The sequence below is a fragment of the Pseudomonas ceruminis genome (assembly GCF_021602025.1).
GTDB classification, from domain to species: domain Bacteria; phylum Pseudomonadota; class Gammaproteobacteria; order Pseudomonadales; family Pseudomonadaceae; genus Aquipseudomonas; species Aquipseudomonas ceruminis.
Genome location: NZ_BQHW01000030.1, coordinates 1 through 55,129, shown reverse-complemented (window position 1 = coordinate 55,129; position 55,129 = coordinate 1). Strand labels below are relative to the sequence as shown.

The 55,129-nt window shown below is 62.6% G+C and carries 53 protein-coding genes and 1 pseudogene; 32 read left to right on the top strand and 22 right to left on the bottom strand.

Annotated features, from left to right (window positions below):
• Positions 1-27 precede the first annotated feature (27 nt).
• Positions 28-96: pseudogene (locus tag L6D80_RS30410) on the top strand (hypothetical protein); the annotation flags it as partial.
• A gap of 74 nt (positions 97-170) precedes the next feature.
• Here the strand turns inward: L6D80_RS30410 and L6D80_RS25730 are convergent.
• The 3 genes from L6D80_RS25730 to L6D80_RS25720 form a co-directional block, all read right to left on the bottom strand.
• Positions 171-1,082, bottom strand: coding sequence for a LysR substrate-binding domain-containing protein (locus L6D80_RS25730; RefSeq protein WP_176514356.1), 912 nt, complete (start codon positions 1,080-1,082; stop codon positions 171-173).
• Positions 1,083-1,200: 118 nt separating this feature from the next.
• Positions 1,201-2,994, bottom strand: coding sequence for a monovalent cation:proton antiporter-2 (CPA2) family protein (locus L6D80_RS25725; RefSeq protein ID WP_176514354.1), 1,794 nt, complete (start codon positions 2,992-2,994; stop codon positions 1,201-1,203).
• Positions 2,995-3,115: 121 nt separating this feature from the next.
• Positions 3,116-4,606, bottom strand: a complete 1,491-nt coding sequence (locus L6D80_RS25720; RefSeq protein ID WP_054901342.1) for a YifB family Mg chelatase-like AAA ATPase — start codon at positions 4,604-4,606, stop codon at positions 3,116-3,118.
• A gap of 256 nt (positions 4,607-4,862) precedes the next feature.
• Here L6D80_RS25720 and L6D80_RS25715 point away from each other — a divergent pair, with 256 nt between their 5' ends.
• Positions 4,863-6,887 (top strand): DUF4034 domain-containing protein, encoded by a 2,025-nt coding sequence (locus L6D80_RS25715; protein ID WP_176514353.1) that lies wholly within the window; start codon positions 4,863-4,865, stop codon positions 6,885-6,887.
• A 41-nt stretch (positions 6,888-6,928) separates the two neighbouring features.
• On the opposite strand, the gene L6D80_RS25710 is transcribed toward L6D80_RS25715, so the two are convergent.
• The gene (locus L6D80_RS25710) at positions 6,929-7,357 is read right to left on the bottom strand and encodes a TOBE domain-containing protein (RefSeq protein ID WP_054901344.1); all 429 of its coding nucleotides are present in this window, start codon (positions 7,355-7,357) and stop codon (positions 6,929-6,931) included.
• Between the two features lie 25 nt (positions 7,358-7,382).
• Positions 7,383-7,646, bottom strand: a complete 264-nt coding sequence (locus L6D80_RS25705) for an accessory factor UbiK family protein (RefSeq protein WP_008091866.1) — start codon at positions 7,644-7,646, stop codon at positions 7,383-7,385.
• Between the two features lie 365 nt (positions 7,647-8,011).
• On the opposite strand from L6D80_RS25705, the gene glnK reads away from it, so the two are divergent.
• From glnK to sutA, 3 genes are all read left to right on the top strand, one after another.
• On the top strand, positions 8,012-8,350 hold the full coding sequence (gene glnK, locus L6D80_RS25700) for a P-II family nitrogen regulator (RefSeq protein ID WP_002555808.1): 339 nt from the start codon (positions 8,012-8,014) through the stop codon (positions 8,348-8,350).
• Between the two features lie 47 nt (positions 8,351-8,397).
• On the top strand, positions 8,398-9,729 hold the full coding sequence (locus tag L6D80_RS25695) for an ammonium transporter (protein WP_054901345.1): 1,332 nt from the start codon (positions 8,398-8,400) through the stop codon (positions 9,727-9,729).
• Between the two features lie 429 nt (positions 9,730-10,158).
• Complete coding sequence (gene sutA / locus L6D80_RS25690; RefSeq protein WP_054901346.1) at positions 10,159-10,488, top strand: transcriptional regulator SutA; 330 nt, start codon at positions 10,159-10,161, stop codon at positions 10,486-10,488.
• Positions 10,489-10,581: 93 nt separating this feature from the next.
• Here the strand turns inward: sutA and L6D80_RS25685 are convergent, their stop codons facing one another.
• From L6D80_RS25685 to lptM, 6 genes are read right to left on the bottom strand one after another with little or no spacing between them, the layout of a single operon-like run.
• Positions 10,582-11,277, bottom strand: coding sequence for an HAD family hydrolase (locus L6D80_RS25685; RefSeq protein ID WP_176514351.1), 696 nt, complete (start codon positions 11,275-11,277; stop codon positions 10,582-10,584).
• Entirely contained in the window at positions 11,274-12,173 is a 900-nt protein-coding gene (gene xerC, locus L6D80_RS25680) for a tyrosine recombinase XerC (RefSeq protein ID WP_176514349.1), read from the bottom strand. The genes L6D80_RS25685 and xerC overlap by 4 nt, the downstream gene beginning before the upstream one ends.
• Positions 12,173-12,883 (bottom strand): DUF484 family protein, encoded by a 711-nt coding sequence (locus tag L6D80_RS25675; protein ID WP_054902385.1) that lies wholly within the window; start codon positions 12,881-12,883, stop codon positions 12,173-12,175. Before L6D80_RS25675 ends, xerC begins: the two co-directional genes overlap by 1 nt.
• Positions 12,884-12,896: 13 nt before the next feature.
• Positions 12,897-13,727: a diaminopimelate epimerase gene (gene dapF, locus L6D80_RS25670; RefSeq protein WP_054902386.1), complete on the bottom strand. Its 831-nt coding sequence runs from the start codon at positions 13,725-13,727 to the stop codon at positions 12,897-12,899.
• Between the two features lie 4 nt (positions 13,728-13,731).
• Positions 13,732-14,979 (bottom strand): diaminopimelate decarboxylase, encoded by a 1,248-nt coding sequence (gene lysA / locus L6D80_RS25665; RefSeq protein ID WP_054902387.1) that lies wholly within the window; start codon positions 14,977-14,979, stop codon positions 13,732-13,734.
• 9 nt (positions 14,980-14,988) lie between these two features.
• The gene (lptM, locus tag L6D80_RS25660; protein ID WP_054902388.1) at positions 14,989-15,192 is read right to left on the bottom strand and encodes an LPS translocon maturation chaperone LptM; all 204 of its coding nucleotides are present in this window, start codon (positions 15,190-15,192) and stop codon (positions 14,989-14,991) included.
• Positions 15,193-15,445: 253 nt separating this feature from the next.
• Here lptM and cyaY point away from each other — a divergent pair, with 253 nt between their 5' ends.
• The 3 genes from cyaY (at position 15,446) to rnk (ending at position 16,535) form a co-directional block, all read left to right on the top strand.
• Positions 15,446-15,778, top strand: a complete 333-nt coding sequence (cyaY, locus tag L6D80_RS25655) for an iron donor protein CyaY (RefSeq protein ID WP_054902389.1) — start codon at positions 15,446-15,448, stop codon at positions 15,776-15,778.
• A 1-nt stretch (position 15,779) separates the two neighbouring features.
• A complete protein-coding gene (locus L6D80_RS25650; protein ID WP_054902390.1) occupies positions 15,780-15,992 on the top strand; it encodes a DUF1289 domain-containing protein in 213 nt (70 codons plus the stop codon).
• 132 nt (positions 15,993-16,124) lie between these two features.
• Entirely contained in the window at positions 16,125-16,535 is a 411-nt protein-coding gene (rnk, locus tag L6D80_RS25645; RefSeq protein WP_054902391.1) for a nucleoside diphosphate kinase regulator, read from the top strand.
• A gap of 29 nt (positions 16,536-16,564) precedes the next feature.
• Here rnk and L6D80_RS25640 read toward each other — a convergent pair whose 3' ends face one another.
• From L6D80_RS25640 to L6D80_RS25630, 3 genes are all read right to left on the bottom strand, one after another.
• Entirely contained in the window at positions 16,565-19,429 is a 2,865-nt protein-coding gene (locus L6D80_RS25640) for a class I adenylate cyclase (RefSeq protein WP_176514347.1), read from the bottom strand.
• Positions 19,430-19,598: 169 nt separating this feature from the next.
• Positions 19,599-19,844, bottom strand: a complete 246-nt coding sequence (locus L6D80_RS25635) for a TIGR02647 family protein (protein WP_054902393.1) — start codon at positions 19,842-19,844, stop codon at positions 19,599-19,601.
• Positions 19,845-19,913: 69 nt separating this feature from the next.
• On the bottom strand, positions 19,914-20,213 hold the full coding sequence (locus tag L6D80_RS25630) for a hypothetical protein (RefSeq protein WP_054902394.1): 300 nt from the start codon (positions 20,211-20,213) through the stop codon (positions 19,914-19,916).
• Positions 20,214-20,360: 147 nt separating this feature from the next.
• Here L6D80_RS25630 and L6D80_RS25625 point away from each other — a divergent pair, with 147 nt between their 5' ends.
• Positions 20,361-21,023 (top strand): glutathione S-transferase, encoded by a 663-nt coding sequence (locus L6D80_RS25625; protein WP_176514345.1) that lies wholly within the window; start codon positions 20,361-20,363, stop codon positions 21,021-21,023.
• Positions 21,024-21,127: 104 nt separating this feature from the next.
• Here L6D80_RS25625 and argH read toward each other — a convergent pair whose 3' ends face one another.
• On the bottom strand, positions 21,128-22,522 hold the full coding sequence (gene argH, locus L6D80_RS25620) for an argininosuccinate lyase (RefSeq protein ID WP_054902396.1): 1,395 nt from the start codon (positions 22,520-22,522) through the stop codon (positions 21,128-21,130).
• Positions 22,523-22,832: 310 nt separating this feature from the next.
• Between argH and L6D80_RS25615 the strand changes: the two genes are divergently transcribed.
• The 7 genes from L6D80_RS25615 to L6D80_RS25585 all read left to right on the top strand — a co-directional run bounded on the left by L6D80_RS25615 (position 22,833) and on the right by L6D80_RS25585 (position 29,215).
• Entirely contained in the window at positions 22,833-23,576 is a 744-nt protein-coding gene (locus tag L6D80_RS25615) for a LytR/AlgR family response regulator transcription factor (RefSeq protein ID WP_054902397.1), read from the top strand.
• Positions 23,577-23,696: 120 nt separating this feature from the next.
• Complete coding sequence (gene hemC, locus L6D80_RS25610; RefSeq protein WP_176514344.1) at positions 23,697-24,638, top strand: hydroxymethylbilane synthase; 942 nt, start codon at positions 23,697-23,699, stop codon at positions 24,636-24,638.
• Entirely contained in the window at positions 24,635-25,402 is a 768-nt protein-coding gene (locus L6D80_RS25605) for a uroporphyrinogen-III synthase (RefSeq protein WP_182387642.1), read from the top strand. The genes hemC and L6D80_RS25605 overlap by 4 nt, the downstream gene beginning before the upstream one ends.
• A 45-nt stretch (positions 25,403-25,447) precedes the next feature.
• Positions 25,448-26,548, top strand: a complete 1,101-nt coding sequence (locus tag L6D80_RS25600) for a uroporphyrinogen-III C-methyltransferase (protein ID WP_054902400.1) — start codon at positions 25,448-25,450, stop codon at positions 26,546-26,548.
• A complete protein-coding gene (locus L6D80_RS25595) occupies positions 26,545-27,783 on the top strand; it encodes a heme biosynthesis protein HemY (RefSeq protein ID WP_054902401.1) in 1,239 nt (412 codons plus the stop codon). Before L6D80_RS25600 ends, L6D80_RS25595 begins: the two co-directional genes overlap by 4 nt.
• Before the next feature lie 222 nt (positions 27,784-28,005).
• Positions 28,006-28,512: a disulfide bond formation protein B gene (locus L6D80_RS25590; RefSeq protein ID WP_054902402.1), complete on the top strand. Its 507-nt coding sequence runs from the start codon at positions 28,006-28,008 to the stop codon at positions 28,510-28,512.
• 232 nt (positions 28,513-28,744) lie between these two features.
• Positions 28,745-29,215 carry an Rsd/AlgQ family anti-sigma factor gene (locus tag L6D80_RS25585; RefSeq protein ID WP_054902403.1) on the top strand — a complete coding sequence of 157 codons (471 nt, stop codon included), beginning with the start codon at positions 28,745-28,747 and terminating at the stop codon, positions 29,213-29,215.
• A gap of 10 nt (positions 29,216-29,225) precedes the next feature.
• Here L6D80_RS25585 and L6D80_RS25580 read toward each other — a convergent pair whose 3' ends face one another.
• Entirely contained in the window at positions 29,226-29,891 is a 666-nt protein-coding gene (locus L6D80_RS25580; RefSeq protein WP_176514342.1) for an FKBP-type peptidyl-prolyl cis-trans isomerase, read from the bottom strand.
• A gap of 223 nt (positions 29,892-30,114) precedes the next feature.
• On the opposite strand from L6D80_RS25580, the gene L6D80_RS25575 reads away from it, so the two are divergent.
• Positions 30,115-31,116, top strand: a complete 1,002-nt coding sequence (locus L6D80_RS25575) for an AlgP family protein (RefSeq protein ID WP_176514340.1) — start codon at positions 30,115-30,117, stop codon at positions 31,114-31,116.
• Here the strand turns inward: L6D80_RS25575 and L6D80_RS25570 are convergent.
• The gene (locus L6D80_RS25570) at positions 31,092-31,574 is read right to left on the bottom strand and encodes a TIGR02444 family protein (protein WP_176514338.1); all 483 of its coding nucleotides are present in this window, start codon (positions 31,572-31,574) and stop codon (positions 31,092-31,094) included. The two genes, L6D80_RS25575 and L6D80_RS25570, sit on opposite strands and share 25 nt — an antisense overlap.
• Before the next feature lie 50 nt (positions 31,575-31,624).
• Between L6D80_RS25570 and L6D80_RS25565 the strand changes: the two genes are divergently transcribed.
• The 3 genes from L6D80_RS25565 to L6D80_RS25555 all read left to right on the top strand — a co-directional run bounded on the left by L6D80_RS25565 (position 31,625) and on the right by L6D80_RS25555 (position 34,883).
• Positions 31,625-33,535, top strand: coding sequence for an ATP-binding cassette domain-containing protein (locus tag L6D80_RS25565; protein ID WP_054902407.1), 1,911 nt, complete (start codon positions 31,625-31,627; stop codon positions 33,533-33,535).
• The gene (locus tag L6D80_RS25560; RefSeq protein ID WP_176514336.1) at positions 33,535-34,122 is read left to right on the top strand and encodes a mechanosensitive ion channel family protein; all 588 of its coding nucleotides are present in this window, start codon (positions 33,535-33,537) and stop codon (positions 34,120-34,122) included. The genes L6D80_RS25565 and L6D80_RS25560 overlap by 1 nt, the downstream gene beginning before the upstream one ends.
• A gap of 128 nt (positions 34,123-34,250) precedes the next feature.
• Positions 34,251-34,883: a LysE family transporter gene (locus L6D80_RS25555; protein ID WP_054902409.1), complete on the top strand. Its 633-nt coding sequence runs from the start codon at positions 34,251-34,253 to the stop codon at positions 34,881-34,883.
• A 100-nt stretch (positions 34,884-34,983) separates the two neighbouring features.
• Here the strand turns inward: L6D80_RS25555 and L6D80_RS25550 are convergent, their stop codons facing one another.
• A complete protein-coding gene (locus L6D80_RS25550) occupies positions 34,984-35,742 on the bottom strand; it encodes a slipin family protein (protein WP_054902410.1) in 759 nt (252 codons plus the stop codon).
• Between the two features lie 2 nt (positions 35,743-35,744).
• Entirely contained in the window at positions 35,745-37,094 is a 1,350-nt protein-coding gene (locus tag L6D80_RS25545; RefSeq protein WP_176514334.1) for an NfeD family protein, read from the bottom strand.
• A gap of 94 nt (positions 37,095-37,188) precedes the next feature.
• On the opposite strand from L6D80_RS25545, the gene L6D80_RS25540 reads away from it, so the two are divergent.
• The 3 genes from L6D80_RS25540 (at position 37,189) to L6D80_RS25530 (ending at position 38,659) form a co-directional block, all read left to right on the top strand.
• Positions 37,189-37,647: an aminoacyl-tRNA deacylase gene (locus L6D80_RS25540; protein WP_054902412.1), complete on the top strand. Its 459-nt coding sequence runs from the start codon at positions 37,189-37,191 to the stop codon at positions 37,645-37,647.
• 61 nt (positions 37,648-37,708) lie between these two features.
• Positions 37,709-37,951 (top strand): DUF2789 domain-containing protein, encoded by a 243-nt coding sequence (locus L6D80_RS25535; protein WP_054902413.1) that lies wholly within the window; start codon positions 37,709-37,711, stop codon positions 37,949-37,951.
• Between the two features lie 69 nt (positions 37,952-38,020).
• Complete coding sequence (locus tag L6D80_RS25530) at positions 38,021-38,659, top strand: hypothetical protein (RefSeq protein WP_054902414.1); 639 nt, start codon at positions 38,021-38,023, stop codon at positions 38,657-38,659.
• Between the two features lie 6 nt (positions 38,660-38,665).
• Here the strand turns inward: L6D80_RS25530 and L6D80_RS25525 are convergent, their stop codons facing one another.
• Complete coding sequence (locus tag L6D80_RS25525; protein ID WP_054902415.1) at positions 38,666-39,103, bottom strand: CBS domain-containing protein; 438 nt, start codon at positions 39,101-39,103, stop codon at positions 38,666-38,668.
• Positions 39,104-39,355: 252 nt separating this feature from the next.
• Between L6D80_RS25525 and L6D80_RS25520 the strand changes: the two genes are divergently transcribed.
• Genes L6D80_RS25520 through L6D80_RS25510 form a run of 3 tightly spaced genes read left to right on the top strand, consistent with a single transcriptional unit; the run spans position 39,356 to position 43,329 of the window.
• Positions 39,356-40,876: an OmpA family protein gene (locus tag L6D80_RS25520; RefSeq protein WP_176514332.1), complete on the top strand. Its 1,521-nt coding sequence runs from the start codon at positions 39,356-39,358 to the stop codon at positions 40,874-40,876.
• Positions 40,877-40,897: 21 nt separating this feature from the next.
• Positions 40,898-42,499, top strand: coding sequence for a hypothetical protein (locus tag L6D80_RS25515; protein WP_176514330.1), 1,602 nt, complete (start codon positions 40,898-40,900; stop codon positions 42,497-42,499).
• Complete coding sequence (locus L6D80_RS25510; protein WP_054902418.1) at positions 42,496-43,329, top strand: hypothetical protein; 834 nt, start codon at positions 42,496-42,498, stop codon at positions 43,327-43,329. The genes L6D80_RS25515 and L6D80_RS25510 overlap by 4 nt, the downstream gene beginning before the upstream one ends.
• A 44-nt stretch (positions 43,330-43,373) precedes the next feature.
• Here the strand turns inward: L6D80_RS25510 and L6D80_RS25505 are convergent, their stop codons facing one another.
• Both L6D80_RS25505 and L6D80_RS25500 read right to left on the bottom strand, forming a co-directional pair.
• Positions 43,374-45,104, bottom strand: coding sequence for a dipeptidase (locus L6D80_RS25505; RefSeq protein ID WP_176514328.1), 1,731 nt, complete (start codon positions 45,102-45,104; stop codon positions 43,374-43,376).
• Between the two features lie 608 nt (positions 45,105-45,712).
• Positions 45,713-45,958, bottom strand: a complete 246-nt coding sequence (locus L6D80_RS25500) for an AbrB/MazE/SpoVT family DNA-binding domain-containing protein (RefSeq protein ID WP_003294186.1) — start codon at positions 45,956-45,958, stop codon at positions 45,713-45,715.
• Positions 45,959-46,300: 342 nt separating this feature from the next.
• Here L6D80_RS25500 and L6D80_RS25495 point away from each other — a divergent pair, with 342 nt between their 5' ends.
• The 6 genes from L6D80_RS25495 (at position 46,301) to L6D80_RS25470 (ending at position 54,610) form a co-directional block, all read left to right on the top strand.
• A complete protein-coding gene (locus tag L6D80_RS25495) occupies positions 46,301-46,777 on the top strand; it encodes an antitoxin Xre/MbcA/ParS toxin-binding domain-containing protein (protein ID WP_003294185.1) in 477 nt (158 codons plus the stop codon).
• Positions 46,774-47,265, top strand: coding sequence for an RES family NAD+ phosphorylase (locus L6D80_RS25490; RefSeq protein WP_003294183.1), 492 nt, complete (start codon positions 46,774-46,776; stop codon positions 47,263-47,265). The genes L6D80_RS25495 and L6D80_RS25490 overlap by 4 nt, the downstream gene beginning before the upstream one ends.
• Before the next feature lie 650 nt (positions 47,266-47,915).
• On the top strand, positions 47,916-49,415 hold the full coding sequence (locus L6D80_RS25485; RefSeq protein WP_176514327.1) for a DUF3375 domain-containing protein: 1,500 nt from the start codon (positions 47,916-47,918) through the stop codon (positions 49,413-49,415).
• A 2-nt stretch (positions 49,416-49,417) separates the two neighbouring features.
• Positions 49,418-50,167 (top strand): DUF4194 domain-containing protein, encoded by a 750-nt coding sequence (locus tag L6D80_RS25480; protein WP_171898124.1) that lies wholly within the window; start codon positions 49,418-49,420, stop codon positions 50,165-50,167.
• Positions 50,164-53,469 (top strand): ATP-binding protein, encoded by a 3,306-nt coding sequence (locus L6D80_RS25475; protein WP_176514325.1) that lies wholly within the window; start codon positions 50,164-50,166, stop codon positions 53,467-53,469. Before L6D80_RS25480 ends, L6D80_RS25475 begins: the two co-directional genes overlap by 4 nt.
• Positions 53,420-54,610, top strand: coding sequence for a Wadjet anti-phage system protein JetD domain-containing protein (locus L6D80_RS25470; protein ID WP_225786690.1), 1,191 nt, complete (start codon positions 53,420-53,422; stop codon positions 54,608-54,610). Before L6D80_RS25475 ends, L6D80_RS25470 begins: the two co-directional genes overlap by 50 nt.
• Positions 54,611-55,129: the final 519 nt, after the last annotated feature.

The window sequence follows — 55,129 nt, the reverse complement described above, 5'->3', positions numbered from 1 at the left end:
AGACCAGACGGAGAAGACCATGCCCCCATCGAGTCGGTGCTCACCGTTGTCGATGGCCGCGTGGTGTACGCAGCGGCCGAGTTCGACAGTTCCGGGGCGTGTGGGGTGCGTTGGGTTGCTCGTGCTTTGCGTTCTGAGCCTCTTGGTATTTATCCATGGCACCCACGGGCTCAAGCCATGTCGCTGATAGCGAACTCCTGCGCCAGGTGATCGATCAACGCTCTCACCGACGGCAGCAACCCACGCCGCGACGGGAAAATCGCATGCACGATGCCACAGCGTGGCTGCCACTGCGGCAGCAACTCCACCAATCGGCCTGCAGCCAGATCCTCGCGCACCGCCACCCGTGGCAGGTGCGCGATGCCGACCCCAGCCACCACGAAATGCCGCAGGGCAAACAGGTCATCGGTGACCATCCGGGGTGTATGCGGGATCACGATGCTACGGCTCATGTCCTCGCCCTGAAACAGCTCCCACTGGTACTCACGCTGGGCACCGCCCCAATGCATGCTGGGCAGGGCACCGAGTTGTTGCGGGTCGAAGCCTGCCGGCAGTTGCTGCAGAAACTGCGGGTGGCCCACCAGGCACTGGGTGCTGTTGCTCAGCACCTTCATCACCATGTCGGTGTTCTCCAGCGGCGGGAAACGCACGCGCAGTGCCACGTCGAAGCCTTCGTGCAGCAGGTCGACGCGGCGGTTGGTGCTCTCGATGAACAGCTCTACTTGCGGGTACTTGAGCATGTAGCGGGTGAGCATCGGCCCGACCCAGGAGTTGAGCAGGGTGGTCGGGCAACTGATGCGCACCAGGCCGCGCGGCTCGCTGCGGTTGCGCTCGATGATCTCTGCCGCGCCCTCGGCTTCTACACGCATGGCCAGGCAACGGTTGTAGTAGGCCTGGCCGATTTCGGTCAGTGAGCAATGTCGGCTGGTGCGGTGCAACAGACGCACGCCAAGGCGCTCTTCAAGGTCGGCGACACGCCGGCTGAGCTTCGACTTGGGCATGTCCAGCGCCCGGCCTGCCGGGGCGAAGCCGCCATGCTCGACGACCTGGGTGAAGTAGTAGAGGGAGTTGAGGTCTTCCAATCGTCCTTCTCCAGAGGGTGCGCCGTGAGCGGATTTCGCAGTCTACCGCAGCCCAGGGGATGAGCATGAGCGTTACCCCTGGGCACAAAACAACGGGCCGCCGCCTTCGGCACGGCTGTTACTCGGTGTCGGAGTCGAACAACCGCTCCAACTCCACCCGCGCCTCTTTGGCCGTCTGCATGACCTTGGCCCGGTCGTCGCGCACTTGCCCCTGCGCCACCAGCACTTCCTCGTCATGCTGGGTGAACCGCTGGATGCGATCCGCCGCCTGCTCAGCGCTCAGGCCCAGGCCGATCAGGGCACGGCGGGTCATTTCCAAGCTTGAATAGAAGGTTTCGCGGATCGGTTCGGCGCCCACGTCCACCAGCTTGTGCACATGCTGGCGGTTGCGCGCGCGGGCCAGCACTTTCAGGTGCGGGTACAGGCGCTTGACCCGTTCTGCCGTGCGTGTGGTCGCCTCGGGGTCGTCGATCGTGATCACCAGGTACTCCGCTTCACCCACCTTGGCCGCATGCAGCACTTCCGGGCGCAGCGGGTCGCCATAGAACACCGGGGCCTGCTCGAACATGCGGGTCATCTCGATGGCATCCACCGAGGTTTCGAGCGCGATGAAGGGGATTTTCTGCGCACGCAGGATGCGCGAAACAATCTGCCCCATGCGGCCCATGCCGACGATCACCACCCGCGGCGTGCCGGCATCGATGGTTTTGTATTGCTCAGGGATTTCCCGCGCCGGTGCCGGTTGCGGGCGTTTGAGGGCGCGGGCGCAACCGAGCATCAGCAACGGCGTGACGGCCATCGACAGGGTAATGGTCATCAGCAGCAGGTCGTAGGTGAGGGTATCGAACAGCCCCTGGTCCTTGCCCAGCTTGAAAACCACGAAGGCAAACTCGCCACCGGCGGCCAGCACCATGCCCAGGCGCAGCGCGCTGGTGCTGTTCAGGCCACCGGCCAGGCGGCCGACGCCAATCAGCAGCACCAGTTTGACCGCTACCAGCAACAGGGTCAGGCCAAGCAGCACCCACGGCATTTCCAGCAGCAAACGCAGGTTGGCGCCCATGCCGACGCTGATGAAGAACAGGCCCAGCAGCAGGCCCTTGAAGGGCTCGATCTGCGACTCCAGCTCATGGCGATACTCTGAGTCGGCCAGCAACAGGCCGGCGAGGAAGGCGCCCAGGGCCATGGAAACCCCGGCTTCTTCCATGAGCCAGGCGGTACCGATGACCACCAGCAGCGCGGTAGCGGTGGAGACCTCTGGTAAGCCGGTGCGGGCAACGGTGCGAAACACCGGGCGCAGCAGGTAGCGGCCACCGACGATCACCACGGCGATGCTGGCGAATACTTTCAGGGCATGCGCCAGGCTGTCGCTGTGACTGGTGTCCGGGCCGCTGGCCGCCAGTAACGGCACCACGGCGATCAACGGGATGGCGGCAATGTCCTGAAACAGCAGGATGGCGAAGGCAAGGCGGCCATGGGGTGCATTCAGTTGCTTGGCTTCGGCCAGGCTCTGTAAACCCAGAGCAGTAGAGGACAATGCCAGCCCCAGGCCGAGTACCACCGCCGCAGGCAGCGGCTGTGCAAAGCCGAACAGGGCGATGGCGCCGATGATGGCACCGGTCAGCAGCACCTGTGCGCTGCCGACACCAAACACCGATTTGCGCATCAGCCACAGCCGCTTGGGCGACAGTTCAAGGCCGATGATGAACAGCAGCAAAACTACGCCAAGCTCAGAAGTATGCGCAACGCTCTCGGTGTCGCGGATCAGGCCCAGCGCCTGGGGGCCGATGACCACGCCGGCTAGTAGGTAGCCGAGCACGGCACCTAGCTGCAGGCGTTTGGCCAGGGGAACCGCAAGGACTGCGGCGAACAGGAAGATCACCGCGGTTTGCAGCAGGCTGCCTTCGTTCGGCATCGGCTCGTACTCCATGAGCTGCCGGGGCAGCGTTAGGCCAGTGTGGAGGACAATTCTGCGGCGGGTGGCGGTTGCAGACAACCCGGTGGCCAGCAGAAGCATTGCCCTCCGGCCCCAGGGGCTAGGGGCTGCCCGGTCTGTACTGCAGCGCCTCCGCCAGGTGTGCCCGGGTAATCACCGTGCTGCCCTCCAGGTCTGCCAAGGTTCGTGCCACTTTCAATAAACGGTGCGCGGCGCGCAAGGACAGGGTCAGGCGCTCGCAGGCGCTTTCCAGCCAGGCCTGGTCCGTGGCGGCCAGGTTACAGTGCTGGCGTAGGCCATCCAGGTTCAGAAACGCATTGGCACACCCTTGCCGACGCTGCTGCACCTCACGGGCCTCGGCCACCCGGGCCGCTACCTCGGCGCTGCTTTCGCCGCTGGGCTGATTGGTAAGGCTCGTGGTCTCCCGGGCGACCGTCAGGTGCAGGTCAATGCGGTCCAGCAACGGGCCAGACAGCTTGTTGCGGTAGCGCTGGATCTGTTCGGTACTGCAGCGGCAGCGGCCGGTGGGGTCGCCAAGGTAACCGCAAGGGCAGGGGTTCATCGCCGCCACCAACTGGAAGCGTGCAGGAAACCGTACCTTGTCCCGCGCACGGGCGATCACGATCTCGCCAGACTCCAGCGGCTCGCGCAGCACTTCAAGCACGCGGCGCTCGAACTCGGGCAACTCATCGAGAAACAGCACGCCATGGTGGGCCAGGGTAATCTCCCCGGGTTGCGGCCGGCTGCTGCCGCCGACCAACGCCGGGCCCGAGGCAGAGTGATGGGGGTGGCGGAACGGGCGTTGCGGCCAGCTATTGAGTGGCGTGTGCCCGGTTACCGACTGGATAGCCGCCACCTCTAGCGCCTCATGCTCATCCAGCGGCGGCAGCAGGCCTGGCAGCCGGCTGGCGAGCAGCGTCTTGCCGGTGCCGGGCGGGCCAGTAAACAGCAGGTTGTGCGCCCCGGCGGCGGCCAGTAGCAAGGCGCGCTTGGCGGCGACCTGGCCCTGCACCTCACTCAGGTCAGGGTAAGGACGGCTCTGCAGGGTCAGGCCATTGGCGGCGAAAGGTGGCAGCGGCACCTGGCCATTCAGGTGGGCGACCAGCTCGAGTAGATGGCCCACGGCATACACCACCAAGCCGCCGGCCAGGCTGGCTTCCTCGGCGTTCTCCCGCGGCACGACCAATGCCCGGCCTGCTTCGCGGGCGGCCAGTGCAGCGGGCAGCACGCCCTGCACGGGGCGCAGTTTGCCTGAGAGCGCCAATTCCCCCAGGCATTCGATTTCGCTCAAGGCCGCCACCGGTACCTGCCCGTCGGCGGCAAGAATCCCCAGGGCAATGGCCAGGTCATAGCGGCCGCCGTCCTTGGGCAGGTCTGCAGGGGCCAGATTCTGGGTAATGCGCCGTTGCGGGTAATTCAACCCCGAGTTGACGATGGCGCTGCGTACCCGGTCCTTGCTCTCCTTGACTGTTGTTTCGGGCAGGCCGACCAGGGTGAGGTGGGGCAGGCCGTTGGCCAGGTGGGTTTCAACACTGACCGCCGGCGCCTGTACGCCAACCTGGGCGCGGCTGTGGACGAGGGCAAGGGACATGGACGCTCCGTTGTCGCTGAAGTTGGGCGCCGCTTCCTGCGGCGTGGGCACAGCATAGTGAGGGGCGCGGGAGGGGGCGCAAGAAGAGTTCGTCGTTGTGTTTCAGGCCAGGCGTTTTCCCTGTGTTTTCATACAATCTGACAAATAATGGATCCAATACCTTTGCGCAGTGCAAAGGTATGGCTTAGTGTTCACGTGCTCTTGCCGTTGCCATCGGACGACAACGCGACTCCTAAAATGGACTCAAGGTAATCCCGTGCAAACGCTCACTCGCACCCGCCAGCAGATCCGTGAACGGGTGCAGGCCCATGAATTTGCCGACCTCAACCGCTACTTCGATGCCCTCCAGGCGCACTGGCAACAAGCGGCGCCCGGCGAGTGCCCGGCCTACCTGGAGGCGGTCCAGGGTTACATGCTGGTCGATTGGGATGCCGAGGGCAGCAAAACCCTGAGCCAGACGCTCAAAGCGTGGATCGATGCGTGCCCCAAGGCTTACCACCCGCAGGTGGTCATGGGGTTTCACTGTCTGAGCCGGGCCTGCCACATCCGCGGCGCCGTTGCCGCCAATGACGTCAGCGAAGCGCACTGGCTGGCCGCCGAGCAAGCCTGCGAAATGGCCACGGCACACTTTCTTCGGGCTATGGAGCGCTCCACGCAGCCTGTAGCCGCAGCCATCGGCATGCTGCGAATCAGTGCGCATTTCCGTGAGCCAGGTTGGCTGGTCGAATTGTTCCATGGGCAGGCAGCGCGCTTTCGGCCAAGCGCGCATGCCGATGTCGAAGTGCAGGAGGCGGCGGCACCCTTGCTGGTCAAGTACGGCCTGGCGCCCCTGGTCGCGCTGCCACAGGGGCTGCCGTCCTGCTTGAGTGCGCGCTTGCCCGGCACCCAGGAGAGCGCCCCGGCGTACTGGCTGCGCCATGCGCTGGCGTGGCTACCTGGGTGTTTCGAGGCGGTCGAAGCGCGTGCCGCTTACCTGACACCGCGGTGGGGGGGAAGCTACGAGGCGATCGAAGCGCTGGCCAGCAGTCCGGTGTGCCAGCGCTGGAATGAGATGCAGCGCAATGCGCTACGGTGGTTGGCAGTGGAAGACCAGCTCCGGTTGCCCGAGCCCGATCAGTCGCAACAGATCGCAGTTTGGCAGGAGACGTTCCAGCATTGGGCGCAACGTCAGCTCAGGCCCAAGGAGCGCGCCACGCTGCTGGCCCGCCGTGGCGCCTTGCGTCGCTATTCGTTGCACGATTACCACGGGGCGATGCGCGACTTCACCGCTTGCGTCGCGTTGTATCCTGATCAAGGCTTCGTGCCGACCATCGGCGAGCCGTTCTACAGCGTGGTCTGCCTGGTGCTGGTGCACGGTGTGCGGGACGGTGCGCAAACGTTACGGGTCGTGATCGAGCGGTTGTGCAACAACCACAGGCAAGCGGCGGCCTGCGCGCTACGGGCGGCTGGGCATCAATTTGGCTTGTGGGGGTTCAGGCAATCGTCCGAGCAGGCCAATGCCTGGCTGCGCACAGCGGTGAAGCGCCAATGTGGGCGCGAGGGGCGGGGCTTCGACGTACTCGACGTGCCGCGGCTGTTGTGGGCCGCCAACCTGCACGAAGTGGCGCATTTTCTCTATGTGCACTGCGCCGACCTGAAGCTGCCGGATGCCGCCGTCACCCTGTACGACTTGCACCTTGGCCGGCTGGAGAACACTCCGCAGCTTTATCTGAGTGCCGAGCTTGCCCAGCATTGGTTGTTGCGTGCGGTGGCTTGCGGCAATCCGCGGGCCAAGTACACCTTGGCCTGCCAACGTATGCAGGGCGCGCAGGACCTGGAGCGAGACACGCTGCTAGCGGTCCGGCGCCTACTGCTCGACGCGTTGGGCCATCCGCAGGTGGGTGCCCGCGCGCGTCTGCAACTGGGCATTCTGTTGCGCCAGCACGGCGAGCCACAGGAGCGAAACGAGGCGGTCGATTATCTGCTGGGCCTGGCCGAGCACTCGGACGTGGGGATTGCCGCACGTGCCAGCGCGGAGCTCGGGCTGGCCTGGATGCAGGGGCATGGGACCCGCAAGCAGAGCCGTTTTGCAGCGATCGAGTGGGTCAACCGTGCGGCCGCACTGCAACCGGGTGAACCGGTCATCGAGGAGATACAGGCGCAAGTGCTCAATTCGCACAGCCGGGTTAAGACGTTGCTCACGGTGTGCGGGGCGACCTTGTTCCGCGGCGATCTGCAGGCCAGCGAACTGCCGCAAAAAGCGATCGCCCCGGAACAGGAACGCCAGAAGGTTTCCGCCTGAAGGCGGGCACAACATAGGGGGCCGCCGGCGGCCCCGCATGCTTATGGCTTGGCGCCGAGGATGATGTGCGAGGCCTTGATCAGCGCAGTGGCTTTCACACCGGGTACCAGCCCCAGTTCCTGCACGGCCTCGCGGGTGACGATGGCGAACACCTCGGTGCCGCCCGCCAGCTTCAGAACCACTTCGGCATTCACCGCGCCGTCACCCACCCGCACCACTTCGCCTTCCAGCGCGTTGCGTGCAGACAGCTTGTAACCGTCCGCATCGGTCATCAGCACCACCCAGGGCGCCTTGACCAGGGCCACGGCCTGCTTCCCGACATTGATATTGAGGCTATGCAGGCTGGCCATGGTGACCACGGCCACCAGCTTCTCGCCACCAGCCAGCGTCAGCTCGACCTCGGCATTGACTGCCCCGGGCTGAACGTTGCTGACCTTGCCTTCGAACACATTGCGGGCACTGACTTTCATGCTTGGGCACTCCTTCATGCGGTTTTTATTCCTGTGCCGCTGGCGCCATCCGGGCTTCCAGCTCGGCTACCTGTTTTTCCAGGGCTTCCAGGCGCGCGCGGGTGCGGGCCAGCACGACCATCTGGCTGTCGAATTCTTCCCGGCTGACCAGGTCCAGTTTGCTGAAGGCGCCTTGCATCAGCACCTTGAACTGGCTTTCCAGCTCGGCGCGGGGCTGGGCGGTGTCGCTGCTGAAGAGGCGCGAGGCCTGGTCGCTCAGAGCATCGAGAAGGGCTTTGGGCGCGAGCATGTTGGGCTGTCCACTGAAACGAAAGAAATGGCCCGCAGTGTAGCACGGACAATTTCCGCTCTTGATTGCACGTTTTTCGAGCAGTGTACGGGGCGGGTGCGCACCAATAATGTGCATCTTTTCGATGCTGGCGACTGGCCAACGCCGCCTGTTTCGCGCAACTCGCTGTTTTTCGGTGCTTTTGCAGACCTGGCAAGGTTTCTGCAAAGACCAGTGCGAGCCATGCACTGATGCAGTTCCTTGTGACCAGGCAGTGCGCACGCGGAGCCGGATGCCGACGACGCGTTACAAAGCCAACCGCTGCGCTTAGACTTGAGACGGGTTTGTTTTCCTGGGGCAAGTCCACCAAATCGGGAGAGAGTTTCATGAAGCTAGTCACAGCCATCATCAAGCCGTTCAAGCTGGACGACGTGCGCGAGTCGCTGTCGGAAATCGGCGTGCAGGGCATCACCGTCACCGAAGTCAAAGGCTTCGGCCGGCAGAAGGGCCACACCGAACTGTATCGCGGTGCGGAATACGTAGTCGACTTCCTGCCCAAGGTGAAGATCGACGTCGCCATCGACGACAAGGACCTTGATCGCGTGATCGAGGCCATCACCAAGGCGGCCAACACCGGCAAGATCGGTGACGGCAAGATCTTCGTGGTGAATCTGGAGCAGGCAATCCGCATCCGTACCGGCGAAACCGATACCGACGCGATCTAAGCGCCCAACAAAGCCTCACCAAACCCAACGCCCCAGGAGAAAACAACATGACTCTGCGTAAGATCGCAGGGCTAGGAGCCCTATTGTCCCTCGTAATGCCGGGCCTCGCCCTGGCAGAGGAGGCTGCCCCAGCGCTGAACTCCGGCGACACCGCCTGGATGCTCACAGCAACGGCGCTGGTGCTGTTCATGACCATCCCCGGCCTGGCCCTGTTCTACGGCGGTATGGTGCGTTCCAAGAACGTGCTTTCGGTGATGATGCAATGCTTCGCCATCACTGGGCTGATGAGCATTCTCTGGGTCGTTTACGGTTACAGCATCGCCTTCGATACCACCGGTATGGAAAAGGGCGTGCTCAATTTCAATTCCTTCGTCGGCGGCTTCTCCAAGGCGTTTCTCAGCGGCGTCACGCCGTCGGGCCTGACCTCGGCCACCGCGTTGTTCCCGGAGGCGGTGTTCATCACCTTCCAGATGACCTTCGCCATCATCACGCCGGCGCTGATCGTCGGTGCCTTCGCCGAACGCATGAAATTCTCGGCGATGCTGGTGTTCATGGGCATCTGGTTCACCCTGGTCTACGCACCGATCGCGCACATGGTCTGGAGCGGTGACGGTGCGCTGCTGTGGGACTGGGGCGTGCTCGATTTCGCAGGCGGCACCGTGGTGCACATCAACGCCGGTATCGCAGGCCTGGTCTGCTGCCTGGTACTGGGCAAGCGCAAAGGCTACCCAACTACCCCCATGGCCCCGCACAACCTGGGCTACACCCTGATGGGCGCGGCCATGCTGTGGATCGGCTGGTTCGGCTTCAACGCAGGCTCCGCTGCTGCCGCCAACGGCACGGCCGGCATGGCCATGCTGGTGACCCAGATCGCCACCGCCGCCGCCGCGCTGGGCTGGATGTTCGCCGAGTGGATCGGCCACGGCAAGCCAAGTGCCCTGGGCATTGCCTCGGGTGTGGTTGCCGGCCTGGTGGCCATCACCCCGGCTGCCGGTACCGTAGGCCCGATGGGCGCCCTGGTGATCGGCCTGGTTTCGGGTGTGGTCTGCTACTTCTGCGCCACCAGCCTCAAGCGCAAGCTGGGCTATGACGACTCCCTGGACGCCTTCGGCGTACATGGCATCGGCGGCATCATTGGCGCCATCCTCACCGGTGTGTTCGCGGCACCTGCCCTTGGCGGCTTCGGCGCGGTCACCGATATCGGTGCGCAGGTCTGGGTACAGGCCAAGGGCGTGATCTTCACGGTGGTCTATACCGCGGTCGTCACCTACGTGATCCTCAAGGTACTGGACAAGGTGATGGGCCTGCGGGTCAACGAAGAAGAAGAGTCGGTCGGCCTCGACCTGGCTCAGCACAACGAACGTGGTTACAACCTGTAACTGCGACGCAGGAAAAACTTGCCCGGCTTGCCGGGCATTTTTTTGCCTGATTTTTGCCATTTCCTGCAGAGCAAACGGTTTATCACCCACGTTCGCGACGTAGGCCAAAAACTTACAAGTAGCAGGGCATTCATGGAGCTTTGCTTTTTCTACGGGCGCGCTAGAATGCGCGCCGAAGGGTGTTTGACGAGCAGTCCGCACGCTTCGTCAGCCTTTGCTAGGCTTGCCAGTAGCGTGCGGCCAGCAGGGTTACAAGGATTTGTCAGGCCCTGCCAGGAGCAGGGCCTGCTGGGTGCCGCCTCCCATCAGGAGCGCCGACCCAAGGGCAGTGGCCTAACCCACGGCCAGTTGAATTTTCACTGGTGGCTGCCGGTCTACGGCTCCACTGGTCTATAACTAACCTGCTTTTCGCAAGTCATGAGGTAGAACATGAGCGACGACGATCTGGAAAATGATGACCTCGAAGTAGGCGACGAAGACGAGGCGGATGATGGCCTGGAAGCTGCGGCTGACGATGTTGCCGAAGATGCTGGCGATGACGACAGCAGCCCGGCACCTGCTGCCAAGGGCAAGTCCAAGGCGGCCGTCTCGGTAGACGAGATGCCGAGCATGGAGGCCAAGCAGAAGGAACGTGACGCCCTGGCCAAGGCCATGGAAGAGTTCCTCGCGCGCGGTGGCAAGGTTCAGGAAGTCGAGGCCAACGTGGTCGCCGACCCGCCCAAGAAGCCGGACAACAAATACGGCAGCCGCCCTATCTGAGTGTTCGCACGCAAAAAAGCCCGCCGTCGCTGCGGGCTTTTTTGTGGGTAGGGTTTTTGTGCTGTCTGTACCGGCCCATCGCCGGCGCCCCTTTCAGCGCCAGCGCGCGATCACGTCAGGCAGCTGCGATAACCGCTGAATCTCTGCATCCGGTGCCTGTTCGCCCGCCCAGGCCTTGCGCTGCGGGTTGAACCACACCGCGCGCAAGCCTGCGCGCTGCGCCCCGCCGATGTCATCCCCGGGGTGATCACCGACGTGCACCGCAGCACCGGCCTCGACCTCTGCGCGTTTCAGTGCCTCCCTGAAAGGCGCCGGGTCCGGCTTACCGATGCCCAGGTCCTCCGCGCACAGGGCAAAGCGGAAGTAGTCGGCCAGCCCCAGGCGGCGTACGTCGGCGTTGCCATTGGTTACCACCCCCAGGGTGTACTGATGGCGCAGGATTTCCAGCACCGGCTGCACCTCCGGGAACACCTCGACCTGGTGCCGCGCATGCAAAAACACTTCAAAGCCCTCGTTGGCCAGTTCCTGAGCCTGCTTTTCGCTGTAGCCGACCTCTTCCAGGGCGTGGTACAGCACGCGCCGGCGCAGGGCGCTGATGCGGTGCTTGAGGCCCGGTTCGGCTTGCACCAGGCGTTCACGGATGGCGAACAGGTGATCCACCGGTACGCCACCCAGGATCGGGGCATTGGCCTGCAGCCAGTCGCGCAGCACGACTTCCGCGCTGGCAATCACTGGCGCGGTGTCCCACAGGGTATCGTCGAGGTCGAAGGTGATCAGCTTGATGCTCATGAGTCTGTGCCTTTGCTGCGTTTGGCCCGGGGATGGGCGCTGTCGTACACCGCGGCCAGGTGCTGGAAGTCCAGGTGGGTGTAGATCTGTGTGGTGCTGATGTCGGCGTGGCCGAGCATTTCCTGCACCGCGCGCAGGTCCTGGGACGATTCCAGCACGTGGCTGGCGAAGGAATGGCGAAGCATGTGCGGGTGCAGGTGCTGGCCCAGTTCGCGCTCGCCTGCAGCCTTGACGCGCAACTGGATGGCCCGCGGCCCCAGGCGATTGCCCTGCCGGGTGATGAACACCGCGCCGTCGCGCGGGCTGCCGATGCCGCGCAACCTGAACCATTGCTGCAGCGCTTCACGCGCCTTGCGACCCACGGGCAGCACACGCGCCTTGCCACCCTTGCCCACCACCTGGACCAGCCCAGCGGTGAGGTCCAGGTGCTCAAGGTCGAGATGGGTCAGCTCGGACAGGCGCAGGCCCGAAGAATAGAACAGCTCCAGGATGGCCTGGTCGCGGCGGGCGATAAAGTCGTCGTCCACGCCGCCATCAAGCAATTGCAGGGCGCGGTCGGTGTCCAGCACTTTGGGCAGCCGACGTTCGCCTTTCGGCGCGCTCAGGCCGGTGGCCGGGTCGTGCTGACACAGGCCTTCACGGTTAAGGTAGCGATACAGGCCGCGCACGGCCGACAACAGCCGCGCCAGGCTGCGCGAGGATTGCCCCTGATGGTGCTGGCGGGCGATCAGCTGGCGCAGTTGCTGGATCTGCAGGGCGCCCCAGCCGGCGATACCTTGGCTGTTGCAGTAGTCGATGACCTTGGCCAGGTCGCGGCGGTAGGCCAGCAGCGTATGTTCGGACACCTGGCGCTCGTTGCGCAGGTGTGCGCAATAAGCTTCCAGCTGGCGTTCCATCAGCGCACCGAACGCAGGGTCTGAGTGACGCGCGGCACCACGCGGCCTAGCACTTCGGCGATATAGCCAAGGAACAGCGTGCCGACACTGCTCTTGTAGTGCTGCGGGTCGCGGCTGCCGATCGCCAGCACGCCGTGCAGCCCCTGGTATTCGAGCGCCGCAACGGCGCTGGAGCCAACCTCACGGCGCTGCTCTTCGCCGAACAGGAAGGCCAGTTCGTGCTCGCGCAGGTTGCCGCTGACCGTCTTGCCGCCCCCCAGCAGCCCACCGATGGCCTGCTGGGCTTCGGCGTTGCTGACCCAGCGGCCGACTGGCGCGGCATTGTCGCCGAACAGGATCAGGCTGACGAAGGGCACCTGAAATTCCTGGCGCAGGCTGTCTTCAACGGCCATCACCACTTCTTCCAGGCTACCGGCGTCGAGCAGGTCGAGGATCAGCCGGCGGGTCTTGTCGAACAAGCGGTCGTTGTCCCGGGCCACATCCATCAGTTGCGATAGCCGGTGACGCATCTCGATGTTGCGGTCGCGCAGCAACTTGAGCTGGCGTTCCACCAGCGAAACACTGTCGCCACGCTGGTGCGGGATACGTTGCTCGACCAGTAGCTCGTCGTGCTCGGCAAAGAAGGTGGGGTGGGCACGCAGGTAGGCGACCACCGTTTCGGCATCGAGCTCGTTGGACTGCTGGGGTACAACCTGGGGCTGATCGGTCATGGCGGTTACTCGCTTAGAGACGAACCTGTCCTTCGTAGACGCGTACGGCCGGGCCCGTCATCACCACGGGCTTGCCGGTGCCGGCCCATTCGATGTTCAGGCGGCCACCGGGCAGGTCGAGGGACACCGGAGAGTCCATCCAACCCTGGCTGATCGCTGCCACGGCCGCGGCGCATGCGCCGGTGCCGCAGGCCTGGGTCTCGCCGGCGCCCCGTTCCCATACGCGCAGGTTGGCGCGGTGACGGTCGACCACTTGCAGGAAGCCGACGTTCACCCGCTGTGGGAAGCGTGGGTGGTGTTCGATCTTTGGTCCCAACTCATGCACCGGCGCGGTACGTACGTCGTCGACGCGCAGCACGGCATGCGGGTTACCCATGGATACGGCAGCAATGGAATGCACCTGGCCATCGACTTCGAGCGGGTAACTGAGCGCCTGCTCGTCGGCGACGAAGGGGATTTCGGCCGGGGTGAAGCGAGGCGGACCCATGTCGACACTCACCTGGCCGTCGTTCTGCACATCCAGCACGATGATGCCGCTTTTGGTCTCGACACGGATGCGCTTCTTCGCTGTCAGGCGCTTGTCGAGCACGAAACGGGCGAAGCAGCGCGCCCCGTTGCCGCACTGTTCGACTTCGGAACCGTCGGCGTTGAAGATCCGGTAGCGGAAATCCACTTCCGGATTGTTCGGTGCTTCGACGATCAGCAGCTGGTCGAAGCCAATGCCGGTATGGCGGTCTCCCCATTGCTTGGCGTGCTTGGGCTGGATGTGGGCGTGCTGGCTGACCAGGTCGAGGACCATGAAGTCGTTGCCCAGCCCATGCATCTTGGTAAAGCGCAGCAGCATGGGCTCACTCCGGCAGCAGGCTTTCGCCAGCGTACAGTTCGGCGATGGTCTCGCGACGGCGGACTTCGAAAGCCTGGTCGCCGTCGACCAGGATTTCCGCGCAACGGCCACGGGTGTTGTAGTTCGAGCTCATGACAAAACCATAGGCGCCCGCGGACTGCACGGCCAGCAGATCACCTTCTGCCAGGTTCAGCTGGCGGTCCTTGGCGAGGAAGTCACCGGTCTCGCAGATTGGCCCGACCAGGTCGTAGGCGCGGCCTTCGCCTTCGCGCGGCTTGACCGCGCTGACGCCCATCCAGGCCTGGTACAGGGCCGGGCGGATCAGGTCGTTCATCGCCGCATCGATGATGGCGAAGTCCTTGTGTTCGGTGTGCTTGAGGTATTCCACGCGGGTCAGCAGTACACCGGCATTGGCCACGATGTAGCGGCCTGGCTCGAACACCAAGGCCAGGTCGCGGTCACCCACGCGCTCACGAATGGCGTTGATGTAGTCGGCAACCAGAGGCGGCTGCTCATCGCGGTAGCGAACCCCAACACCGCCGCCCAGGTCCAGATGGCGCAGGTGGATACCGCATTCGGCAAGGCGGTCGACCAGTACCAGCAGGCGGTCGAGGGCGTCGAGGAACGGGTCTACGGTGGTCAACTGCGAGCCGATGTGGCAGTCGACACCGACCACTTCCAGGTTCGGCAACTGTGCGGCACGCACGTAGATAGCCTCGGCGTCGGCGATGGCAATGCCGAACTTGTTCTCTTTGAGGCCGGTGGAAATGTACGGGTGGGTACCGGCGTCGACATCGGGGTTCACGCGCAGCGAGATCGGGGCAACCTTGCCCATCTCGGCGGCGACCACTTGCAGGCGCTCGAGCTCGTCGGTGGACTCGACGTTGAAGCAGTGCACGCCGACTTCCAGGGCGCGGCGCATGTCGTCACGGGTTTTGCCAACGCCGGAGAACACCACACGGTCGGCGCGCCCGCCAGCGGCCAGCACACGCTCAAGCTCACCGCCGGACACGATATCGAAGCCTGCGCCCAGGCGTGCCAGTACGTTCAGCACGCCAAGGTTGGAGTTGGCCTTGACTGCGAAGCACACCAGGTGCTCGATGCCTTGCAGGGCATCGGTGTAGCTGCGGTACTGGGCTTCGATGTGCGCGCGCGAGTAGACGTAGGTCGGGGTACCGAAACGTTCGGCGATGGCCGACAGGGCCACGCCTTCCGCGACCAGTTCACCGTCGCGGTAGTTGAAAGCGTTCATCTGATTTCCTTACTGCGCAGGCGACTGCTCGGGCTCGATTGGCTGCTCGTCCTGGGGCTGTACAGGCTGGGCGTGCTTGTGCTGATGCGACTTCTGGCTGGCCTTGCCGTCCTTGCCGTCGTCAGGCAGGTACAGGGGGCCCTTCTGACCGCAGGCCGAAACGAGGCAGGCAACCGCGACCAGCGCCGCAAGTGAGGAAATCAGGCGCTTCATGGGTGAAATCCTTTGAAATAAGCAGTATTGCGCCCGAGTATACCGAGCGACCGGCCTATTGCCTATGCAAGCGCCGGTCCGCCGGGCGGGGCGCAACCACACTGCACGCGTCGAGCCGCTAGCGGCAAGAAGACGCTGCCCAGTGTACGCTGAGCTTTTTCCAGCCGTGTGTGGCTGGCAGCTTGCGGCTGGCGCCTTGCGCCCGTATCTTGCCCGGCTTGCCTGTAACGCAGCCAATTTCGAGGTTCCTGCAATGAGTTTGAGCGAAGCGCGTTTCCATGATCTGGTCGACGCGACCCAACAGGCCCTGGAGGATCTGTTCGACGAGAGCGGCCTGGACCTGGACATGGAGAATTCCGCCGGTGTCCTCACCGTCAAGTTCGACAACGGCAGCCAGTTGATCTTCAGCCGGCAGGAGCCGCTGCGCCAGCTGTGGCTGGCCGACCGCTCCGGGGGCTTCCACTTCGACTACGACGAAGAGAGCGGCAAGTGGGTCTGCGAAAAGAGTGAAGAGCTGCTTGGCGAAATGCTCGAGCGCATTGTCTGGGAGCGGGCCGGCGAGAAGCTGGACTTTGACGAGATCTGAAATGACTGCCCAGCCGCGGCCGCCCAAGCCGCTCTACAGCAACGTCAGCCCCGCAGTGCCTTCACCGTGCATCAGCGTGTGCCGGCTGGACGAACAGCGGGTTTGTACCGGTTGCCACCGTCACGTCGAGCACATTCGCGAGTGGCGTTCGGCCGATGACGAACGGCGTCGGCAGATCTGCCGCGAAGCCGAGGCGTTACGCGCACGGGCTTGAGTATTTGCCCGGCTGTGGTAGTGTCGGGGTACGCGTCGGTGACGCCACAGCATTCACAAACCCCGCCCTTGGGCGGGGTTTTGCATTATTTGCCTTTAGAAAACCGCCTGTTCAATGGAGTCTGACTGGATCATGAGCACCAAGCCTACCCTCATCCTCACCCGATTGGACGTACAGCGTCTCGAGCGCCTGATCGACAGCCTCGACGAAAGTACTCCGGGTGTGCTCGCCTTGCAGGACGAGCTGGACCGCGCCGAAAAGGTGGTCGGTCATGAGGAAGTACCGGCCGGTGTAGTGACCATGAACTCGCGCGTGCATTGCCGCGAAGAGGCCAGCGGCAAAGACTATCACCTGACCCTGGTGTATCCGAAGGACGCCGGCGGCGAAGGCAAGGTCTCGATCCTGGCGCCGATTGGCTGTGCCTTGCTGGGCTTGACGGTGGGCAATCAGATCGACTGGCCGGCGCCGGGCGGCAAAACCCTCAAGTTGAAGCTGCTGGCTGTGGAATATCAGCCTGAAGCGGCGGGCGATTTCGACCTCTGATCCATCGGGCCGCCTGACGGCCCCGGCGTTCAAGGCTCGAACGTAGCCTGCAACTGGGCCAGGCCGTCGTTGAGCGCCTGTTCCAGCTCGCGCTTGTAGCGCAGGTACAGGAGGGTCGAGCCCTGCTCATCATCGAGCAGCTCGGAAAGATCCAGGTCCGTGATATAGCAGCGATAGTGCCCGGCACTGCGGCGCTGGCCGAGAATCTGCCGGGCGACGGTGGTGTACAACTCATCGCCGTGGTCCAGCTCAGAGAACTCCTGCTGATCGCAATACAGCGTGACATGTACCTCATCCCCTGCGCCGGCCTGCAGTATGGCCTGCACCTCGTAGTAGGGCTGCCCGCTGTCATCGCCGGGCGTCGCGCGTGGCTCGATGCTGCGCGCCTTGCCCGGCCCCGAAGGCAGCAACTGCGCGTAATGAATTTCCAGCGAGGCCTGATGCAGCTTGTCCAGTGGCAAGCGGGCGTCGCGGCGCATCACCACCGAGCGCAAGAAGCGCTGCAGGGGTAGCAACAGGTGGTTTTCGTCGTGCAAGGGCAGGCGTTGCTGCCACAGCGCATTGTACTCATCCAGCACATACAGCTCGGCCCAGCCTTCGAGCAGGCGGTAGAACACCTGGATGCACGCCGGTCGGCCTTGTTCCAGCACCAATGGCAGGTCATGGTCCTGCAGGGCATTGGCGTCCAGGTGCACCGGACTGTAGGTCACACGCTCCTCGCCCAGGCAGTCGAGCACGGCGTCGAGGTCGGCCAGTGTCGCCAGGCTGACTTGGCCGGGTAGCAGCTCCAGCACGTGGGTAAACTGCGCCACCTGCAGCACGTAGCGGTGGTTCAGGCCCTGGTCGAGCAGCAGTTGCACGGTGTCGAAGATTTCCTCGACCCGTTGGCTGATGGCCTGGGCGCGGTTGTGGCAGAAGCAGCGCACCTGCACGCGGGGCCGGTGGTTACGCTGCCCGAGGCTGTTGAGAAAATCACGCACGCAGCGCAGCAGGGCATGCTCGCCGTCATAGCGCTGCACCAGCACTTCGTTCCAGCTGTTGAGGGTGATCTGGTCGAGTGTCAGTACCAGGTTCTCGCGCACCCCTGCGTAGCTCAGCGAGTCGGTGCGCTCGGTGGTCATCAGGATGTTCAGGTCGCGGTGGTGGCTTAGCGGGTCGATGCCAACGTTGACCAGCAGCAGCATCTCGTCGGCCACGCTTGGCTGCAGCAGACGTACTTCACTGACCGTCTCCAGCGGCAAGGGGATGCTCTGCTGCAGGCTGCTCAGCAGGTTGAACAGTTCGAACTCGCTCAGGTCGCTGACGCCCGGGTGCAGTGCCAGACGCGTGGTGCTGTCGATGACGCCGTTGCGGTGGGCCCAGGTCAGCAGCTCCAGCAGTTCGCGGCAACGCTTGATGGGGTTGAAGTGCTCCCACTCGTGTACCGCCAGGTTGCCGTTGTAGAGGCCCCAGTGATGGCTGCCGGGCTCTTTGCGGTTGGGTGACTGGACCAAGGTCAGGGTGTCTTCGGCGATATCCGGGGCGATGCCCGGGTTGATGACCTCGATCTTGCCGGCGCGGCGTTCGAAGGCCGCGTACAGGCGCCGGCCCAGTACATTGAGATCGCGCTGGTCGGCGCGGCTGCTGGCGTTCTGGTTTTGCGCAAACTGGCGCAGAAAGCGGTAGCTGTGGTTGAGCTCAGCCACCAGTTCACGGCGTTCGACCGCGACCTGGCGCACCTTCCATTGGCTGCGGCTATCCAGCATGGCCAACTGGCGCTCATCCCACCCCCATTCGTCAGTCAGGCGCTGCAACAGGCGGCGCTGCCAGCCGTTGCTGCGCGCTTGGTCCTGGCCACTGAGCTTCTTGTTGACCTTGAGGTACAGGCTGCGCCGTACCAGTTCCAGGCGGGTGGTTTCACCGCGCTGCTGCAGGTAGCGCTCGATTCGCCGGTACACCATCACATAGGGTTCGAGCTCATCAAGGTCGAGACGGTTGGCGAACACCGCCTGCTTGTAATCCAGGCTCAGGCAGCGAACGTCGGGGTGTTCGCTGGCGTACGCCTCGGTAAGCAGCAGTTTGAGCAGCGACTTGTAAGGTGAGTCGATCCCCTTGAACAACTGCCACAAGCCGGCACCGACAAACTCCCCCGGGGGGATGTGCGCCAGGTGGCCGAGGTCGAGGGCGTCCGTGCTGCGGATAAAGCGCTTGGACAGCAAGGTATCGGTGTAGCTGCGGTAGTTGTGTTCTGCGTACTCCGGCACCAGCCACCACAGCGGTGTACGCCCGGCCAGCCAGATGGCAGTGCGGTAGAACTCGTCGAGCAGCAGGTAATGCTGGGTGGTGCCGCAATCGTCGGAGCTGAGCTGGCTGTTGCGCTGGCCTTGGGCGAAGCCTTGCGGGTCAATCAGGAAAAAGTGCGCTTCGGCGCCCAGGCTGATTGCCCATGTTTCCAGCAACTGACATTTGCGCCGCAGCTCTTCGAGGTGAGTTTCGCCCAACCCCGGTGCATGGCAGACCCACAAGTCCATGTCGCTCTGTTCGGCCTGGGCCAGGGAGCCGAGGCTGCCCATCAGGAACAGGCCGTGGATTGGCCGGTGCGGGTTGCCCAGGCGCGTCTTGTAGGAAAACGAGCGGGCCAGCCGCTGTCCTTCGGCCACCAGCTCGGGGCCAGGCTCGAAGCCCGATACGCCTGCCGGCGTGCTGCCGGAAACATACCCAGGCAGCAGCGGATGGTTGACGTGAAACAGCAGTGGCAGCAGGGTCAGCACTTGTTGCTGGCGGGTTGAAAGCCCGTCCATGGCGCGCTGCAAGCGGCCCTCGTTTAGGTGCAGGAAGCGCCCACGCAGTGTCGCCAGCACCTTGCGGTCGATGCCTTCGTCCAGGTCGGGGCGGATCTCGTGGGGGTGGTTCATTGCGCACTCAGGGGCATACCGGGGGAGCTGAGGCGAGTTTAGCCTGAGTGGAGCACTCGGATAAGCGACAAATGTTTTTTTGGCGTCATTTTTCTACCGCCATTGAGCGCTTCCAAGCGGTAGGCCCGCTCCCACAGGTTCAGCGCTGTACGAGTGGGAGCTGGCGATTTCACGCCGGTTGCGGTGATTTGAGAATGTTCAGCAACAGCTGCACGCTCTGCGCGGCGTCATGCCCGAGGCTGGTGAGGTAACCGCCATCGGGCTGGTCGGTCAGTCGTTTCTCGTGCAGGCGTTGAGCCGCAGCGACAAGGGTGGGAGAGGCGTTCGCGTGAATCTTGATACCTTCCTGGCTGCTGTCCAGGTTGAACAGGGCGAGCACTTCCAGTTCGGCAATCAGTTCGGGGGTGAAGGACATGGCGACTCCTGACTTCCAGACGAGGATGGCGGCACCGCCAGCGGTGCCTGACCCTGGAGTGTAGTCGGGTTATTCGTCCGCGCCTTGATCTGTCTCAGGTGGCAGTTCGGGCAGCGCGCGCAGGGCGGCTTCATACCATTCGGTGTTGAACGGGCGGTCTTCGTCGAGCATGTTGTCGATCTCGATGGCCAGCACGTGGGCCATGAGGTTGAGAATGTCCTCGCGCTCGTAGCCGACCAGGGTCAGCTTGTTGAGGGTGGCCTTGGCCGCTGGTGGCTCGCCGCTTTCGATCTGGTTCTCGATAGCCTGGGTCAGTGTCGCCTCGGCGAAGGCTTCGTCGTCATTGTCGATGTCGGTGGGCTCGCTCATGGCGGTACTCCTGTAGTGGGGCGTACAGTTTGCCATGCTCGCGCCGGCAATGCCTGGTCATCGACCGGGCGCATGACGCTGGTCAGGGGCGGGCGATGGGGCTATAAAAGCCAGGCCAACCCCATACGGCCTGGAGGCTGTTACCCCATGCTCAAGCTTCACGGATTTTCGGTCAGCAACTACTACAACATGGTCAAGCTGGCGCTGCTGGAAAAAGGCCTGCCGTTCGAGGAAGTCACGTTCTACGGTGGCCAGGCGCCGCAAGCGCTGGCAGTCAGCCCACGAGGCAAGGTGCCGGTGCTGGAAACCGAGCACGGGTTCATCAGCGAAACCAGTGTGATCCTCGATTACATCGAGCAGACCCAAGGGGGCACACCGTTGCTGCCGGCAGACGCGTTCGGGCAGGCCAAGGTGCGCGAGTTGCTCAAGGAGATCGAGCTGTATATCGAGCTGCCGGCGCGTACCTGCTATGCCGAGTCATTCTTCGGCGCGGCGGTAGAGCCGTTGATCAAGGAGCGGGCGCGTGCAGACCTGCTGGCTGGGTTCGCCACGCTCAAGCGCAATGGGCGCTTTGCACCTTATGTGGCGGGTGAAGCACTGACCCTTGCCGACCTGATGTTCTGCTTCTCGGTCGACCTGGCTTACGCAGTGGGCAAGAAGGTGCTGAACATCGATTTGCTGGCGGACTTCCCGCAGGCCAAGGCGTTGCTCGAGAAAATGCGCGAGAACCCGCACATGGCGCGAATCCTGGCGGACAAGGAGGCATCGATGCCGGCCTTCATGGAGATGGTCCGCAGCGGCAAGCGCTGAACCTGAAGAGGGCTGCTCAGCAGCCCAATCGCTGGCACGCCAGCACCCGGAGGGATCGCACTTGGCGCTGCGGCGAACGAGGGCAAAGCCCTCGCACTGGGGCCTTAACGCGAAGCCAGCAACGCCTTGCCGCGCGCTACGGCAGTGCGCACTTGCGCCGGCGCGGTCCCACCGATGTGGTCACGGGCGTTGACCGACCCTTCCAGGGTCAGCACGGCGAACACGTCCTGTTCGATCTGGTCGCTGAACTGGCGCAGTTCTTCCAGGCTCATCTCGGCCAGGTCCTTGCCGGTATCGACGCCATACTTCACCGCGTGGCCGACGATCTCGTGGCAGTCACGGAATGGCAGGCCACGGCGTACCAGGTAGTCGGCCAGGTCGGTGGCGGTGGAGAAACCACGCAGCGCCGCCTCGCGCATGATCGCGTGCTTCGGTTTGATGGCCGGGATCATGTCGGCGAAGGCGCGCAGCGAATCGCGCAGGGTGTCGGCGGCGTCGAACAGCGGTTCCTTGTCTTCCTGGTTGTCCTTGTTGTAGGCCAGCGGCTGGCCTTTCATCAGGGTCAGTAGGCCGGTCAAGGCGCCGAACACACGGCCGCTCTTGCCACGGACCAGCTCCGGTACGTCCGGGTTCTTTTTCTGCGGCATGATCGAGCTGCCGGTGCAGAAGCGGTCTGGCAGGTCGATGAACTGGAACTGCGCGCTGGTCCACAGCACCAGCTCTTCGGAGAAGCGCGACAAGTGCATCATCGCCACACTGGCAGCGGCACAGAATTCGATGGCGAAGTCACGGTCCGAAACGCCGTCCAGCGAGTTGCCAGCCACTGCTTCGAAGCCCAGCAGCTTGCACGTCAGTTCGCGGTCGATCGGGTAGGTGGTGCCGGCGAGTGCGGCGCTGCCCAGGGGCATGCGGTTGGTGCGTTTGCGGCAGTCGACCAGGCGCTCGTAGTCGCGGCTGAGCATTTCGAACCAGGCCAGCAGGTGGTGGCCGAAGGTGACTGGCTGGGCCGTCTGCAGGTGGGTGAAGCCCGGCATGATGGTTTCGGCTTCACGCTCGGCCTGCTCCAGCAGGCCCTGCTGCAGGCGGGTGATTTCGGCCAGGATCAGGTCGATTTCGTCGCGCAGCCACAGGCGGATGTCGGTGGCGACCTGGTCGTTGCGGCTGCGCCCGGTGTGCAGCTTCTTGCCGGTGATGCCGATGCGATCGGTCAGGCGTGCTTCGATGTTCATGTGCACGTCTTCAAGGTCGACGCGCCAGTCGAAGTTGCCGGCTTCGATTTCGCCCTGGATGGTCTTCAGGCCGTCGATGATGGTATCGCGCTCGGCGTCGCTGAGTACGCCAACCTGCGCCAGCATCGTGGCGTGGGCGATCGAACCCATGATGTCGTGGCGGTACAGGCGCTTGTCGAAGTCGACCGAAGCGGTGAAGCGGGCGACGAAGGCGTCGACGGGCTCACTGAAGCGGCCGCCCCAGGACTGATTGGTCTTGTCGGTGCTCATGGATTCACTCGTTGAAGGCGTGAACGAAAAAAGTGCCGCCGATGATAGCAGGATTGGGCTTGCCGCCGCAGGGCGCCTGTCGACAGAAATCCGTGGGAAACATCGGTAAAGGCAGGCCAAAACGATATTCAACGATTGAACGGCAGTGTTCTAAGGACCGTCTACAGTTGGACAAAGGACTGGCAGCGAATCTGCCGGCTCAGTGAATCTTTGGCCTTCGTATCGGTCTAGAGCGTGACCGCAGTGTCGCTCGACCTGCATCTGTCTACGCTATACCTGTGCGAGACTCACTCAGGAATCCAGAGCAATTATGAATGTCCTGATCGTTGATGATGAACCCCAAGCCCGTGAACGCCTGACGCGGCTATTCGGGGACCTGGAGGGGTACACCGTGCTGGAGCCCAGCGCCACCAACGGCGAGGAGGCACTGGCCCTGATCGAAAGCCTCAAGCCCGATGTCGTCCTGCTGGACATCGGCATGCCGGGCCTGGATGGCCTGCAGGTCGCGGCTCGCCTGTGCGAACGCGAGGCGCCTCCGTCGGTGGTGTTCTGCACCGGTGACGATGCCTATGGCGCTGAAGCTTTCAGGGACAGCACCCTCAGCCACGTGACCAAACCGATCCACCCCCAGGCCCTGCGCGATGCGCTGCGCAAGGCCGAGAAACCCAACCGCGCCCAGCTGGCGGCGCTGACCCGTCCAGGCAGCGAAGGCGGCGGCCCGCGCAGCCATATCAGTGCACGTACCCGCAAGGGCATCGAGCTGATCCCCTTGGGGCAGGTGATCTATTTCATTGCCGATCACAAATACGTGACCTTGCGTCACGAGGCCGGCGAAGTGCTGCTCGATGAGCCGCTCAAAGCCCTCGAGGACGAGTTCGGCGAGCGTTTCGTGCGTATCCACCGCAATGCCCTGGTGGCCCGTGAGCGTATCGAGCGCTTGCAGCGTACCCCGCTGGGGCATTTCCAGCTCTACCTCAAAGGCCTGCACGATGACGCCCTGACCGTCAGCCGCCGGCATGTGGCTGGCGTGCGCAAGATGATGCAGACGCTTTGAACAAGGGCCTTGTCGCCAACCAGCCGGCGACAGGCCCGCTACAGGATCCTGACCCACATCTGCTAGCGATACCGACGGAGCTGTTATCATCGGCGGTATTCCTAAGCATCGGGGCGCTCCATGTCCACTCGCGAAATCCGCATCGCCACCCGTAAAAGTGCCTTGGCCCTGTGGCAGGCCGAATACGTCAAAGCCCGGCTAGAGCAGGCCCATCCTGGGGTGCTGGTCACCCTGGTACCCATGGTCAGCCGCGGAGACAAGCTGCTCGACGCGCCGCTGGCGAAGATCGGCGGCAAGGGCCTGTTCGTCAAGGAACTTGAAACTGCCCTGCTGGAGAACGAAGCCGACATCGCCGTGCATTCGATGAAGGACGTGCCCATGGACTTCCCCGAAGGCCTGGGCCTGTACTGTATCTGCGAGCGCGAAGACCCGCGCGACGCCTTCGTGTCCAACCGGTTCGCCAGCCTTGAGGCGCTGCCTGCCGGCAGCATCGTCGGCACTTCCAGCCTGCGTCGTCAGGCCCAACTGCTCGCGCGCCGCCCGGACCTGCAGATCCGCTTCCTGCGTGGCAACGTCAATACCCGCCTGGCCAAGCTCGATGCCGGCGAGTACGACGCCATCATCCTTGCAGCGGCAGGCCTGATTCGCCTGGGCTTCGAGTCGCGCATCAGCGCCAGTATCAGTGTCGACGACAGCCTACCGGCCGGTGGCCAGGGTGCAGTAGGCATCGAATGCCGTACTGCAGACACTGAGCTCCATGCCTTGCTGGCACCGCTGCACCACGTCGATACCGCTGACCGCGTGGTGGCCGAACGAGCCTTGAACAAGCGCCTGAACGGCGGTTGTCAGGTGCCGATTGCCTGCTATGCAGTCCTTGAAGGCGAGCAGCTCTGGCTGCGTGGGCTGGTGGGCCAACCCAGCGGGGGGACCTTGCTGGTGGCCGAAGCCCGTGCGCCACGCGCGTCTGCCCAGGCCTTGGGCATACAGGTTGCCGAAGACCTGCTGGGCCAGGGGGCCGAAGCCATTCTCAAGGAAGTTTACGGTGAGGCCGGGCACCCGTGAGCCCCTGGCGCCTGTTGCTCACCCGGCCTGCCGATGACTGCGCTGCCCTGGCGCAGAGCCTGGCGGCGGCCGGTGTGGCCAGCAGTTGCCTGCCCTTGTTGGCGATCGAGCCCGTAGCACTGGGGGAGGGGCAGCGCGCGCTGCTTTGCGCGCTGAAGCAATACGCGGTCATCATTGTGGTCAGCAAGCCCGCTGCCAGGCTGCTGCTGGAACACCTGGCACAAACTGCCGTGCAACCGCCTGCGACCGGCTGGTTCAGCGTCGGTGAAGCGACGGCAGGTGTATTGCGCGCTGCGGGCTTGCAGGTGGCCTTCCCGGCACAGGGTGACGATAGCGAGGCCTTGCTCGCACTCCCGGGCCTGCGCGAGGCTATGGCGGTTGCCACGCCACGGGTGCTGATCGTGCGCGGCGTAGGAGGTCGCGAACTGCTGGCCGGGCGTCTTGCAGAGCAAGGTGCTAGTGTCGATTATCTGGAACTGTATCGTCGCTGCCTGCCGGAGTACCCGGTGGGTACGTTGATGCGTCGCATCCAGGCGGAACGCCTCAACGGCCTGGTGGTCAGCAGTGGGCAGGGTCTTGAACACCTGCAGCAGATGGCCGCTGGCGACTGGCCGCAAGTGGCGTGTCTGCCGTTGTTCGTGCCGAGCCCGCGAGTCGCCGAGCAGGCCAGGGCTGCAGGGGCCCAACAGGTTTTGGATTGCCGTGGCGCGAGTGCCGCGGCCTTGCTGGCAGCTGTGCAGCGTAGCGCTGCACCTGCCTCTTAAGGCGCTAAGCTCAGAGCGATGCGCCCCCATGCAAAGGATGGATACGTGAGCGAAACTGTCTTGTCCAACAATGATCAGCCGTCGGCGCAGGAGCCGGCGCAACCCATTACCGACCAACCCGCCAAACGCTCTGGCAGTGGCCTGGCCCTTTTGGCACTGCTGGTGGGCGCTGCAGGGATTGCGGTAGGCGGTTGGGGTGTCTGGCAGGTGCGGCAACTGCAAGGCAGTGAATTGAACCAGGGCCAGCACCTTGAAGCGCTGAGCCAGCGTGCTGCAGCCCTGCAGCAGCGTGAGCAGCAGATCAGCGCCCAGCTCGCCAGCCTGCCGGCGGCCAGCGAACTGGAAGACCGGCGTCGCCTGGTGGCACAACTGCAAGGCGATCAGCAGCGCCTGAGCCAGCGCCTGGAAACCGTCCTGGGCGAAAGCCGCAAGGAGTGGCGCCTGGCCGAAGCCGAGCACCTGTTGCGCCTGGCGACGCTGCGCCTTTCGGCGTTGCAGGACATCACCAGCGCCAAGGCGTTGGTCGAGGGTGCCGACGAGATCCTGCGTGAGCAGAGCGACCCCGCGGCGTTCGCCGCTCGCGAGCAACTGGCGCGCAGCCTGGCGACGCTCAACAGTACCCAGCAACCAGACCGCACTGGGCTGTTCCTGAAGCTGGCCGCCCAGCGTGACCTGGTACAGCAGCTCAGTGCCCAGTCACCGGAATTCGACAGCAATGCCGATGCGCTCGGGGCCCTTACCGCCGACGGCGATGGTGCCAGCCGCTTGTCCCAGTGGTGGGCAGAGATCTCCAAGTACTTCCAGATCGATTTCAACGCGGACGACAACGTGCGCCCCCTCCTGGCCGGGCAGTCGCTCAATCAGCTGCGTCTGGCCTTGAGCCTGACCATCGAGCAGGCTCAGTGGGCGGCGCTCAATGGCGAGGCCAAGGTCTACACCCAGGCCTTGGATGATGCGCGCAGCGTGCTGCTGGCCAACTTCAATGCCGACAACCCGCAAAGCAAGGCGATGCTCGACAGCCTCAATGCGCTGGCCGAGCAGCCGGTTTCGGTTGTCACGCCCGACCTGAGCGAGAGCCTGGCGGCGGTGCAGAACTACATCCAGCGCCGCCACCTGCCCGCCGAGCGGGAAGGGGGCAAACCATGAAGCGTGTCTACCTGCTGGCGGTACTGGCCATTGTGGTTGCCGCAGCGCTGGGCATCGCGGTGGCCAAGCACAGCGGTTACGTGCTGATTGCCTATGGCGGCTTCCGTTACCAGTCCGGGCTGTGGGCAGCGCTCGCGGCCCTGGCGGGGGTGGTTCTGGCCCTCTGGCTGCTGCGTTACCTGGTAGGCCTGGTGCTGACCTCCAGTGGCGTGGTCAACCCCTGGTCGCGGCGTAATCGCAGCCGACGCATTCGCATTGCCATCGAGCAGGGGCAACTGGACCTTGCCGAGGGACGTTGGGCCAGTGCCCAGCGCCATCTGCACCGCGCCGCCGAGGCCGAGCGCCAGCCGCTGCTGTATTACCTCGGCGCGGCCCGTGCGGCCAACGAGCTGGGGCGCAAGGAAGACAGCGACAACCTTCTTGAGCGCGCTCTGGAGCGCCAGCCCCAGGCCGAACTGGCAATTGCCCTGACCCACGCACAGTTGCAGATGGACCGAGGCGAAACGGATGGCGCCCTGGAAACACTGCTGGCCATGCAGGAGCGGCACCCTCACAACAACCAGGTGCTGCGCCTGCTGCAGCGGCTGTATCTTGAGCGTGGCGACTGGTCGGCGCTGATTCGCCTGTTGCCGGACCTGCGCAAGGCCAAGGTGCTGTCGGCCGCTGAACTTGCTGCGCTGGAACAACGCGCATGGGGCCAGAACCTGAGCCTGGCGACCGCCCGCGGCGACGATGCACACAGCGCTCGCCAGGCGCTGGAGCGCGCCTGGCAACAACTGACCGCAGCCCAGCGTCAGGAACCGCAACTGGTGCTGGCCTATGCCGAGCAATTGCGCCAGGTGGGCGCCCAGGGCGAAGCCGAACAGGTACTGCGCACCGCCCTCAAACGTCAATACGAAAGTCACCTGGCCCGACTGTACGGCCTGGTGCGCGGCGATGACCCGGCCCGCCAGCTGCAAACCGCCGAGGACTGGCTCAAGGCGAACCCACAGGACCCGAGCCTGCTGCTCACGCTTGGCCGCCTGAGCTTGCAGAACCGCTTGTGGGGCAAGGCACGCGACTACCTGGAAAGCAGCCTGCGCATGGAACGCAACCCGGAAACCTGTGCCGAACTGGCCCGGTTGCTTGCCGGCCTGGGTGAGACCGAGCGCAGCAACCAGCTGTTCCAGGAGGGCCTTGGCCTTCTGGATGAACGCCTGTTGGCCCTGCCGTTGCCCGAAGCTGTACGCGCCTGACCTAGCCATGAGCCTGCGCGAGCGCGCGGGCTCATGGGCGAGGTAATTTGTCCATAGCAACGCGTAATTTCTGCTGCATTCTTCTTAAGAAAATTCCTACCACTCGGATGGATTTTTCTTCTGCCTCCCAGTGACTTCTCGCCCCTGTCGCGCCTTGAAACAAAGTGCGTCTTTCCTCTACCGTTTCAAGCCACATCTTCTAGCCCAGGGCCTCCACCACCCATGTTGCCGGCACGTCTGCGCACGTTTTTTCTTCCAGCCTGCCTTGCCTCGGTGGCGGTCCTGGTCGTGTCCTTCTACCTGGAGCGCTCCTTGGGGCTGATGCCGTGCCCGCTGTGTTTCAGCCAGCGATTGCTGCTGGCTGTGCATGCTTTTATCTGCCTGTGCGCGGTTCTGCATGCCCCCGGCAGCGCAGGGCTCAGGCACTACGCGCGCGCCGCGCTGGCCAGCTCGGGCGCAGGGGCGTTGCTGGCGGCACGGCATGTCTGGCTGCAGGGTGCCGGCAGTGTCAGCCAAGGTAGCCCGGGGCCGATCTGGCCCGTGTTCGAACGGTCCTGGAGCGAGGCCGCCCGGCAACTGCTGCTGGGCGGGCAGGACTGCAACTCGCTGACCTGGAGTTTTCTTGACCTGACCCTGCCCGAATGGAGCCTGCTGGCCTTCCTGCTGCTGGCAGCGCTGCCCTTGACCTACCTGATGGCGTATCGTTTCCGCACACTGGGCAAAGCTTGATCGAACGCAAGTTTTCGGCAGTAGCACGACCAATGGTGATGCGCCAGGGTATTAAACGCTTGTATGAACTTAGTCGTCTGCGTACCTTGATGGTCAGCACGCGCGGGAATAATCTCCCAGCACGCACACCGAAAAATACAACTGCTCGATGCCGTCCTGCTGATGTCACCGTTGTGCCGCACGGTCGTGGTACGAGGTGCAGCGGCATCTACCCAGAAGGGAAGAGATTGCCATGCTCGATAGTTGTCAGAACGCCCAGGAACGCTGGGGCGGGGTTCACCGGCTGATCGACCGCTGGCTCAAGGAGCGCGAGGAGCTGGTCCAGGCTTTTCGCGCCTTGCGCGATGCCAAGCCGGCCTTTGCAGACAAGGAACAGAACCGCGACTTCTGCGCGGTGCTGGTCGATTACGTGTCGGCCTGGCATTTCGAAGTCAGCGAGCAACTGGTGACGGAGGCCAAGGCATTCGGTGACCAGAAAGCCCTGAAACTGGCCGAAGAGATCAACCCGCGGATCAACGACATTACCCAGATCGCACTGGCATTCAATGATCACTGCGAAAAGGGCGAGTGTACCGACACCGAACGTTTCGCCGAAAAACTGGGCAAGCTGGGCAGCCTGTTGCACGAGCGCTTCGAACTCGAGGACTGCCTGATCGAGGTATTGCACAACGCGCACAAGGAAGAGGGCGCAGTCGAAGCCTGATAGGTCGAGGTCAGCTGCCGACTGCCAGCAACTCGATTTCGAATACCAGTGGTGTGAAAGGCGCGATCAGATCACCCGCGCCTTCGGCGCCGTAAGCTTGTGCCGAGGGAATCACCAGGCGCCAGGTCGACCCCACCTTCATATGCGGCAGCGCCACTTGCCACCCTTCGATCACCGAGCCCAGGCTGAACCACTGGGGCTGCTGGTTCTGATCGAACACCGAGCCGTCGGGCAAGGTGCCCACGTACCGCACCTGAACCTTGTCACCGGCCTTGGGCTGCGCGCCGGTGCCAGTTTTCAATTCACGGTAGAGCACACCTTCGGGCAACTCGTGCATGCCAGCACGTGCTCGTTCGTTGGCCATGAACCGCGTTTCAACGGCCTGCGCTTTTGTTGCATCGCCTTGCTCGGCCGCGCTGTTCGCCTGTTCTTCATGCTGCTGAAGGATGGCCTGCATGTGCGCCTTGTCCAGCTGTAGAGGCTGGTTTCGATAGGACTGGCGCAAGCCCTCGAGCAGCGCGTCGAGCTGCAACCCAGGCACCTCCTGGCGCAGCCGCTCACCCAGGCTGGCGCCCAGGCTGTAGGCCAAGTCATGGTCGTTGGGGGGTGTCGCATCGGAAGCCGCCAGCGCCGTGGGAGCCACCAGGCACAGGCCGAGAACGAGATAACGAGGCATGGGCAACTCCGAGCTCAGGAACTGCGAAGTATGCCAGCCCGTTGGCGGCAGATGCGTAAATATCAGCAACGAATTGTTAAGCAACTACACTTGCACGCAGCTGCAAGATAACAACTTTGCCCAGGCATGCAACGCGGCGCAAACGATACTGTCAACATGCCCTAGCGGCGGTAGCAGCAGAAGCATAGTATGAGCCGCAATCTCATCAGCCAGGAGGTAAACCATGTCGGCCAAAAAGAAGCCCGTAAGTACGCCGTTACACCTGCTCCAGCAACTTTCGGGCAGCCTGCTCGAACACTTGGAAGATGCCTGCTCGCAAGCGCTGGCTGATGCGGAAAAACTGCTGGCCAAGTTGGAAAAGCAACGTGGCAAGGCGCAGGAAAAACTGCACAACGGGCGCCTGAAGTTGCAGGACGCGGCCAAGGCAGGTAAAGCCAAGGCCCAAGGCAAAGCACAGAAAGGCATTGGTGAACTTGAGACGTTGCTCGACTCGCTCAAAGAGCGCCAGACGCAAACCCGGACTTATATTCAGCAACTCAAGCGCGATGCCCAGGAAAGCCTGAAACTTGCCCAGGGTGTTGGCAAGGTGCGTGAGGCTGCGGGTAAGGCACTCGATCAGCGTGCCGCTGCTGCCAAATCAGCTAAGCCGGCGGCTGCAAAAGGGTCTGCGAAAACCGCCGCCAAGCCTGCGGCAAAACCAGCCGCCAAAGCACCTGCCAAGACGGCTGCCGCCAAAGCCCCTGCCCGCGTAACGGCAGCCAAACCTGCTGCTGCCAAGGCCCCAGCCAGAGCGGCAACCAAGGCCGCTGTGGCGAAACCGGCCGCTACCAAAGCGCCGGCACGCACGGCTGCGGCTAAACCTGCAGCCAAACCAGCTGCCAAGGCTCCGGCCAACGCGGCGGCTACCAAACCCGCCGCTGCCAAAGCCCCGGCTAAACCTGCGGCCGCGAAACCTGCCGCCGCCAAGCCTGCTGCGGCTAAAACCACCGCGTCCAAGCCTGCAGCCAAAGCTGCGGCCAGGCCTGCAGCTGCCAAACCCGCCGCCAAGCCAACTGCCACCAAGGCTCCGGCCAAACCAGCGGCTGCCAAGCCCGTTGCCAGCAAGCCTGCCGAAAGCAAGCCGACCACTCCGGCAACGGCTGCATCCACGTCCAACTCTGCAACGCCTGCCTCAACGGCACCGGCTGCAAGCACCCCGGGTCAGGCGCCGTCTTCGGCCTCCTGAAGCCCGGCGGCGGCGGCGCGCAATCGCTCCAGCGCGTCGTGGCCACCGGCCTGGTCAGGCGCAAGCCAGGCCAGCCAGTCGTCCGTGGGCTCCTGCGAGCCCTCGGGCCATTGCTGCGCGCACGCCTGCAAGCGCTCCAGTAACGTCCTTTCTGCCTGCAGCTCCAGGCCCTTCACCTGCTCTCGCAGCGCTGCCAGTTGCGGGTCATGTTGCGCTGACGCACGCCACTGCTGGCGCAGTTCACGTAGCGGCGTCACCACGCCCCGCTGCCAGGGGGCGGCCAAGTCGCGCAGCGCCTTTGCCCGCTCGGCATCCACAGTGACATTGCGCCGTTGCAGCCAGGTCGCACACAGCAACAGGCAAACATCGCCCCCCATTGCCTGCACGCTCATGCAGGCCTCTTCGACCCCCGGCCGGGCATACAGGGCCAGGGCGTGATTCCACAGGTCAGTGCACATGATTCCACTCACGCTATAGGCCAAGGAAGCTGGTAGACTCCGCGACCATCATGATCAGACTATCCAACCTCACTTTACAGCGTGGTCCGCAGCGCTTGCTAGAAGGCGCCGAGATGACCCTGCACGCCGGCCACAAGGCCGGCCTGATCGGTGCCAACGGCGCCGGAAAATCCAGCCTGTTCGCCTTGCTGCGTGGTGAGCTCTCGCCCGACGCCGGCGACTGCCAGCTGCCGGGTGACTGGCGCATTGCCCACATGCGCCAGGAGGTCGATACCCTCGATCGTGTGGCGGTGGACTACGTGCTCGACGGCGATGCGCGCCTGCGCAAGGTGCAGGCCGAGCTTGCCGAGGCCGAGCTGGCCCATGACGGCACTGCCCTGGCGCGCCTGCACAGTGAGCTGGAAAGCGCCGACGGCTATACCGCCGATGCCCGAGCGCGCAAGTTGCTGGCAGGCCTTGGCTTTACCAACGAGCAGATGGACCGCCGGGTCGGCGACTTCTCCGGTGGTTGGCGGATGCGCCTGAACCTCGCCCAGGCCCTGATGTGTCCGTCCGACCTGTTGTTGCTCGACGAACCGACCAACCACTTGGACCTCGACGCGATCCTGTGGCTGGAGGATTGGCTCAAGGGCTACCCAGGCACGCTGCTGCTGATTTCCCACGACCGCGATTTCCTGGATGCCGTGGTCGACCATGTGCTGCATGTCGAACAGCGCAAGCTCAACCTGTACAAAGGCGGCTACACCGCCTTCGAGCGCACCCGTGCCGAGCGCCTGGCGCAGCAGCAGCAAGCCTATGAGAAGCAGCAGGCTCAGCGCGCGCACATGGAAAAGTACATCGCCCGCTTCAAGGCCCAGGCCACCAAGGCGCGCCAGGCGCAGAGCCGGATCAAGGCACTGGAGCGCATGGAAGAGTTGTCGGCGGCGCATGTCGATTCGCCGTTCGATTTCGTCTTCCGTGAGTCGCAGAAGATTTCCAGCCCCCTGCTGAGCCTGTCCGAAGGCCGCCTTGGCTATGGTGACAAAGCGATCCTGGACAAGGTCAAGCTGCAACTGGTGCCGGGGGCACGTATTGGCCTGCTCGGCCCCAACGGTGCCGGTAAATCGACCCTGATCAAGAACCTTGCCGGCGAACTCGAGCCGCTGTCGGGGCGCCTGGTGCGGGGTGAAAACCTTGCCGTTGGCTACTTCGCCCAGCACCAGCTCGACTCGCTGGATGACAAGGCCAGCCCGTTGCTGCACCTGCAGCGCATTGCGCCGAGCGAGCGCGAGCAGACACTGCGCGACTTCCTGGGCGGCTTCGACTTCCATGGTGATCGCGTCGACGAGCCGGTGGTGAATTTCTCCGGGGGCGAAAAGGCCCGCCTGGCTCTCGCCCTGATCGCCTGGGAGCGGCCTAACCTGCTGCTGCTCGACGAGCCGACCAACCACCTCGACCTGGAAATGCGCCTGGCGCTGACCATGGCGTTGCAGGAGTTCGCCGGAGCCGTGGTGGTGGTATCCCACGACCGTCACTTGCTCAAGAGCACCACCGACGAGTTCCTGCTGGTGGCCGATGGCAAGGTCGACACCTTCGATGGCGATCTGGACGACTACAGCCGCTGGCTGGTGGAGTACCGCCAGCGCAGCGCCCCGGCGAGCAATGTGTCGGCCAACCCGGACAAGACCGACAAGAAGGCCCAGCGCCAGGCCGCCGCAGCCTTGCGCCAGCAATTGGCACCGCACAAGAAGGCGGCCGACAAGCTCGAGGCCGAGCTCAGCCAAGTACACAGGCAATTGGCCGAGATCGAGGCAGCGTTGGGCGACAGCGGCCTGTACGAGGCCGCGCGCAAGGATGAGTTGCGCGACCTGCTGGCCCGACAAACCAAGCTCAAGCAGCGCGAAGGCGAGCTTGAGGAAGGGTGGATGGAAGCGCTGGAAACCCTGGAAAGCATGCAGGCCGAGCTCGAGGCGTTGTCCTGATGGAGGAGCTGCGCTCGCTGCTGCCGGGGCAATGGATGGATACCTTCTGGCTGGGCCTGCAGATTCTGCTGATCCTGGTCATCGCCTTTGTCCTGCAGCGTGTTATCGCCCGTGGCCTCAGCCGCCTGGGGCAGCGCTACCCGTTGCCGCCGGAGTTGCTAGTGCCAGTGCGTGGCGGTTTGCGCTGGTTGATCATGGGCAGCGCATTGCTGTTCGTGCTGGAGCGCCTGGGGGTTTCCGCGACCGTGTTGTGGACGGCGCTGTCCGGTTTCGTCGCGGTGGCAGCAGTTGCGTTCTTCGCCATGTGGAGCGTGTTGTCCAACCTGCTGTGCGCGGTGCTGATCTTCACCGTAGGGCCTTTTCGCATTGGCGATGTGGTGGAGCTGGTCGACACCCTGGACAAGCCGGGCGTCAAGGGCCGGGTGATCGCCATCAACCTGTTGTTCACCACCTTGATGGAACTGCCTGAGGCGGGCGGGGCGCTGGTGCAGGTGCCTAACAGTCAGTTCTTCCAGAAGTCGGTCAGGCGGTGGCGGGGCGCTGAAGTGCAGGGGCTGAGCAGAGACGTGGCGAGCGAGTCCGACTGATCTGCTGTGCTGTTTGGTGCCAGCTTCTTCGCGGTAATCCCGGCCCCCATTCTGGAAAAAACACTGGTCATTTTTTCGCCAACCCCTTAGCTTAACGTTTTGCAACATATGTTCGAGTGAGGTGTGCGATGTCGATGGAAGTGTGGTTGGGCTTCTTTGCCGCGTGTTGGGTGATCAGCCTTTCACCTGGGGCCGGGGCAATCGCCTCGATGTCCAGCGGCCTGCAGTATGGTTTCTGGCGTGGTTACTGGAATGCGCTAGGCCTGCAGATCGGCCTGATTGTACAGATCGCCATCATCGCCGCCGGCGTCGGCGCTATCCTCGCTGCCTCGGCTACCGCTTTCCACATCATCAAGTGGTTCGGTGTCGCCTACCTGGTTTACCTGGCCTACAAGCAATGGCGTGCGTTGCCAATGGACATGACCGATGAATCCGGCGTGCGCCCGATCGGCAAGCCGCTGAGCCTGGTGTTCCGTGGCTTTCTGGTCAACGTCAGCAACCCCAAGGCGCTGGTATTCATGCTCGCGGTGTTGCCGCAGTTCATTAACCCGCATGCGCCGTTGCTGCCACAATACGTGGCCATCACGCTGACCATGGTCAGCGTCGACATGCTCGTGATGGCGGGGTATACCGGGCTCGCTTCGCGGGTGTTGCGCCTGCTGCGTACGCCCAAGCAGCAGAAGCGCCTGAACCGCACCTTTGCCGGGCTGTTCATTGGCGCTGCCACGTTCCTGGCCACCTTGCGCCGCGCGCCTATCTGAACAGACGGTGATAGCCCATTCGTGGGTAAGTCCGCCCCAGAGCTACTGCATTGCTTCCCGAATCAATGGGGGATGCAGGGCGGAGTTACCCGCGAAAGCGTCAACGCGGATTCGACCGTTCCACCATCCCCTTGAGTAGGTCCAGCGGCATCGGAAACACGATGGTCGAGCTCTTGTCCCCGGCGATCGACCCCAGTGTCTGCATGTAGCGCAACTGCATGGCTCCCGGCTCCTTGCTGAGCATCTGTGCTGCCTGCATCAGTTTCTCGGACGCTTGCAATTCCCCTTCGGCATGGATGACTTTCGCCCGGCGCTCACGCTCCGCCTCGGCCTGCCGGGCAATGGCACGGACCATCGACTCGTTCAGGTCGACGTGCTTGATCTCGACGTTGGCGACCTTGATGCCCCAGGCGTCGGTCTGTGCATCGAGCACGTGGCGGATGTCCAGGTTCAGCTGTTCACGTTCGGCCAGCAGCTCGTCCAGTTCATGTTTACCCAGCACCGCACGCAGCGTGGTCTGGGCCAGCTGGCTGGTGGCCACGAGAAAGTCTTCGACCTGGATGATCGCCTTCTGTGGGTCGAGCACGCGGAAATACAGCACCGCGTTGACCTTCACCGACACGTTGTCGCGGGTGATGACATCCTGGGGCGGTACATCCAGCACCACGGTCCGCAGGTCGACCCGGACCATCTGCTGGATCACCGGGATCAGCAGGATCAGCCCAGGCCCCTTGACCTGCCAGAACCGCCCGAGTTGGAACACGACGCCACGCTCGTACTCGCGCAGGATGCGAAACGCCGACAGCAGCAGCATCGCCAGTACCAGCAGCACGGCGCCAAAACCCAGTTGCATGAACATTGTCATTCCCCTTGCGCCGCAGGTGCGGCGGCGCTCACGTGCAGCATTACCCCATGACGGGCGGTGACCCGGACGTGCTGGCCGGCTTGCAGTGGCGTGGCGCATTGCACTTGCCATTGTTCCCCCTGGGCCTGCACCGAGCCGCTGAAGGGGTTGTCCGTGGCCACCTGGGTGACGGTGACCAGGCTACCGACCAAGCCTGCATCACCGCTGACCAGGGCCCGGCGTCGCGTTTTCAGGGCCATGCCCAGCACGCCACCGATCAGCAGCGCCGAGAGCACGCCCAGGGTGCCGATCAATGCCAGGGGTATGCCGAAGCCTGGCGCATCGGTGTCGATCAGGATCAATGCGCCGACCACGAACGCGACGATGCCGCCAAAACCCACCACGCCGAAGCTGGGCAGGAACGCCTCGGCGATCATGAAGGCGATCCCGAGCAGGATCAGCGCCACACCCGCAAAGCTCACAGGCAATAGCTGCAGGGCATACAGCGCCAGTAGCAGGCAGATGCCACCCACCACGCCGCCCACCCCGGAGCCGGGGCTCATGAACTCGAACAACAGGCCATAGACGCCGATCATGATGAGGATCAGCGCCACGCTGGGGTTGGTGATCACCGCCAGCAGCCGAGTGCGCCAGTCTGGCTGGTGTTCGATCAGATTGGCATCACGGGTTTGCAGCAGGCGAGGCTGGTCGGCAGCGACCACGGTCTTGCCATCGAGCTGGCGCATGAGGTCGGGCAGGTCGTTGGCCATGCGGTCGATCACCTTCAGCCGCAGGGCTTCGCTGGCCGACAGGCTGACGGCTTCGCGCACCGCCTGCTCCGCCCAGTCGGCATTGCGCCCACGCAGTTGGGCCAGGCCCCGGATGTAAGCTGCGGCATCGTTGACCTGCTTGCGTGCGAGGGTTTCATCGTCACCCGCGGGTTTGGCCTTGTCGTCCTTCGGCACGCCTGGCGCGCCGCCAAGCTGCACGGGTGTTGCGGCGCCCAGGTTGGTGCCGGGGGCCATGGCCGCGATGTGGCTGGCATACAGAATGTAAGTTCCGGCGCTGGCGGCGCGGGCGCCGCTTGGGCCGACGAAGCTGGCCACTGGTACGGGGCTGGCGAGAATCGCCTTGATCATCTGGCGCATGGCGCTGTCCAGCCCGCCAGGGGTGTCCATGCGAATGACCACCAGTTGCGCGCCCTGATCCTTGGCCTGCTCCAACCCGCGCACCAGGTAGTCGGCGCTGGCCGGGCCGATGGCGTCATCGATGCTCAATACCCAGACATCGCCGGCCGCAGCCTGGCTGCCCGGGGCCAGGCCGAGCATCAGCAGGAGCAGTAACCCGCGGCAACATCGAGCGATCACCTGTCGTCACCTTTTGGTCTCTCTTACTCAAGTTTAGTCATGCCTGCCCAGGCACGGCCTAAAATTAGAAGTTGGGGGAAACCGGAGGTGCATCATGCGTATGGCCAAGACCTTGCAGCAGCGCCTGGACCAGGCGAACTGCGATTACGACATCATTCCCCACCCACACTCGGCCACCAGCCTGGAGTCGGCGCGTACCGCTGGCGTACCCGCTGAGCGCGTTGCCAAGTCGGTCATGCTCGACGATCGCCATGGCAATTACCTCATGGCAGTGCTGCCGGCCAACCGGCATCTGGACATGAGCAAGGTACGTATGTCCGGGGCCTGGCAACTGACCCGCGAAAGCGGCCTGCCAAGCCTGTTCGGCGACTGCGAGCGTGGCGCCATTCCGGCAATGGGTGATGCTTACGATATAAAGATGTTGCTCGATTCGAGTCTTACCCGCCAAGGCGATGTCTACCTGGAGGCGGGTGATCACGATCACCTGATCCACATGAGCATGGAGCAGTACCTGAAACTGGTACCGCAAGCCGAAGTACGCGAGCTGTGCTGATGTTCTCAAGCCAATGCCGGGCCGGCGTCGTGGACGGCCTGCCCGGCGCCTAGGAGGAATCATGGAAGCACCTACCCATCCGTTTTCCGATTTGTTCAAACAACTGGGCTTGCCCGACGATCCCCAAAGTATCGATCAGTTCATCACCAGCCATTCGCCGCTGAAGAACGAGATCAAGCTCGTGGATGCGTCGTTCTGGACTGAAGCCCAGCGTGCCTTTCTCAAGGAAAGCATCATTGAAGATTCCGATTGGGCAGTGCCCTTCGATCAACTCAACGAAGCGTTGCGCCGCCCCCGAAAATAAAGCGCCGAGCGGCACCTGACGAGTGATTGGCCGTTGCTATGCTCAGGAAAACAATAAGGGGATGGCGTGATGAAAGATCCCTATGCACCAGGCTTCTGGTGCTCCGTGACGATCCTGGGCACCCTGACGGCCGGTTACTACTACGGCATCCGCCACACCCAGCAGATGAACCAGGCCGTGCAGTTCCTGTACGCCGCTGCCGCGGTTACGGCTGCGGTAGCGTTGCTGGGGCTGACGTGGATTGCCTGGCAGCATTTGCACCTGAACAAGCGCGAGGTGATCCAGGGGCGCACGTTGCTGACGATCTGGAACACCAAGGTTGCGCTGCGACGGGTCGAAACCGTGTTCGATCGGTACTTCTGGGGCAGCTACTGGCATTCCGGGCGCACCTTCGAGGAGGTAATGGGCGAGCTCAGAGGTACGCCACTGGAGCAAAGCCTGGAGGCTTTGAAACGCCAGTGCCGCGTGCTCGACCGCGAAATTCACGACCACCACCACCACTGGCTGGCCAATGCCCGTGACCTCTCCAGTGTCGCCACCGCCATGGCGCGCGAGCGTTACCAACTGGACCTGTGCGAGCCTTCGAGCACGGGCCATGGCAACACGGCCGTGCTCAATCGGGACCTGGAAGTGCTGGTGTACACCTGGTCGGCGCGTCTGCGCAGCTTCGACCATCAACTGGACGAGCTGGAGAGCGCCTACCACTGAGGGTGGTCATTCACCGCGAATGTACTGCTCCATCTGGCGGATCAGGTTGGCCTGTTCGTGGATGGTTTCCTTGACCAGGTCACCGATCGACAGCAGCCCCAGCAATTGGCCGTTGCTGACCACTGGCAGGTGGCGCAGGTGGCGGTCAGTCATCAGGTTCATGCAATCGTCGAGCTTCTGCTTGGGGTCAACGGTCACCACCGGCGCGCTCATGATTTCTCGCACCGGTGTGGCTGCAGAGGAACGGCCTTTGAGCACCAGTTTGCGTGCGTAGTCACGCTCGCTGACGATCCCCACTACCTGGCTGTTCTCGACCACCGGCAGCGCCCCGACATTTTTCTCGGCCAGCAGCTTCAAGGCGTCGAGCACCGAGTCATCAGGGCCGATGGTGTAGACGGTCTGATGCTGGGACTTGGTTTTGAGGATTTCTTCGACGTTCTTCATACAGGCCTCTGCGGGTGGAGAAAGGGCTCTTTGAGTAAATAAAGCATCCTGTACGCCGGCCTGCACGGCAATGCAGGAAACGGCATGGAGCCGATTGAAAAACGTCATGGTTGAATCGCTTGCGTGCGGCGCCCAGTGGTGGGCTGCGGGTGCTGTGCTGGGGAGGCTACCGGGGAGGGGCAATAATCCGGATAATCTGTGACAATGCATGTCAAGTTGCCATCATTCAGATTATTTCGGCAAGGAGCCGCAATGCCACGGATGTTTCGCCTTACAGCGCTGAGCTGTGCCTTCGTCACCGCTGCCGGTTGCAGCACTCAACAGATGGACAATTTTTCCAAGACCGTGAAAGACATTGGCAGGGACTACGGCTTGCCAGTGCTTTGTGGTGTCGGCGTGGTGGCCGGGGGCGCTGCAGGCTACGCCCTCAAAGGCAAGGACGGGATCTTGCCGGGTGCGGCGGTCGGTGGCGCGGTGGGTTGCGTCGTGGGCTATGTCTGGCAGTCCCGCCTGCAAGAGCTGGACCGCATCGCCAAGGAAGAAAACCTCAAGATCACCACCGAGCAGTTGACGGTCGCCTCGGCCGCAGTGGTGACCGCTGTACCTGAGCAGGCGGGCCTGGTGACGCAGATCGAAGACACCGGCATGTTCGCCACCGGTTCCGACCAGTTGACGGCAAGCGGCCAGCGGGCCGTGGCCAAGCTGGTGCAGATGTATGCCAAGCCTGCAGCCAGCGACAAGCAGGCTGCGGCCAAGGAGTCGCAGGCGCGTCGCTTGCTGATCGTCGGCCACAGTGATGCGGTGGGCAACGCCGAGTTCAACCAGAAGCTGTCCGAGCGCCGCGCCAAGACCGTCGGCAAGGTCATGCTGCAGGCGGGCATTGCCGCCAATGCGATCTACTACCAAGGGGCAGGCGCTTCGCGACCGATCGCCGACAACAGCGACCCGTTGCTGCGCGGCCAGAACCGCCGCGTGGAAATCGTCGAGCTGGCCAACGAACAAGCCCTGGTGATGCGTGCCGAGGCCGAAGCGGGCAACACGCGCTACCTGCGCTACGGCACATCGACTGCGGCCAAGCCTCGGCAGGCGGTCACTACAGCGCAAGCAGCCAGCAAGCCCGCCGTGAGCAAACCCACCACGGCGCAGCGTACACCGGCCGCGACCAGCTCCGCGAAAACCCGTGCTGCTGCGCGCCCGGAAGTCGATTTCGCCGGTACGCCAGTGGCTGACTACACCTGGACCATGGCGCAGAGCATCAAGCCGAAACAGAGCGGTTTCACCCTGATCAGCAGCGCTTATGCCGCGCAGATGCCAATGTCCAGTTGTGAGGCGGACAGGCCACGCAATGCGGGCGACGTCCTGAGCATGGTCAACGACCAACCCTTGCAGCGTCGCGCTACCAAGGACTACCTGCCGGGTTACAACAACCGGGTTTGGGCCAACCTGGTCAACGGGCATCTGGTGACGGTATCGCCAGTCTCGATCTTGCGCGAAAACGCCAAGGTCGATCGCCAGCCGATTCTTCAGCTGGTCGAAGACTACAAGTTGCCCACCCAGCACAAGCCACGAACGATGAACGCTGTGGCCAACACCTATGAAGGTGAAAGCGAAGTGCTTTACCGGGTCTTCGCCAGTGATGCCCAGGCAGCGATTTCCTGCATGGACATTGTGTTCAGCAAGGGCAATGCCCAGGTCAGCCAAGGTGCGTTGTTCTACGCCGCCGGCAGTGATGCGTTCGTCGCTTCCTACACGCCAATCCCGGTCACCCGATAAAACCAGTCAAGGACGTCCTGAATGGAAGACTTTTCTCTCGCTGCACTTAAATCACTGATTCTTGCCAATCAGTTACTTTCCGCCGGCCTGGTTTCGCTGCTGGTCACTGTGTTGATCGTGCGTAACTACTGGGAAGAGGTGTCCTATTTCCTGATCCGTGTCTGGCATAGCCTGCCGCTGATCGGCACGGTCGCGCGCCTGTCGCGCAAGCGTTCCTCGGTCGACAGCGATGGCTGGATCAACCACGAAGTGACCTTGTCCAAGCCGTATTATGGCCAGTACAAGAAGTACATGAAGGGCCCAAACAGCTATAACGCCTCCCTCGACTACCTCGCCAAGGCAGGTGAAGCTGGGCGCTCGCCGCGGCCGGCCTGGGTACTGGTGCTGGTGTTGCTGCTGGTGCTGATCGAGGCAATGGGCTTTGCCTACGTACTGGCAGGCTGGATGAACATGGACGCCTCGACCAATGACCGCCATTGGCTGACCGCAGGTACCGCGATTCTGCTGGCCGTCGCCTCAGCGTTTTTCGCCGAAGCTGCCGGCCACACGCTGCACCACAACAGCCTGATTGCCCGTGCGCGGCACTGGTGGCAAGGTGAGGAACCTTCCAAACGCTCGCGTTCGCTGAAGGCCAACAAGGCCATCAACCTGGAGGACTCGTTCACCGACTCGGACAAGCCAGACTACGAGCAGTTGCTGGCCCGGGTGAAGGACGTCAACTCCAACGTCTCGCGCAAGTTTGTCTGGCTGATCGTCTGCGGTGTGTTCGTGGCGGCCATGGCCGTTGGTGCGTTCGTCGTACGTTCGGCGACCCTGGACAGCATCGAGACCGAAATGGTCAACGGCATGCGCGCCGAGTCCGCAGCGCAGAGCTCCACTGCAGGCTCGCCCTTCGACCTGCCAGCCGAATCCCAGGCCATCAACGATGAGGCGGACAACGCTACCATCGACGACAAGATGCATGCGATCCGCCAGGCCAGCCTGACCACCTACATCATGCTGTCGCTGATCTACATCGCCATTCAGGGCATCAGCATCTGGCTCGCCAGCCGTTACTACTTCGCCGGTACTCACTCGGCAACCGCCTGGCGGCTGACCCACGAATACGCCACCGCCGAGGAAATGCTCGACGCGATGGATCAGAAGCGCAACGCCATTGCCAGCCACGCCGACGACAAGCTGCGCCGCCTGCAAACCGCGTTGTCCGGCCGCGACCACACCGATGCTGCCGTGCTGCACGCGCTTGAAGGTGAGAATACCGCGCATCGCAACTTCCTCGCCTACGTTGAGTACAAGGCTGGCAAGGTTTCGCCCCAGGCCGTCAAGCCAACGCCTGCCGTTGAAGTGGTGGCGCCAGCACAACGGGCGCAACCCGAAGCGGCCGCCCCGGTTGCGGCGCAGCCCACGGTGGCCGAGGCGGTCGCCCCAGCCGCTTCAGCTACCCCAGCGCAGATCAAGGCTTCGGACTTCCACGATGTTACCGGCCTGCCGGAAGAAAGCCTGGCGGCTGCCAGCCGTGCGCTGAATGTCAGCGAGGCGCAGCTGCGTGATATTCGCGAGCAACAGCAGGCGCTGAAGGCGTTGGGCCTGTTCCCGGCGAAAAAGGAGGGCGTGCTGTCATGAGGCTCGCCAAGGCGCTGATCCTTGCGTTGGCGCTGCCGTGTGCAGCGCTTGCCGCTGAACGCAACGACCTGCAGAGCTGCTACACACGCAATGGCCTGGCCGACATCAAGCCAGCAGGTGCCGGCCGCGAGCTGGTGGTGATCATCGATCAGACCATCCCGATGCCTGACGACCTGCAGCGCAGCAGCTGGGCTCAGATCGACCGGTTCGTCCAGCCGGGCGATCGCGTCAGGCTCTATACCTTCTCGGCGTTCCTGCCGGGGGAGTATCAGCGCCTGGTGTATGCCGGTGAACTGGACATGCCGCTGCAGGGCGATGTTCGCGACGACGTGAACATGCGCAAGCTGCGCGCTCTGGACCAGTGCCTGGCGGGCCAGAAAAAAGCGTTTCAGGCCGGCTTCGGCGGCCTGTTCGTGAAGGGCCTGCGGGATGCCCGTCAGGACATCCCCAAGAGCGAAATCATGAATACCCTGCGTCGCGTGGGTGAAGACATGAGCAAGGAGCAGGGGGTCGATGAGCGTGTGGTGTACCTGATTTCGGACATGCTCGAGCACTCGGACTACACCAGTTTCTACGCGGCCAATCAGATCAAGCAGCTCAATGTCGCCAACGAGCTCAAGCTCGCACAGAGCAAAGGGCTGTATGCGGACCTGCAGGGCGCCAGGGTGTACGTGTCCGGTGCAGGCTTGGTCACCGATGCGGTGAAGCATGCCTATCGGTCCGGCAAGACCATGGATGCACTAAAGGACTTCTGGGCTCAATACTTGAAGGCGTCCAACGCGACATTGGAAGGCTTTGGCACACCGAGCCTGAGTACCGACCTGCGCTAACCCAGGACGGGGCTGCCAAGCAGCCCCATCCTGGGTGTGCTGACTTACAGTTTCGGCATCTGCCCGATCCGCGCGACCATTTCGCTGACCACCTGCAGGTCAAGCATGAACTGCTCCACGGTCTTGAACTCGTTGTCGTTGTGCCCGGTGTACTTCACATCCGGCATGGCCAGGCCAAACTGCACGCCATTGGGCAGGTCGTGCACCGACGTGGCGCCGGCGGAGGTGCCGAACGCGTGCTTCATGCCCAGGTTCTCGCTGGCTACCTCGAGCAGGGCCTTGACCCAATCGCCTTCGGGGTTACGGTACATCGGTTCGTCGAGGCTGTAGTCGAAGGCTACCGAGGTGTGGCTCTGGCGGGTCCATTGGCCGAGCCTGTCGGCCAGTTCGTCCTTGAGGGTGGCCAGTGGCTTGCCTTTGGGGATGCGCAGGTTCACCGCCAGTTTCAGGCCTTTTTCGTTCACACCGACAAAGGTCAGCGAGGCGGTCAGCGGGCCCATGAAACTGTCTTCGAAGCCCACACCGAGCTTCTTGCCCAGATAGTCCAGGCCCCAGTTGTCGGCGGCGTAACGGGCCGCATCGGTGAAGTGGTTGTGCTTGAGCGGCACCTGTTGGCCCAGGCCGTTGATGAAGTCGAGCATGCGCGCAACCGGGTTGACCCCGGATTCAGGCTCGGAGGAGTGTGCCGACACGCCGGTCACCGTAAGTAAGACGTGCTTGCCATCGACTTTGGCGGCGATGCTGAAGTCACCGCCATGGCGCTTCACGTACTCGGCACCGGCGTTCTCCAGCTGTTTGGCCAACTGCGCCGGGTTGTCGCCGGTCAATGTCGCCACCGACGTGGTCGGGATCTGGTTAGTGGCCAGGCCCCCGGTGAGGTTGATGATTTCCGCGCCTTTGCCGCTGCCGGGGCGCTTGCTGAAACTGGCCATGACCGTGCCATAGCCTTTTTCGGCGATCACCACCGGGTAGCCGCCATCGAGCGCCAGGTTGTAGTCGGGGGTGGGATTGCGCTCGAAGTAATAGGGAATGGCATCGCCACTGGTTTCTTCGGTGGTATCGATCAACAGCTTGAACTGACGGGCCAGTGGCAGGTTTTCGTCTTTGGCCACCTTCAACGCGTACAGCGCCACGACGATGCCGTTCTTGTCATCTTCAGTGCCGCGGCCGTACAGGCGGTCGCCGACCAAGGTTACCTTGAAGGGGTCCAGGCGCGTGCCGTCGGCAAGTTTCCAATTGTCCGGGTTGACCGGCACCACGTCAGCGTGGGCATGGATACCTACCACTTCCTTGCCGCTACCCAACGATATTTCATAAACGCGGTTGTCGATGTTGCGAAAGGCCAGGCCAAAGCTATCGGCCAGGGCTTTGATCCTGTCGGCGATCTTGAGGAACTCGGGGTTCTCGTGCTGCGGTACGCCCTCGACGCTGAAGGTGGGGATGGCCACCAGCTCACGCAGGGTTTCGGTGGCCGCCTTGCCGTACTTGATGCGGGTGTACAGGCCGAGTAGGCGGTTGATTTCGTTTTGCTGATCGGCGCCGAGGGTTTTGCCAGCCAGGTAGGCGTCCAGGGTGGCGCCGAGGTTATCGACCTTGGCCTGTTCGCTGTCTTTTAGCGTGCCGATGAATTGCTTGAAATCGGTTGGCTCGCGACCGTCGAAAGCCTTGACGATGGCAGCGGACTGCTGCTGCGTCAGGTTGGCCTGGGCAGGCTGGGTGAATAAGCCGATGCTGGCCAGCAATAGGGTGGTGGCGGTGAGTTTTTTCAGGTGCATGGGTAGGCGCATTCCTTCGCGAATCTTATTAGAGGGTGCCCGCTGCAAGAACGGGAAGGTGCCCACGCTAACACCAATGACCCATGGCACGGGAGTGCCAGAAACGCGATGCAGTGCACAAACGAAAAAGCCCCGGGCGCAGGCCCAGGGCTTTTTTGATATGGCGCACTCGGCGGGATTCGAACCCACGACCCCTCCTTCGGAGGCCAATGCGGTACAGGAATCTTGGTTGGCGGCAAGCGTTCAAAAATGCCTCTAAGTGCCGTCCCGCAAAGCTTTGGCCTTATCTAGCTGCCTACAGTTTATAGCTCTTAGCGGTATCTAAGGGTGGTTATCTAGGGCACAAAAAACGAAATGGGCCCCAGCGATTTTGACACCTAGCCAGCCCCTGGCTCGTCCTCCCGCCTTCTCACCGAACCTGAGTTTCGACAAGCGGCTGGCGGCCTAGGGGCAGCGACTTTTTTTGTTGCCCTCTGCTGTTGCTTTTACATATAGGCAACCCAGGAGTGCGCAAGCCCCAACGTTAGCAATGCTTTTCTGGTGGGAGACTCTACCCTCGCAGGGGCCAAAGCCGTGCAAGATGCGTCGGGGTTAGTGCGGCAGTTAGCTCACTCGTCCTTGGCGTTTATCTCGGCAGAGATTTCGCCAAACGACTCCCAGTGGCCAACCAGTTCATCAACGCGATCAGGAATGCGCGGTGACTTACTGAGCACCAGACAGCGGGTCGTACCCACGTATTCCTCAAGGAGGTAGAGCGTGTCCCCAACGTCGACGCCCATTTCCTGTAGAACGTCGTCAGGCAGGCGAATGGCGCCATCGCCGTCCCAGTCTTCGATCACAACGTGATGTTTCATCGCGGCTCCAGAAGACGGTTGGATGAGATGTCCGCAGGGGGAGGCAGTGGCACGCTGCCAACTAAGTCCCGCGGCGCAGGCCGGTAGCATAGCAAAGAGCGGGCAGGCTCAGGGAGAGGTAACGAACGCGTCTACCCAGCCATTGCTGCCGGTGGACGAAAACTCACCCGAGCAGCTCAACTGCGCAAGTCGGGAACGAGCACCCGGAATGGGGCGTCAGGAATGCGCTCAATCGATTCAGACCACGAACAGAGCGATACCAGATGCCAGGCACTTACCCGCTGCATGATGCGCCAAATGACGCTACAATAATGCCATATGTCGCATCTGGAGGAATGCTCTATGGTTTCCGCCGACACTCGCACTCGCACCCGCAAGGCAGCACCCGCCGCCCGTAGGCCAACGGAATACCTTTTCCAAAGTGACTCTGACCAGCTCAGTCCGGTCATGGTCTACAGGCTCACGGTCAAAGGCTTCGACCTGAAAGACGTGCAAGACATGCTTGCGATTTCTGATCTGTATTCGACGAAGAAGATCATGAGTCGCATTGTGGGCAAGTCCATCAGGACGATTCAGCGCCAGGGCAGCAAGCAACCAGCACACCTCAACTCCCAACAGAGCGCCGTGGCATTTCAGTACGCGAAGGTGCTGGAGCACGCGATCAATGTATTCGGCACTCAAAAGCTGGCCGAAGAATGGCTAGGGCGCCCTTGCAAGTATCTGGACGGTGACGTGCCGCTGGACGTTATCGACAACCCAGTGGGTTTTCAGGCAGTCGAGGACTATCTGGAGCGCATCGAGTACGGGGTCTATCAGTGAACCCATTTCCCTGGTCTGGCTCATGGTACGCATGGCGCCTCGACCGTGAGCTCTACAAGGACACCTGGGACAGTGGCATTGGTGCCCACAAGCTGGGTGGCCGCTGGAACGCTCCGGGGCGAAACGTTGTGTACGCATCGGCAGATCCCTCAACCGCCATCCTGGAGGTGGCGGTGCATGTCGGCTTCGATGCGTTGGATACGGTTGCGCATGTGCTCACATGCTTCGAAGTGCTCGATCAAAGCCTTATCAAGGTCGTACAGCCTGAAGATGTTCCCAATCCTATCTGGCTGACGAGTGCATCCGCTTCACCTAACCAGCAGAAGTTTGCAGACGCCCTGCTGGCCGAGCATCCGTTCGTACTCATCCCATCCGCCGTCACTCGCCACTCTTGGAACTTGCTTGTCAGTCGCGAGCTGGCCGAGGGCAGGTATCGAATGATCAGCCAAGAGCGCTTCGGCCTGGATACGCGTCTCGTTAAGGTCTGAGTGGCTTGCGCTGGCTGAGCCAGCAGTGTCTTTCAGGTGAATGCCTTTAGATTGCTTGACAGCTTTTCACGTAGCCGTAGCACCAGGACGTGTACCGGCCAGAACAACAGGCCCTACCTGTCCCCCCTGATTTACAACGCCCCAGTCTACGGCACAGCAACCAAGCCAGTGAAAGCTCACTTGGGCCTTTAAACTGACGCCGCTCTTTTTGAGTAGGAAACGACGGAATACCACCGGGGAAATTCACTATCCCCATGCCGCACTCAGCTAATCCACCAGCAGCTCACTGATAGGTCATCGAGACTTCGCTCTGTAGCCACCGTGGCTGCACTCGATTACCGCAGAATGTCGGTGGCAGTCCTGCAAAAACCACTGAGCCGCCACAAGTGCTCACTGGGACACCTTCGCCGAACTAGCCAAATACACCCTCGTGACGACAGAACCCTCCACCAAATCGCCAATACCCAGCGTGCGCCCCCGGAATAAATCGTTAAACCTCGACTGGCCTGGCCTTTCACTCGCTCTATTCAAATGACACCGCCCCTGCGGACCATTAAACGGAGCCCACCCACCAGGACAAATACGTATCATGAGGCAGCGGGTTAGCTTGGTAAGCTCGCTCTCAGACAACTTTTGTCAATGTGGCCGTCATGGAAGAAAGCGCGCAACAGCGTTCAGAACGCTATGTATCCGCCCGCAGCCAGCACCCTGCGTGGCTTTTGCTCGCCTCACGGCGTGCTCCGCTCGTATTGGGCTGCCTGCGCACGCTGTTCGAGCGGGCGCACGATGGGATTCCCATGGAGGATGCGCTGCAAGCGCTGTCCGAAATGCTGGCTGCTTATGCCAGCCAGGAGCTTTACGAAATCGACCCGGATGCAACGCATCTCCAAGCAGGTCGTGAACTTCGTGAATGGATCAAGCGGCGCCTCGTGGTAGAGCGAGAGGGCCGTATCTACGCAACCGACGCGCTGGAGTCAGCCATCCAGTTCGTAGATTCGCTGGATAGTCGGATCATGACTTCCACAGCATCTCGCCTTTCGGTGGTTCAGCGCGAGATCGAAAGCCTGGAAACGAGTCTGAACCCCAGCCCAACTGGCCGTATTGCCAGCCTGCGCCGCCGAATCCAGGATTTGGAGCACGAGCTAGCGCGAGTAGAAGCTGGCCACGTAGTCGTGCTGGATGAAGCGCAGGCGATAGAGGGCATACGCGAGGTATATAACCTGTCCACCAGCCTGCGCGCGGACTTTCGACGAGTTGAAGACTCTTGGCGCGAGGCGGATCGCGCCCTTCGACACTCCATCATCAGCGAGCAGTCTCACCGTGGAGAAATCGTCGATCGGTTGTTGGACGGGCAAGATGCTCTACTCAACACTCCCGAGGGGCGTGTCTTCGAAAGCTTCCAGCAGCAACTGAGGCAGTCCGCTGAGCTGGAGGCGATGCGTGAGCGCTTGCGCACCATCCTTCGTCACCCAGCGGTTCCAAAGGCGCTGAATCGTCCCCAGCAACGTGAGCTACGTTGGCTGGCGTTACGCCTGGTTCGGGAGTCGCAGGCAGTGCTCCAGGCGCGCGCCCGAAGCGAGCGCGATGTCCGCGGCTTCATGAAGACGGGGCTGGCCGCCGAGCATCATCGCGTCGGACAGTTACTCAACGATTTCTTCAATCTAGCGCTCAGCGTCGACTGGCAACGCCAGTCAGAACGCCGTAAGCCTGCATGTTTACCACCAGTTGGCGTAGCCATTACCGGTATCCCGGCAATCGAGCGTCTACGCTTCAAGACCCTGGATGACGATGATACGGGCGAGCTGGATCTGAGTTTGAAGCCTGCGGGGTTGGAGCAGATTGATGATGACTTCTGGGATGCCTTCGACGGGCTGGATCGTGAAGCGCTGATTCAGGACACCTTGGCTGTGCTGGCGGAGCAGGGGCGCCCTGTGAGTCTCGGGGAGCTTGCGTCTTTGCTTCCACCTGCTCACGACCTAGAAACCTTTGCACTCTGGCTGGCGATGGCGCGCGAGGCAGGTATCGAGGTGCTGACAGAGGAGCGTCAGCTTGTGGAGCTAGTTGACGAGGATGAGCAACGCTGGCGCTTCAATCTGCCTTATGTCGGACTCGACCACGAGGCACTCAAGGACATCGATTGGGAGTTGTGAGCATGGCAGGGATCTTCGATCGAATTGCAGGGGGCTCTGGCGCCGACGAAACGGAGCTGACGGTGGAGGCCATAGCGTTGGATGACGGCATGGATGATGAACAGCCTCTTATGAGTGCCGCTGTTCAGGTCGATGAGCGCCGGACGCCGCAACGGGTACGTGAGGCCGTACAGGAAATGCTCAAGTACGGGCTGCTGGAAGAAAGTTACAAGCCCAATCTGTATCGCTCGGCGCTTGCCAATATCGAGGCGGTCGACACAATCCTGGAGCCGCTCGACCTGGCCATGGGAGTCGACGAGGTTCGCGGGCTGGTGTTCGTCACCGTTCGCCAGGGCGAGGTGGCCGAGCAGGATGACTGGTCGCACCCCCTTGTGCGCAGGCAAAGGCTGAACCTGGAGCAGTCCCTGCTGATCGCGATTCTGCGCCAGCATTTCATCGCCTACGAACAGGAAAGCGGTACGGGCGCCACTCAGGCACTGGTAGCGGTTGATGAGCTGATTCCGCAATTGCAGGTTTACCTGGGCGAGCTGGGCAGTGAGGCGAAGGAGCGCAATCGCGTCATCACGCTGCTGGATCAGCTCAAGGGGCATGGTTTGGTGTCGGCTCTGGACGCCCATGACCGCGTCATCATCCGCCCCATCATTACCCACTTGGCCAACCCGGAGAACCTGCAGGCACTGGTGGTTTGGCTGCGCGAGCAGGTGGAGGGCGCGACTACCCCGGCTGCCGCTGCTGAGGAGGACAAGGCGTGAAACAAGCACTGCTCTGGCGTGACAGCGAGACCTTCATTCTCAGCAGCATCGAACTCTATAACTGGGGCGGCTTTCAGGGCTATCACCGTGCCGAGATCGATCCTTCCGGTACCGCCGTGATCGGCCCGACGGGGAGCGGTAAAACGACGCTGGTGGATGCTCTGATGACCTTGCTGTGCGCCAATCCGCGTTACAACCTGGCATCCACGGGCGGACATGAGAGCGACCGCGATCTGGCGTCCTATGTGCGCGGCGTCACCGGCCCCGGGGACGGAGGTGTAGAGCAATCTCATATCGCGCGCCAGGGTAAGACGGTCACCGCCATTGCAGCCACGCTCGAGCGTGATGGCACGCAGGTTCGACTGGGCGCTGTGCTCTGGTTCGAGGGCACCAGCTCCTCGGCGTCCGATCTGAAGAAACTGTGGCTGTTAAGCGAGTCCACTGAGCAGACGCTGGAGCATTGGCTGAGCCAGCATCACGCAGGTGGCATGCGGGCGCTGCGTCAGATGGAGAAGGATGGGACGGGTATCTGGCCGTATCCCAGCAAAAAAGCCTTCCTGGCCAGGCTCAGGGATTACTTCGAAGTCGGTGAAAACGCCTTCACCTTGCTCAACCGCGCTGCCGGCCTGAAACAGCTCAATAGCATCGATGAGATCTTTCGCGAGTTGGTGCTCGATGACCGCTCCGCTTTCGGGCGGGCTGCCGAGGTCGCCAGCAGCTTCGATGATCTAACTGACATCCACCGAGAGCTGGAAACCGCTAGAAAGCAGCAGCGCTCATTGCAACCGGTCGCCGAAGGCTGGGAGCGTTATAGGGCCTTGCAAGAACAGCTGCAGGATAAACAAGCTCTCGAAGGCATCCTCCCAGTCTGGTTCGCCGAGCAGGGGTATCGCCTGTGGTTGGCTGAAACCAACAGGCTGGAGACGGAGCACAAGCAGGCCGAACTCGATCAGGAGCAATGCAGGAGTCAGCTTGAGATCCAGAAGGGCGTGGTTGATCAACATCGCCAGAGCTACCTGCGAGTAGGTGGCGCAGGGATAGATCAATTACGCGGGCGCATTGCTGATTGGGTCAGGGAGTGCGATAAGCGACGCCTGAAAGCCGAGCAATACCAACGTTTGGCCAAGGGGCTTGGACTAGCGGATGAGTTATCGGCCGCTGCTCTCAAGGAGAATCAGCAGCAGATCGCGGCACGCCTGGAAATACTGACCCAGCAAATTACTGACGCGCGTCAAAAGGCGTTCGATGCAGGTCTCGTTCAGCAGGAACTCAATGGCCGCCTGCAGCGCTTACAGCAGGATCGTGCTGAGGTTGAGAGACGGCCAGGCTCGAACCTGCCTGGGCATTTTCATGCTTTTCGAGGGGAGCTGGCGCAGATGCTTGGCGTCGATGAATCGGCCCTGCCTTTCGTTGCCGAGCTGGTGCAGGTCAAGCCCGAGGAGCTGGCCTGGCGGGGGGCCATCGAGCGGGCAATCGGCAGCCACCGCCTGCGTATCCTGGTGCCGCAGGGTGCGTCCGAGGCTGCACTGCGTTGGGTGAACCAACGACACAACTGCTTGCATGTGCGCTTGTTGGAGGTCAAGGAACCGTCGTCGCGCCCTGTGTTCTTCGACGATGGTTATACCCGCAAGCTGACCTTCAAGGAGCATCCGTACCGCGAAGCGGTAAAGGCGCTACTGGCGGACAACGACCGACATTGCGTGGAGAGCACGGAGCAATTGCGTCATACCCCGCACGCCATGACGGCTCAGGGGCTGATGTCGGGTAAAGAACGCTTCTTCGACAAGCAGGACCAGAAGCGCCTCGATGAAGACTGGCTGACCGGCTTCGACAACCGCGACCGTCTGGCCTTCCTGACTGAACAAATTCGCGAGGTCAATGAACAGCTCGCGCCTGCCAAGCTGGCCTTGGATGCTGCCCAGGGCGATGTCCGCAAGTTGGAGGATCAAGCTTCGCTGCTGCAGCGCGTCGAAGAACTGCAGTTCGAGGAGATTGATCTGCCGGGCGCCGAGCGTCAGCTGGAGTCGCTGCGTGCTCAGCTGGACACCCTGACACGTCCCGACTCTGACCTCGCCCTTATCAAGGCTGAGCTGGATGAAGCTGAGGCATTGCTGGACTCTCTGGATCGACAGAGGCAACAACTTATCGAGCAGTGCGGTCAGTTGAAACTTCAGTTCGAGCAGGCTGCATCCGCTACCCGTAAGGCCTATCGTGGTGCCGAAAAAGGGCTGAACGATACGCAGCGTGAACTAGCGCAAACGCATTTCCCGACCCTGACGGCAGATGACCTTGGCGATATTGTCGAGCTGGAGCGCCAGCATACGCGTGAGCTGCAAGGGCAGCTCAAAGCGCTCGGCGATAAACTCGGCGATCAGAAAACAGAGCTTGCCAAACGTATGTCTGACGCTCTGAAGGTGGACACCGGAGCGCTTGCGGAGGTCGGGCGAGAACTGGTGGACGTACCCAGGTATCTGGAGCGTCTTCGCGTGCTGACCGAGGAAGCCCTGCCCGAGAAACTCAAGCGCTTTCTGGAATACCTCAATCGTTCCTCGGATGATGGCGTCACCCAGTTGCTCAGCTATATCGACCATGAAGTCTCGATGATTGAGGAGCGCCTGGATGACCTGAACAGTACGATGCAGCGTGTCGACTTTCAGCCCGGACGCTATCTGCGCTTGGTCGCGAAAAAGGTCATTCATGAAAGCCTTCGCACCTTGCAACAGGCTCAGCGTCAACTGAACTCGGCGCGTTTCATCGATGATGAAGGCGAGAGCCACTACAAGGCATTGCAGGCGCTCGTTGGCCTGCTCAAGGATGCTTGCGAGCACAGCAGGAATCAGGGCGCCAAGGCGCTGCTGGATCCGCGCTTCCGCCTGGAGTTCGCGGTCTCGGTGATCGATCGCGAAAGCAGGAGTGTCATCGAAACCCGAACAGGTTCTCAGGGGGGTAGTGGTGGCGAGAAAGAGATCATCGCCTCCTATGTGCTGACCGCTTCCCTCAGCTATGCGCTCTGTCCCGACGGCAGCAGCCGGCCGTTGTTCGGCACCATCGTGCTCGACGAGGCGTTCTCGCGCAGCTCCCATGCGGTTGCCGGTCGGATCATCGCAGCGCTGAGGGAATTCGGCCTACATGCTGTCTTCATCACGCCCAACAAGGAAATGCGCCTGTTGCGTCACCATACGCGTTCGGCAGTCGTCGTTCATCGGCGCGGCGTGGAATCCAGTCTGGTTTCCCTGAGCTGGGAAGCTTTGGATGAGCATCATCAACAGCGCATCAAGGCCATGCATGAAGTCGCCCACTGACATCAGTCGCAGCCTGGCCAAACAATGGCAGCGCTCCAGCGTACGCTTGGAACGCTTGCTCAATCCCGGCAGCTGGCCGCAATGCTTCAACATCGGTAAGCCTTCGGCACGAGTCTTCGCTGAAAACATCCATGCGGTGCTCCAGCATGTGGAGAACTGGCGGAGCGTGAAAGTGGGGAAGGTCGACTGGGAGTCAGTCAGCTATCGAGCTGGGCTGGCCCCAATTTCCTTGCCGATGCGCTGGCACTTGCGTAGTCCCTCCGAATGGATTGCCGCGGCCAATGATCCAACGGTCAGCCGGGAGTACGCTCAACTCGAATATCTGGTCGAGCAGGTAGACAGTGCCTTTCATGCGCTGCTGGTAGCACAACGGGGCTTATGGTTGACGAAGCCCCCTGAAGAAGTCGTCGCCACGGCGCAACTCGCCACCCGCTTGTCGCTAGGCTGTGCCCGAGGCCGTCCACTGCGCCTGCTTGCCGAGCACGGCGTAGACACCAAGTTTTTCGAGCGTAACGCCAGCTTGCTGACCCGGCTCCTCGACGAGCGTTTCGAAGGCGCGGCGTCCGAGCAAGGCCTGACGACGTTTCTGGATGCCTTTGAAGAAAGCAGTCATTGGGTACTAGTCGTTCCTCTTCAGCCTGAGCTGCTGCCCTTCAAGCGGCTTAGGCTCACGACTGCGGAACTGGCTGAAACCCCGCTTCCTGGTTCGCGGTTGCTGGTGGTGGAAAATGAGCAATGTGTTCACTTGCTGCCCGAAACCTTGCCGGACACCCTGGCTGTGCTGGGTGCAGGACTCGATTTGCAGTGGTTGGCGTCTGCGCACTTAGCCGGGAAACAGATCGCCTACTGGGGCGACATGGACACCTGGGGCTTGTTGATGCTGGCGCGAGCGAGGCTTCATCAACCAGCGGTCGAAGCACTATTGATGGAGCAGGAGCTGTTTGAACAGCACTCACCGGGTAATGCAGTTGTTGAGCCGGCCAAAGCGCGGGAGTCGGCCCCACCTGGTTTGCTGGCTGACGAAGCGGATTTCTATCGGTATCTGCTGGTGCAAGAGCGAGGACGTCTTGAGCAGGAGTACCTGCCAAAGGTACAAGTTGAGCGCGCTATCGAGCAGTGGGCTCGGGCGGTCCCTGTATAGAGCGGCTGGCGATGGGCTCAATAACCCTCTAATCCTGAGACCGCTTACCCTTAACCCACGGTCTTCAGAAATGCCTTCTCTGACATTTCCAACGTTGATCGCTTTAGGCGGTCGGTTTTCAGCGTTGGTCTGCAACGAGTCTTTTCATATCGTCGACGAGACTAAGGGCGATTCACGATTCCGGTCGACTTAAAGCGCCGGAGGCCGGGGCGCTCACGGTTTTCCGGTCAATTGAGTTGCACCATGGCCGAGCCGATCTCGCGCTCGCCGGATTCCGGTCTGATGACGCGACCAAGAGCGCTCGGCTGTTTCCGGTTGCGCTGGAGCGTATGGTCGGGGCTGGGTGACTGCCCGCACTCAGGATGCCGCTCAGCTGAAAGCCCTGCAGGTCGGGGGCGCTCACGAGATTCCGGTCTGATGACGCGACCAGGAGCGCTCGGCTGTTTCCGGTTGCGCTGGAACGTATGGTCGGGGCTGGGTGACTGCCGGCACTCAGGATGCCGTTCAGCTGAAAGCCCT

What these genes read in the sequence shown, in the direction of transcription:
- rnk (WP_054902391.1), top strand. Translation starts at nt 16,125, where the DNA reads ATGAGCACCAAGCCTACCCTCATCCTCACCCGATTGGACGTACAGCGT.
- L6D80_RS25530 (WP_054902414.1), top strand. Translation starts at nt 38,021, where the DNA reads ATGAAAGATCCCTATGCACCAGGCTTCTGGTGCTCCGTGACGATCCTG.
- L6D80_RS25675 (WP_054902385.1), bottom strand. Translation starts at nt 12,883, where the DNA reads ATGACCGATCAGCCCCAGGTTGTACCCCAGCAGTCCAACGAGCTCGAT.
- L6D80_RS25720 (WP_054901342.1), bottom strand. Translation starts at nt 4,606, where the DNA reads ATGTCCCTTGCCCTCGTCCACAGCCGCGCCCAGGTTGGCGTACAGGCG.
- L6D80_RS25505 (WP_176514328.1), bottom strand. Translation starts at nt 45,104, where the DNA reads ATGCACCTGAAAAAACTCACCGCCACCACCCTATTGCTGGCCAGCATC.
- L6D80_RS25520 (WP_176514332.1), top strand. Translation starts at nt 39,356, where the DNA reads ATGCCACGGATGTTTCGCCTTACAGCGCTGAGCTGTGCCTTCGTCACC.
- L6D80_RS25590 (WP_054902402.1), top strand. Translation starts at nt 28,006, where the DNA reads ATGTTGCCGGCACGTCTGCGCACGTTTTTTCTTCCAGCCTGCCTTGCC.
- L6D80_RS25615 (WP_054902397.1), top strand. Translation starts at nt 22,833, where the DNA reads ATGAATGTCCTGATCGTTGATGATGAACCCCAAGCCCGTGAACGCCTG.
- L6D80_RS25625 (WP_176514345.1), top strand. Translation starts at nt 20,361, where the DNA reads ATGCTCAAGCTTCACGGATTTTCGGTCAGCAACTACTACAACATGGTC.
- L6D80_RS25535 (WP_054902413.1), top strand. Translation starts at nt 37,709, where the DNA reads ATGGAAGCACCTACCCATCCGTTTTCCGATTTGTTCAAACAACTGGGC.
- L6D80_RS25725 (WP_176514354.1), bottom strand. Translation starts at nt 2,994, where the DNA reads ATGCCGAACGAAGGCAGCCTGCTGCAAACCGCGGTGATCTTCCTGTTC.
- sutA (WP_054901346.1), top strand. Translation starts at nt 10,159, where the DNA reads ATGAGCGACGACGATCTGGAAAATGATGACCTCGAAGTAGGCGACGAA.
- L6D80_RS25470 (WP_225786690.1), top strand. Translation starts at nt 53,420, where the DNA reads ATGAGCATCATCAACAGCGCATCAAGGCCATGCATGAAGTCGCCCACT.
- L6D80_RS25515 (WP_176514330.1), top strand. Translation starts at nt 40,898, where the DNA reads ATGGAAGACTTTTCTCTCGCTGCACTTAAATCACTGATTCTTGCCAAT.
- L6D80_RS25540 (WP_054902412.1), top strand. Translation starts at nt 37,189, where the DNA reads ATGCGTATGGCCAAGACCTTGCAGCAGCGCCTGGACCAGGCGAACTGC.
- dapF (WP_054902386.1), bottom strand. Translation starts at nt 13,727, where the DNA reads ATGCTGCTGCGCTTTACCAAGATGCATGGGCTGGGCAACGACTTCATG.
- L6D80_RS25565 (WP_054902407.1), top strand. Translation starts at nt 31,625, where the DNA reads ATGATCAGACTATCCAACCTCACTTTACAGCGTGGTCCGCAGCGCTTG.
- L6D80_RS25695 (WP_054901345.1), top strand. Translation starts at nt 8,398, where the DNA reads ATGACTCTGCGTAAGATCGCAGGGCTAGGAGCCCTATTGTCCCTCGTA.
- L6D80_RS25495 (WP_003294185.1), top strand. Translation starts at nt 46,301, where the DNA reads ATGGTTTCCGCCGACACTCGCACTCGCACCCGCAAGGCAGCACCCGCC.
- L6D80_RS25705 (WP_008091866.1), bottom strand. Translation starts at nt 7,646, where the DNA reads ATGCTCGCGCCCAAAGCCCTTCTCGATGCTCTGAGCGACCAGGCCTCG.
- L6D80_RS25710 (WP_054901344.1), bottom strand. Translation starts at nt 7,357, where the DNA reads ATGAAAGTCAGTGCCCGCAATGTGTTCGAAGGCAAGGTCAGCAACGTT.
- L6D80_RS25525 (WP_054902415.1), bottom strand. Translation starts at nt 39,103, where the DNA reads ATGAAGAACGTCGAAGAAATCCTCAAAACCAAGTCCCAGCATCAGACC.
- L6D80_RS25510 (WP_054902418.1), top strand. Translation starts at nt 42,496, where the DNA reads ATGAGGCTCGCCAAGGCGCTGATCCTTGCGTTGGCGCTGCCGTGTGCA.
- L6D80_RS25630 (WP_054902394.1), bottom strand. Translation starts at nt 20,213, where the DNA reads ATGAGCGAGCCCACCGACATCGACAATGACGACGAAGCCTTCGCCGAG.
- L6D80_RS25555 (WP_054902409.1), top strand. Translation starts at nt 34,251, where the DNA reads ATGTCGATGGAAGTGTGGTTGGGCTTCTTTGCCGCGTGTTGGGTGATC.
- lptM (WP_054902388.1), bottom strand. Translation starts at nt 15,192, where the DNA reads ATGAAGCGCCTGATTTCCTCACTTGCGGCGCTGGTCGCGGTTGCCTGC.
- hemC (WP_176514344.1), top strand. Translation starts at nt 23,697, where the DNA reads ATGTCCACTCGCGAAATCCGCATCGCCACCCGTAAAAGTGCCTTGGCC.
- L6D80_RS25640 (WP_176514347.1), bottom strand. Translation starts at nt 19,429, where the DNA reads ATGAACCACCCCCACGAGATCCGCCCCGACCTGGACGAAGGCATCGAC.
- lysA (WP_054902387.1), bottom strand. Translation starts at nt 14,979, where the DNA reads ATGAACGCTTTCAACTACCGCGACGGTGAACTGGTCGCGGAAGGCGTG.
- L6D80_RS25480 (WP_171898124.1), top strand. Translation starts at nt 49,418, where the DNA reads ATGGCAGGGATCTTCGATCGAATTGCAGGGGGCTCTGGCGCCGACGAA.
- L6D80_RS25570 (WP_176514338.1), bottom strand. Translation starts at nt 31,574, where the DNA reads ATGTGCACTGACCTGTGGAATCACGCCCTGGCCCTGTATGCCCGGCCG.
- L6D80_RS25685 (WP_176514351.1), bottom strand. Translation starts at nt 11,277, where the DNA reads ATGAGCATCAAGCTGATCACCTTCGACCTCGACGATACCCTGTGGGAC.
- L6D80_RS25560 (WP_176514336.1), top strand. Translation starts at nt 33,535, where the DNA reads ATGGAGGAGCTGCGCTCGCTGCTGCCGGGGCAATGGATGGATACCTTC.
- L6D80_RS25575 (WP_176514340.1), top strand. Translation starts at nt 30,115, where the DNA reads ATGTCGGCCAAAAAGAAGCCCGTAAGTACGCCGTTACACCTGCTCCAG.
- L6D80_RS25550 (WP_054902410.1), bottom strand. Translation starts at nt 35,742, where the DNA reads ATGTTCATGCAACTGGGTTTTGGCGCCGTGCTGCTGGTACTGGCGATG.
- L6D80_RS25500 (WP_003294186.1), bottom strand. Translation starts at nt 45,958, where the DNA reads ATGAAACATCACGTTGTGATCGAAGACTGGGACGGCGATGGCGCCATT.
- L6D80_RS25650 (WP_054902390.1), top strand. Translation starts at nt 15,780, where the DNA reads ATGACTGCCCAGCCGCGGCCGCCCAAGCCGCTCTACAGCAACGTCAGC.
- L6D80_RS25635 (WP_054902393.1), bottom strand. Translation starts at nt 19,844, where the DNA reads ATGTCCTTCACCCCCGAACTGATTGCCGAACTGGAAGTGCTCGCCCTG.
- argH (WP_054902396.1), bottom strand. Translation starts at nt 22,522, where the DNA reads ATGAGCACCGACAAGACCAATCAGTCCTGGGGCGGCCGCTTCAGTGAG.
- L6D80_RS25485 (WP_176514327.1), top strand. Translation starts at nt 47,916, where the DNA reads ATGGAAGAAAGCGCGCAACAGCGTTCAGAACGCTATGTATCCGCCCGC.
- glnK (WP_002555808.1), top strand. Translation starts at nt 8,012, where the DNA reads ATGAAGCTAGTCACAGCCATCATCAAGCCGTTCAAGCTGGACGACGTG.
- cyaY (WP_054902389.1), top strand. Translation starts at nt 15,446, where the DNA reads ATGAGTTTGAGCGAAGCGCGTTTCCATGATCTGGTCGACGCGACCCAA.
- L6D80_RS25595 (WP_054902401.1), top strand. Translation starts at nt 26,545, where the DNA reads ATGAAGCGTGTCTACCTGCTGGCGGTACTGGCCATTGTGGTTGCCGCA.
- L6D80_RS25580 (WP_176514342.1), bottom strand. Translation starts at nt 29,891, where the DNA reads ATGCCTCGTTATCTCGTTCTCGGCCTGTGCCTGGTGGCTCCCACGGCG.
- xerC (WP_176514349.1), bottom strand. Translation starts at nt 12,173, where the DNA reads ATGGAACGCCAGCTGGAAGCTTATTGCGCACACCTGCGCAACGAGCGC.
- L6D80_RS25585 (WP_054902403.1), top strand. Translation starts at nt 28,745, where the DNA reads ATGCTCGATAGTTGTCAGAACGCCCAGGAACGCTGGGGCGGGGTTCAC.